This window comes from Parabacteroides sp. HGS0025 (assembly GCF_000969845.1).
GTDB classification, from domain to species: Bacteria; Bacteroidota; Bacteroidia; order Bacteroidales; family Tannerellaceae; genus Parabacteroides; species Parabacteroides gordonii.
Map to the genome: position 1 here is coordinate 1 of NZ_KQ033908.1, position 53,621 is coordinate 53,621.

Annotated in this window: 60 protein-coding genes and 2 tRNA genes; 49 read left to right on the forward strand and 13 right to left on the reverse strand. The window is 41.8% G+C overall.

Annotated features, from left to right (window positions below; translation table 11 throughout):
- The first annotated feature begins 162 nt into the window (after nucleotides 1-162).
- The 45 genes from HMPREF1212_RS25660 to HMPREF1212_RS25880 all read left to right on the forward strand — a co-directional run bounded on the left by HMPREF1212_RS25660 (nucleotide 163) and on the right by HMPREF1212_RS25880 (nucleotide 41,263).
- The gene (locus HMPREF1212_RS25660) at nucleotides 163-426 is read left to right on the forward strand and encodes a hypothetical protein (protein ID WP_046151446.1); all 264 of its coding nucleotides are present in this window, start codon (nucleotides 163-165) and stop codon (nucleotides 424-426) included.
- 21 nt (nucleotides 427-447) lie between these two features.
- On the forward strand, nucleotides 448-663 hold the full coding sequence (locus tag HMPREF1212_RS25665; RefSeq protein WP_046151447.1) for a DUF2610 domain-containing protein: 216 nt from the start codon (nucleotides 448-450) through the stop codon (nucleotides 661-663).
- 151 nt (nucleotides 664-814) lie between these two features.
- Complete coding sequence (locus HMPREF1212_RS26480) at nucleotides 815-1,777, forward strand: site-specific integrase (protein WP_052725109.1); 963 nt, start codon at nucleotides 815-817, stop codon at nucleotides 1,775-1,777.
- 14 nt (nucleotides 1,778-1,791) lie between these two features.
- A complete protein-coding gene (locus tag HMPREF1212_RS27240; RefSeq protein ID WP_198293305.1) occupies nucleotides 1,792-1,968 on the forward strand; it encodes a hypothetical protein in 177 nt (58 codons plus the stop codon).
- Between the two features lie 2 nt (nucleotides 1,969-1,970).
- Entirely contained in the window at nucleotides 1,971-2,285 is a 315-nt protein-coding gene (locus HMPREF1212_RS25675; protein WP_046151448.1) for a hypothetical protein, read from the forward strand.
- Nucleotides 2,282-2,665 carry a hypothetical protein gene (locus HMPREF1212_RS25680; protein WP_046151449.1) on the forward strand — a complete coding sequence of 128 codons (384 nt, stop codon included), beginning with the start codon at nucleotides 2,282-2,284 and terminating at the stop codon, nucleotides 2,663-2,665. Before HMPREF1212_RS25675 ends, HMPREF1212_RS25680 begins: the two co-directional genes overlap by 4 nt.
- Complete coding sequence (gene dnaG, locus HMPREF1212_RS25685; protein ID WP_046151450.1) at nucleotides 2,658-6,569, forward strand: DNA primase; 3,912 nt, start codon at nucleotides 2,658-2,660, stop codon at nucleotides 6,567-6,569. Before HMPREF1212_RS25680 ends, dnaG begins: the two co-directional genes overlap by 8 nt.
- Before the next feature lie 561 nt (nucleotides 6,570-7,130).
- The gene (locus tag HMPREF1212_RS25690) at nucleotides 7,131-7,622 is read left to right on the forward strand and encodes a hypothetical protein (protein ID WP_046151680.1); all 492 of its coding nucleotides are present in this window, start codon (nucleotides 7,131-7,133) and stop codon (nucleotides 7,620-7,622) included.
- 98 nt (nucleotides 7,623-7,720) lie between these two features.
- On the forward strand, nucleotides 7,721-8,101 hold the full coding sequence (locus tag HMPREF1212_RS25695; RefSeq protein ID WP_046151681.1) for a hypothetical protein: 381 nt from the start codon (nucleotides 7,721-7,723) through the stop codon (nucleotides 8,099-8,101).
- A gap of 54 nt (nucleotides 8,102-8,155) precedes the next feature.
- Nucleotides 8,156-9,097 carry a S49 family peptidase gene (locus HMPREF1212_RS25700; RefSeq protein ID WP_046151682.1) on the forward strand — a complete coding sequence of 314 codons (942 nt, stop codon included), beginning with the start codon at nucleotides 8,156-8,158 and terminating at the stop codon, nucleotides 9,095-9,097.
- Between the two features lie 11 nt (nucleotides 9,098-9,108).
- On the forward strand, nucleotides 9,109-11,160 hold the full coding sequence (locus tag HMPREF1212_RS25705; protein WP_046151683.1) for a hypothetical protein: 2,052 nt from the start codon (nucleotides 9,109-9,111) through the stop codon (nucleotides 11,158-11,160).
- 82 nt (nucleotides 11,161-11,242) lie between these two features.
- A complete protein-coding gene (locus tag HMPREF1212_RS25710) occupies nucleotides 11,243-12,256 on the forward strand; it encodes a beta-ketoacyl-[acyl-carrier-protein] synthase family protein (RefSeq protein WP_046151684.1) in 1,014 nt (337 codons plus the stop codon).
- 3 nt (nucleotides 12,257-12,259) lie between these two features.
- Nucleotides 12,260-12,880 carry a hypothetical protein gene (locus HMPREF1212_RS26485; RefSeq protein ID WP_157317158.1) on the forward strand — a complete coding sequence of 207 codons (621 nt, stop codon included), beginning with the start codon at nucleotides 12,260-12,262 and terminating at the stop codon, nucleotides 12,878-12,880.
- A gap of 32 nt (nucleotides 12,881-12,912) precedes the next feature.
- Nucleotides 12,913-13,278: a hypothetical protein gene (locus tag HMPREF1212_RS25720; RefSeq protein WP_046151685.1), complete on the forward strand. Its 366-nt coding sequence runs from the start codon at nucleotides 12,913-12,915 to the stop codon at nucleotides 13,276-13,278.
- Nucleotides 13,279-13,282: 4 nt separating this feature from the next.
- Nucleotides 13,283-13,933, forward strand: a complete 651-nt coding sequence (locus tag HMPREF1212_RS25725) for a hypothetical protein (RefSeq protein WP_046151717.1) — start codon at nucleotides 13,283-13,285, stop codon at nucleotides 13,931-13,933.
- A complete protein-coding gene (locus tag HMPREF1212_RS25730) occupies nucleotides 13,923-15,671 on the forward strand; it encodes a hypothetical protein (protein WP_046151686.1) in 1,749 nt (582 codons plus the stop codon). Before HMPREF1212_RS25725 ends, HMPREF1212_RS25730 begins: the two co-directional genes overlap by 11 nt.
- A 253-nt stretch (nucleotides 15,672-15,924) precedes the next feature.
- A complete protein-coding gene (locus tag HMPREF1212_RS25735) occupies nucleotides 15,925-16,233 on the forward strand; it encodes a hypothetical protein (protein WP_046151687.1) in 309 nt (102 codons plus the stop codon).
- A complete protein-coding gene (locus HMPREF1212_RS25740; RefSeq protein WP_046151688.1) occupies nucleotides 16,230-17,708 on the forward strand; it encodes a hypothetical protein in 1,479 nt (492 codons plus the stop codon). The genes HMPREF1212_RS25735 and HMPREF1212_RS25740 overlap by 4 nt, the downstream gene beginning before the upstream one ends.
- The gene (locus HMPREF1212_RS25745; protein WP_046151689.1) at nucleotides 17,705-18,577 is read left to right on the forward strand and encodes a hypothetical protein; all 873 of its coding nucleotides are present in this window, start codon (nucleotides 17,705-17,707) and stop codon (nucleotides 18,575-18,577) included. Before HMPREF1212_RS25740 ends, HMPREF1212_RS25745 begins: the two co-directional genes overlap by 4 nt.
- Entirely contained in the window at nucleotides 18,574-19,425 is an 852-nt protein-coding gene (locus HMPREF1212_RS25750) for a hypothetical protein (protein ID WP_046151690.1), read from the forward strand. Before HMPREF1212_RS25745 ends, HMPREF1212_RS25750 begins: the two co-directional genes overlap by 4 nt.
- Nucleotides 19,422-19,985: a hypothetical protein gene (locus HMPREF1212_RS25755; RefSeq protein ID WP_046151691.1), complete on the forward strand. Its 564-nt coding sequence runs from the start codon at nucleotides 19,422-19,424 to the stop codon at nucleotides 19,983-19,985. Before HMPREF1212_RS25750 ends, HMPREF1212_RS25755 begins: the two co-directional genes overlap by 4 nt.
- Before the next feature lie 69 nt (nucleotides 19,986-20,054).
- Nucleotides 20,055-20,396 (forward strand): hypothetical protein, encoded by a 342-nt coding sequence (locus HMPREF1212_RS25760; protein WP_198293314.1) that lies wholly within the window; start codon nucleotides 20,055-20,057, stop codon nucleotides 20,394-20,396.
- Complete coding sequence (locus tag HMPREF1212_RS25765) at nucleotides 20,393-20,812, forward strand: structural protein P5 (protein WP_046151693.1); 420 nt, start codon at nucleotides 20,393-20,395, stop codon at nucleotides 20,810-20,812. Before HMPREF1212_RS25760 ends, HMPREF1212_RS25765 begins: the two co-directional genes overlap by 4 nt.
- Before the next feature lie 35 nt (nucleotides 20,813-20,847).
- Entirely contained in the window at nucleotides 20,848-21,270 is a 423-nt protein-coding gene (locus HMPREF1212_RS25770) for a hypothetical protein (RefSeq protein WP_157317160.1), read from the forward strand.
- Nucleotides 21,271-21,449: 179 nt separating this feature from the next.
- Entirely contained in the window at nucleotides 21,450-21,635 is a 186-nt protein-coding gene (locus HMPREF1212_RS25775; protein ID WP_046151694.1) for a type II toxin-antitoxin system HicA family toxin, read from the forward strand.
- A 60-nt stretch (nucleotides 21,636-21,695) separates the two neighbouring features.
- Nucleotides 21,696-22,100, forward strand: coding sequence for a type II toxin-antitoxin system HicB family antitoxin (locus tag HMPREF1212_RS25780; protein ID WP_046151695.1), 405 nt, complete (start codon nucleotides 21,696-21,698; stop codon nucleotides 22,098-22,100).
- Nucleotides 22,101-22,343: 243 nt separating this feature from the next.
- On the forward strand, nucleotides 22,344-22,757 hold the full coding sequence (locus HMPREF1212_RS25785; protein ID WP_046151696.1) for a hypothetical protein: 414 nt from the start codon (nucleotides 22,344-22,346) through the stop codon (nucleotides 22,755-22,757).
- Nucleotides 22,758-22,780: 23 nt separating this feature from the next.
- Nucleotides 22,781-22,939 (forward strand): helix-turn-helix domain-containing protein, encoded by a 159-nt coding sequence (locus HMPREF1212_RS27595; RefSeq protein WP_369800866.1) that lies wholly within the window; start codon nucleotides 22,781-22,783, stop codon nucleotides 22,937-22,939.
- 10 nt (nucleotides 22,940-22,949) lie between these two features.
- On the forward strand, nucleotides 22,950-23,603 hold the full coding sequence (locus tag HMPREF1212_RS25795; protein WP_046151698.1) for a Helicase associated domain protein: 654 nt from the start codon (nucleotides 22,950-22,952) through the stop codon (nucleotides 23,601-23,603).
- Nucleotides 23,604-23,973: 370 nt separating this feature from the next.
- On the forward strand, nucleotides 23,974-25,038 hold the full coding sequence (locus HMPREF1212_RS25800; protein WP_046151699.1) for a type I restriction endonuclease: 1,065 nt from the start codon (nucleotides 23,974-23,976) through the stop codon (nucleotides 25,036-25,038).
- A 21-nt stretch (nucleotides 25,039-25,059) separates the two neighbouring features.
- On the forward strand, nucleotides 25,060-25,383 hold the full coding sequence (locus HMPREF1212_RS25805) for an SHOCT domain-containing protein (RefSeq protein WP_046151700.1): 324 nt from the start codon (nucleotides 25,060-25,062) through the stop codon (nucleotides 25,381-25,383).
- Between the two features lie 251 nt (nucleotides 25,384-25,634).
- Nucleotides 25,635-25,886 (forward strand): hypothetical protein, encoded by a 252-nt coding sequence (locus HMPREF1212_RS25810; RefSeq protein WP_046151701.1) that lies wholly within the window; start codon nucleotides 25,635-25,637, stop codon nucleotides 25,884-25,886.
- Complete coding sequence (locus tag HMPREF1212_RS25815) at nucleotides 25,883-26,074, forward strand: hypothetical protein (RefSeq protein ID WP_046151702.1); 192 nt, start codon at nucleotides 25,883-25,885, stop codon at nucleotides 26,072-26,074. Before HMPREF1212_RS25810 ends, HMPREF1212_RS25815 begins: the two co-directional genes overlap by 4 nt.
- Nucleotides 26,071-26,310: a hypothetical protein gene (locus tag HMPREF1212_RS25820; RefSeq protein WP_046151703.1), complete on the forward strand. Its 240-nt coding sequence runs from the start codon at nucleotides 26,071-26,073 to the stop codon at nucleotides 26,308-26,310. Before HMPREF1212_RS25815 ends, HMPREF1212_RS25820 begins: the two co-directional genes overlap by 4 nt.
- An 89-nt stretch (nucleotides 26,311-26,399) precedes the next feature.
- A complete protein-coding gene (locus HMPREF1212_RS25825) occupies nucleotides 26,400-26,831 on the forward strand; it encodes a hypothetical protein (RefSeq protein WP_046151704.1) in 432 nt (143 codons plus the stop codon).
- A gap of 54 nt (nucleotides 26,832-26,885) precedes the next feature.
- Nucleotides 26,886-30,275, forward strand: coding sequence for a hypothetical protein (locus tag HMPREF1212_RS25830; RefSeq protein ID WP_046151705.1), 3,390 nt, complete (start codon nucleotides 26,886-26,888; stop codon nucleotides 30,273-30,275).
- Nucleotides 30,272-32,284: a hypothetical protein gene (locus HMPREF1212_RS25835; RefSeq protein ID WP_046151706.1), complete on the forward strand. Its 2,013-nt coding sequence runs from the start codon at nucleotides 30,272-30,274 to the stop codon at nucleotides 32,282-32,284. Before HMPREF1212_RS25830 ends, HMPREF1212_RS25835 begins: the two co-directional genes overlap by 4 nt.
- A gap of 52 nt (nucleotides 32,285-32,336) precedes the next feature.
- Entirely contained in the window at nucleotides 32,337-36,674 is a 4,338-nt protein-coding gene (locus HMPREF1212_RS27450) for a hypothetical protein (protein ID WP_052725129.1), read from the forward strand.
- Nucleotides 36,675-36,684: 10 nt separating this feature from the next.
- Entirely contained in the window at nucleotides 36,685-36,969 is a 285-nt protein-coding gene (locus HMPREF1212_RS25845) for a hypothetical protein (RefSeq protein ID WP_046151707.1), read from the forward strand.
- 2 nt (nucleotides 36,970-36,971) lie between these two features.
- On the forward strand, nucleotides 36,972-37,259 hold the full coding sequence (locus tag HMPREF1212_RS25850; protein WP_046151708.1) for a hypothetical protein: 288 nt from the start codon (nucleotides 36,972-36,974) through the stop codon (nucleotides 37,257-37,259).
- Between the two features lie 3 nt (nucleotides 37,260-37,262).
- Nucleotides 37,263-39,527, forward strand: coding sequence for a hypothetical protein (locus tag HMPREF1212_RS26495; protein ID WP_052725130.1), 2,265 nt, complete (start codon nucleotides 37,263-37,265; stop codon nucleotides 39,525-39,527).
- A gap of 9 nt (nucleotides 39,528-39,536) precedes the next feature.
- Entirely contained in the window at nucleotides 39,537-40,220 is a 684-nt protein-coding gene (locus HMPREF1212_RS25865) for a hypothetical protein (RefSeq protein ID WP_046151709.1), read from the forward strand.
- Nucleotides 40,207-40,848, forward strand: a complete 642-nt coding sequence (locus tag HMPREF1212_RS25870) for a LamG domain-containing protein (protein ID WP_082099996.1) — start codon at nucleotides 40,207-40,209, stop codon at nucleotides 40,846-40,848. Before HMPREF1212_RS25865 ends, HMPREF1212_RS25870 begins: the two co-directional genes overlap by 14 nt.
- An 11-nt stretch (nucleotides 40,849-40,859) precedes the next feature.
- Complete coding sequence (locus HMPREF1212_RS25875; RefSeq protein ID WP_046151711.1) at nucleotides 40,860-41,054, forward strand: hypothetical protein; 195 nt, start codon at nucleotides 40,860-40,862, stop codon at nucleotides 41,052-41,054.
- Nucleotides 41,055-41,068: 14 nt separating this feature from the next.
- Complete coding sequence (locus HMPREF1212_RS25880) at nucleotides 41,069-41,263, forward strand: glycine-rich domain-containing protein (protein WP_157317162.1); 195 nt, start codon at nucleotides 41,069-41,071, stop codon at nucleotides 41,261-41,263.
- A 66-nt stretch (nucleotides 41,264-41,329) separates the two neighbouring features.
- On the opposite strand, the gene HMPREF1212_RS25885 is transcribed toward HMPREF1212_RS25880, so the two are convergent.
- A complete protein-coding gene (locus HMPREF1212_RS25885; RefSeq protein WP_046151713.1) occupies nucleotides 41,330-42,505 on the reverse strand; it encodes a tyrosine-type recombinase/integrase in 1,176 nt (391 codons plus the stop codon).
- A 123-nt stretch (nucleotides 42,506-42,628) separates the two neighbouring features.
- Nucleotides 42,629-42,701 (reverse strand) — tRNA-Pro (locus HMPREF1212_RS25890).
- A 186-nt stretch (nucleotides 42,702-42,887) separates the two neighbouring features.
- Between HMPREF1212_RS25890 and HMPREF1212_RS25895 the strand changes: the two genes are divergently transcribed.
- From HMPREF1212_RS25895 to HMPREF1212_RS25910, 4 genes are all read left to right on the forward strand, one after another.
- Nucleotides 42,888-42,960, forward strand: a tRNA-Phe gene (locus HMPREF1212_RS25895).
- Between the two features lie 250 nt (nucleotides 42,961-43,210).
- A complete protein-coding gene (locus HMPREF1212_RS25900) occupies nucleotides 43,211-44,290 on the forward strand; it encodes a site-specific integrase (protein ID WP_046151722.1) in 1,080 nt (359 codons plus the stop codon).
- Between the two features lie 338 nt (nucleotides 44,291-44,628).
- Nucleotides 44,629-45,204, forward strand: a complete 576-nt coding sequence (locus HMPREF1212_RS25905; protein WP_082099994.1) for a DUF134 domain-containing protein — start codon at nucleotides 44,629-44,631, stop codon at nucleotides 45,202-45,204.
- Nucleotides 45,159-46,022 (forward strand): MBL fold metallo-hydrolase, encoded by an 864-nt coding sequence (locus tag HMPREF1212_RS25910; RefSeq protein ID WP_198293311.1) that lies wholly within the window; start codon nucleotides 45,159-45,161, stop codon nucleotides 46,020-46,022. The genes HMPREF1212_RS25905 and HMPREF1212_RS25910 overlap by 46 nt, the downstream gene beginning before the upstream one ends.
- A gap of 74 nt (nucleotides 46,023-46,096) precedes the next feature.
- Here the strand turns inward: HMPREF1212_RS25910 and HMPREF1212_RS25915 are convergent, their stop codons facing one another.
- From HMPREF1212_RS25915 to HMPREF1212_RS25960, 11 genes are all read right to left on the reverse strand, one after another.
- Nucleotides 46,097-46,504 carry a DUF6520 family protein gene (locus HMPREF1212_RS25915; protein WP_046151714.1) on the reverse strand — a complete coding sequence of 136 codons (408 nt, stop codon included), beginning with the start codon at nucleotides 46,502-46,504 and terminating at the stop codon, nucleotides 46,097-46,099.
- A gap of 29 nt (nucleotides 46,505-46,533) precedes the next feature.
- On the reverse strand, nucleotides 46,534-47,067 hold the full coding sequence (locus HMPREF1212_RS25920) for a periplasmic heavy metal sensor (protein WP_046151636.1): 534 nt from the start codon (nucleotides 47,065-47,067) through the stop codon (nucleotides 46,534-46,536).
- Nucleotides 47,054-47,353 (reverse strand): hypothetical protein, encoded by a 300-nt coding sequence (locus HMPREF1212_RS25925; RefSeq protein ID WP_046151635.1) that lies wholly within the window; start codon nucleotides 47,351-47,353, stop codon nucleotides 47,054-47,056. The genes HMPREF1212_RS25920 and HMPREF1212_RS25925 overlap by 14 nt, the downstream gene beginning before the upstream one ends.
- A 22-nt stretch (nucleotides 47,354-47,375) precedes the next feature.
- Nucleotides 47,376-47,918 carry an RNA polymerase sigma factor gene (locus HMPREF1212_RS25930; protein ID WP_046151634.1) on the reverse strand — a complete coding sequence of 181 codons (543 nt, stop codon included), beginning with the start codon at nucleotides 47,916-47,918 and terminating at the stop codon, nucleotides 47,376-47,378.
- 153 nt (nucleotides 47,919-48,071) lie between these two features.
- The gene (locus tag HMPREF1212_RS25935; RefSeq protein ID WP_232430226.1) at nucleotides 48,072-50,471 is read right to left on the reverse strand and encodes a DsrE/DsrF/DrsH-like family protein; all 2,400 of its coding nucleotides are present in this window, start codon (nucleotides 50,469-50,471) and stop codon (nucleotides 48,072-48,074) included.
- Between the two features lie 259 nt (nucleotides 50,472-50,730).
- Entirely contained in the window at nucleotides 50,731-51,084 is a 354-nt protein-coding gene (locus HMPREF1212_RS25940) for a MarR family winged helix-turn-helix transcriptional regulator (RefSeq protein ID WP_046151633.1), read from the reverse strand.
- Nucleotides 51,085-51,091: 7 nt separating this feature from the next.
- Nucleotides 51,092-51,274 carry a DUF362 domain-containing protein gene (locus HMPREF1212_RS26840; RefSeq protein WP_082099993.1) on the reverse strand — a complete coding sequence of 61 codons (183 nt, stop codon included), beginning with the start codon at nucleotides 51,272-51,274 and terminating at the stop codon, nucleotides 51,092-51,094.
- Nucleotides 51,275-51,281: 7 nt separating this feature from the next.
- Nucleotides 51,282-51,716 carry a thioredoxin gene (gene trxA / locus HMPREF1212_RS25945; RefSeq protein ID WP_369800865.1) on the reverse strand — a complete coding sequence of 145 codons (435 nt, stop codon included), beginning with the start codon at nucleotides 51,714-51,716 and terminating at the stop codon, nucleotides 51,282-51,284.
- A gap of 26 nt (nucleotides 51,717-51,742) precedes the next feature.
- The gene (locus HMPREF1212_RS25950; RefSeq protein ID WP_046151631.1) at nucleotides 51,743-51,979 is read right to left on the reverse strand and encodes a hypothetical protein; all 237 of its coding nucleotides are present in this window, start codon (nucleotides 51,977-51,979) and stop codon (nucleotides 51,743-51,745) included.
- Nucleotides 51,960-52,181, reverse strand: coding sequence for a DUF6132 family protein (locus HMPREF1212_RS25955; protein WP_046151630.1), 222 nt, complete (start codon nucleotides 52,179-52,181; stop codon nucleotides 51,960-51,962). Before HMPREF1212_RS25955 ends, HMPREF1212_RS25950 begins: the two co-directional genes overlap by 20 nt.
- Nucleotides 52,182-52,341: 160 nt before the next feature.
- Entirely contained in the window at nucleotides 52,342-53,523 is a 1,182-nt protein-coding gene (locus tag HMPREF1212_RS25960; RefSeq protein WP_046151715.1) for an outer membrane beta-barrel family protein, read from the reverse strand.
- Between the last annotated feature and the right edge of the window lie 98 nt (nucleotides 53,524-53,621).

Consider the following 53,621-nt stretch of genomic DNA (forward strand, 5'->3'; position numbering starts at 1 on the left):
TGGCAATATAGATGTACCGGACTACCTGATGCCTTTACTCAATAAAGTTGGCACACAATTGCGGCTTCATACCATATCCGGAAAAAATGAAATTCAAACCGCGTGTGATATAGTTTATTTAGCAGAAAAATTTTTCACAGAACTAACAACTAAGAAGTGAATATGAAAACATATAGCACAGAAGCCGGAGTCGAATGTACTCCTGAAGAAATGAAGCTAATTAAATCATTGGAACGATTAGCTAAGAAATGGAAAAAGGATGGCAAGCGTCTTTGGCTGTATAGTGGTAGTGGTACATTGTATGTGATGATGCACGGAGATACAGAGGATAATCCTACTCCGGAAATGCTAGACACTGGTGGATTGAATCCAGACAATCAAATAACAATAATCTCTGGCATCACGAATGATGGAGGGGATTGGTGATATAAATTAAAAAAAAGAGTCATGAAACTAAGACAGGCTAAAAAGATCATGAAGAACGTTCGATTGTATGCCGGAATGATCTGGGTATACGGAAGTGGTCGAGTAGACATAGCATGTAACCGAATGTGCCGGTATCACTCCAAAATAGATGAAAAGTTCAAAAAACTTCATCAGTTGGCAAATGAAAATCCTGTAGCTTTTGCACAAGCAATAAGATTCATATCACGAAAGATATGAACCATTCCGTTGACGCTAACGAAATGGTATAAAAGCAGCAAAGCCGAACGGCGGCTACCGAACGGCTCTGTAAACTCTCTCCTGCTTACGCAGATAGGCTATTAACACTACAAATGTAGTGCTTATTTTCTGATAAATAAAACAAAATATCATGGGTGCACTTCAGTTAGAATTTTCAAGTTATAATGTATCACAATTACAAAGCGAATATTTCCGCAATCTTCCGTCCTGCAATTTCATCCAGTTCGGTGTACTTTTTATCAACTTAAAAAAGAAAGGTAAACACTTTTCTCTCTATAGGAATTTGTTGGAGCATTTCTTGAACTATCAAGATACCATAGGTCATGCTTATAAAACGAATCAAATAGGACGGGAGGAAATAGACGGCTTTGTAGACTACCTGCATGTAGATAAAGGGCTGAAAATATCTACAATCAAAAGCATGATAACGAAACTTAAATATCTCTTGGGGAAAGCCTACTTGAACGGATGGGCTGTGGATGACTCTTATTCCGATGCCAAAGTACGCGAAAATGACTCCACTTTCATTTACTTGTCCGAAAAAGAGATAGCCCGTATCTATTATTATGATAATCTGACACCCAAGCAGGAGGAGATACGAGATATGTTTATAGTTGGATGTATGACTGGGCAACGATATTCTGATTATTCACGACTTTCTGCTGATAACATTAAAGGAGAAAATATCCATATCCTTCAGCAAAAGACCAAAAATAAAGCGGTCGTTCCCATGACCGAATATGTGCGTGAAATATTTGTCAAATATGGTGGACAAATGCCTAAAACCCGCTGTATCCAATATTTCAACAAAGCTATTAAGTATATATGCAAAAAAGTAGGACTCACAGAACAGATTGTATACGAGGAAGAGCAAGCGGATCAGATTGTAATGGTCCGTAAGCCTAAATACGAAATGATCAGTTCGCACACTGCTCGTAGAACTTTTGCGACAAATATGATCAAAAACAATATACCAAGCAATAAAATAATGAAATGCACAGGTCATAAAACATCAGCTTGTTTTGATCGATACGATCGTATGACACTGGAAGACAATGCGAGGGCACTGGCTGGTAATGGATATTTATCATAAAAAACAATTATAATATGTACGTAGAAAAAGACAAAAACGGTCAAATCATCATCCAGGACATATCGCCTGAAGATGCCAGTTATCTGGATGATTGCATCTGTTCCTATCTATCCGGTAAACCTTTAAATAGTCGTACGGATGCCGAACGGAGATTAGTATTCCTAAAGGTTGAACTTGAAAAGCTGTATTGATTATGGACTTAAAACAATATCGGCTAAATAGCTGGGAATGGTACAATCAATATAAAGAAAAATATGGCTCTGAGGCTTTCCATCAATATAAGGATAAAATATTCAAAATGTTGACAGATTTAAAACCTGGACGCTTATATGATCTTGACAACGTGGAATCCAAAGGTTCAAAAATATTTGTCATAACATATAACGTTGATGGCATTGAAAAGCAAGAGTCTAATCCGGATCTGTTCGTTAAGTTTTGCTGCATGTTTATCCTGTCATTCAAAGATTATGAATTTAGTGAGAACTTTGATAAAATAATGAGAAAATGAGTTGGAGAAAAGAAGAAATTCAATATTTGAAAGATAATGCCGGGAAGCAGTCTTTCAAAAATATCGCGACCCATTTAGGGAAAAGCGAAATGGCTGTCCAGTTATATGTCCATCGATATCGTATACCGGTTGCTGAACAGAAGGGACGAAACCTGGTACAGGAAATACTGACAATCAAGTTCGTTAATCCCGAATATTTCACCCCTACGAAAGCCTTCTATAAGGCAATTGGAATGAATCAAAAGCGCTGGTGGAATTTATATTTTGGAAAGGAACGAATGACTGAAGATGAATATTTCCGATTGATAGAACATTTCCAGGTAACTCTTAGAGAAGCATTCGACGCAAGGCAATTAAAACTATTTGAAGATAATGATTGAACAAAAGATAATAGATCAAATACTCGATGCCGTCAATATAGTTGATGTGATCAGCGAGTATGTGACGTTGAGCAAAAGAGGTGTCAATTATTGGGGCATCTGTCCGTTCCACACGGATCGTAGCCCCAGCATGTGTGTTAGTCCTGCCAAACAGATTTATAAATGTTTTGCCTGTGGAGAAGCAGGGAATGTCATTACTTTTCTGCAAAAGCATGAAAACATGTCTTACCCGGAAGCTATCAGGAGTCTGGGAAAGCGTTGTCACATAGAGGTCCCTGATCGGGAGCTTACTCCGGAAGAACAACAGAAAGTATCAGTAAAAGAATCGCTACTGATCGCACTGTCGGCTGCATCGGAAAAATTCACCGGTTATCTGACCGCCAACGACGAAGCAAAATCTTATCTCCTTTCCCGCGGATGGAATGCCGGAGAAGATCAAACACTCGAACTCTTCCATGTAGGCTTTGCTCCAGACACTTGGCGTACACTGATCGACGACATGAAACGCTCCGCTTTCAGCTCCGACACCCTGGTACAAGCCGGCTTGGCCACAAAAGGAGAAAAGAGCGTCTACGACTCTTTCCGCGGACGGATTCTGTTCCCCTATTACGACCTAAAAGGTAATGTGATAGGTTTCACCGGACGCTCCATCAAGCCTTCAGACAACGTAAAGTATTATAACACCGGAGAGACTCCCGTATTTCATAAAGGCAATGCCCTGTTCGGACTATTCCAAGCGAGACAAGCCATTGGACAACAAGATCGAGTGTATTTTGTGGAAGGGCAATTCGATGTGCTATCATTCGTTCGTGCCGGTGTACGCAATACGGTCTGCGGATCCGGAACCGCCCTTACACCTGAACAGATAAAAACAATCATAAGGTTCACCCGAAATATTACACTCATTTACGATTGTGACGAAGCAGGAATAAATGCTTCCGTTAAAAACATCAAAGCACTACTGGAAGCAGGCGCCAACGTCCGAGCTGTATCACTTCCGGACGGCGATGATCCGGACAGTTTTGCCCGGAAGATGCCGGAAAAAGAGTTGGCCATCTATCTGCATAACCACGAAACAGACTGGGTAACCTACTTGGCCGGCATTTACGAAAAGGATTTTGAAGATCCTATCCTGAAAAACGAGCACCTGACTTTCATAGCTGAATGTATTGCACTTGTTAAAGACAAGTCATTAAGCATATCTTATACTACGAAATTATCGGAAAAACTTAAAATACAATCCGATACGATAAAAAACAAGATAAAGGAGTTCACGGTTTCGCTCCCGAAAGACGAAGACATAAAGAAACCGGGATTTTATGGTATCGAGGAACTGGTGAGTACTCTTCCCGATATCAGCGAAAACTGTATCCTTACGGACAGTTTTACCGAATTCAAAGAAAATTACGGCGAAGAGCCGATCATATACGTTTGTGGACTCCCTTCGGCCGACCAGATACAGGAGTTCCGCCGACATGCAGCCTACTTGCATTTTACATATAGTTCAAACATAACCTTCGACGAACGACGGGAGTCCGACCTGCTTGTTACACTCTGCAATCTGTTCAAAGCAGGCTTCACCCTATATATAGAAAAAGACGATATCGATTTTGAATTCGTAGACTTCTACACTCGGCTATATGCTGCGGCAATGGAAGAGAAGACAGGTGATGTGCGGACGATCTATTATGGCCGGTGTGCCGACATTATGGCTTCTGCTTCTGAAGCCGCCCAGTCCGTCATGGAAAAGGAATGGTGTTCTGTCCTTAAGTTGACCAGTAAGTCATTCAAGGAACTGATGAAGCCCTACCGGGATAAGAAAAAGTCGAAAAACGCCATGCTACATCAGCAAAGTTTCGATGACTCCCTAATCTGGGAAGATCCGGACATCGTACCTGACTACGTAGAAGAAAATGAGGAATACAAAACAAACTACCGTAGACACGGATTCTACCCGCTACTTAACAAAGAAAAAGAACCGGTAAGCTATATGTTTAAGAATCCTTCCGGAGGTGGTCACTTACAGGTGGCTGACTTTTACATGATCCCCCTGCTACATATTTACAGCAGTGATTCCGAAGGTAACAAAAAGATTATTAAGATAAACCGACGGTACTATAAGAAACCGCTCTACATGGAACTCCGAAGCAAGATATTCGCCTCACTCAATTCATTCGAGGAAGCTTTGGTTAATGAGGAAGGTCTGAATTTTGAAAACGGGACAGTTGCCCAATTCAAAAAAATAAGACAATCCATGAGCTACGAATATACCCTGTGTGACGAATTGAAAACGTATGGCCAACAACCGGAAAACTTCTATGCTTTCAGTAACGCCATATTTCACGAGGTAGACGGAATATACCGGATCGACATGGCCTCAGACATTGGTGTGGTAACACATAACGGTAAGAACTATTATGCTCCGGCATTCAGCAACATACATGCCGGACTCCGGAAAGATGATGACATGTACGAGAACCTGAGAGCGTTCGTATATAAAAACATTCCGTTGGAACAGCAATGTTCGTTCGAACGTTGGACATCACTGATGAACCAGGTGTACAAGATAAACGACAACGGGAAGTGGGCTATTATATATGCTGTCATGTGTGCTTTCCGATCAGACATCCATCCGATCGACCGCTTATTTACGGCGCTGTTTTTTATGGGACCTACAATGTCAGGAAAAACACAGGTTGCCGTGTCTATCAGATCGTTGTTTATTGATCCGGATTTACCATGCTTCAATCTTAATACTGGTACTCCTGCTGCATTCTTTACGCTTATGGAAGGTTTCAGGGACGTACCGCAAGTATTGGAAGAATATAATAACAAAGACATAGACGACAGGGTATTCCAAGGATTGAAATCAGTCTGTTACGATGGTGATGGAAAACAAAAACGAAAAGGGACCGGAAGCAAAGATTTGGAAACAAGTAAAGTCTACTCCCCCGTTATCCTGGCAGGTCAGGAAACTCCCCAACGGGATGACAACGCCCTGATGAACCGTGTCGTAATATGCGAAGTTCCAAAACGAACAACCCCCTACGAAGAGAATGAAAAAAACGTCTTTCAGGAACTAAAAGGCTACGAAAAAACAGGGCTATCGAACATCCTTTTTGAAATACTAAAGCTCAGACCTCTTGTTCGCAAACATTTCAAGTCGTATATGCGTACTATCAATAAAGACCTGACCAAGTCCGTACTGGCCGGTTCCGGAGGATCTGGTGATATGACTCGTATCATTAACACCATATCTTTATTCCTTTCCATGTGCCGGCTGCTTGAAGAGCATGCGCCACACCTGAAGCTCCCTTTCACGTATGAAGAGTTCTACGAGATTGCCCGAAAGAAAGTAATTGCCCAGGTCGAAATGATCTCCCGCACAGACAAGCTGGCCGGATTCTTTAAGGCGATGGAAGTAATGATTAATACCCGGTCCATTATCGAAGGAAGAGATTACGATATTGACCAGCCAGAAAAATTAACGGTTAAACTATCAGGAAATGAGCGTAAAGAAATACCGATACCGGCAGGAACAAAAGTACTATATCTTCGCCTGTCGTCTATCCATACGCTCTATGCCAAATCTTCCTACAATACGGAAGATGCGACACAATCCACCATTGAAGCAAACATTCGCTCCAACCCGGCCTATATTGGAGTTGTAAACGCTCGCAGGTTCAAGTGGAAAGAAGTTAAAGAAGTCCCGAAAGGTGATATCCGTGAAGGTGGTAAAGTCGATAACGAGATGATCCGTATCATGGATCCTAAATCAACAACAACGAGTTGCCTCGCTCTCAATTATGATGTATTCCGGCAATACTTCGACATTGACCTGGAACGTAGCGAATGGGATGAGCCGGAGGTTGAAGAAAAGAAACAACAGGATCTTCCGTTTTAGTGTCGGGAGTATTCTTGAAAAGTGCGACAAAGAGTATTCTTTTTTTGTTTGTTCAATTCGTGTGGTGGGAGTTCCGGTATCCGGTTCTCCCATCTTCATTTTCCCCCCGTACCCCCCCAGATTAAAAAGAAAAAGATGATAGTGTGTTTTTCTGAAAAAAATATTCGCAAAACAGCGACCTACAGACCTACAGACCTACAAGCCTCATAATTTTTCAAAACAAGTAATAAGTAATAGTATGTATATTAAGTATTTAAGTATATATGTATATATAGATGTAGGTTGTAGGTCGCTTGTAGGTCTGTAGGTTGTTGTAGGTCGTGTAGGTCAGAGGGTATTTTTCTTGTTTTGGGCACCGACCTACAAAAAATAGGCAAAAAAGGGCAAAAAGTACCCTTGTAGGTCGTGTAGGTCGGTCACCTACACGTTCTTTTAAGACTTTAAATTTTTCTAATTGGCTAAAAATCATTACATTTGAGTATTGCAAATCTCGTTTGTAGGTCTGTAGGTCGGTAGGTCGCAGAATATAAGGAAAAACTTTTTTAAAAATACATTTTCATCATGGTTACAACAAAAATAGAGGTGAAACAACATTTGGCAGAATATATTCAGGGCAAGTTCAACAACTGCATGCCCGGACCAGTATTTCTTCCGGACAGAGAGGATTTATATCATGTGATATACGATTTACTCGAAAAACGCCCGGTTTGTTGCCAGCCGGATAACGGCAACCTTGAATTAGGTATCCCGGACAGGCGTATAGGTAAATCCCCTGATACATATAATTATCTGGGAACGCGTTCTTCCCGGATCATCTCACTAAAGATCGAAGTTCTGTTTTGGGCAGAACTGCATAGCCTGATAGACGAAAACAAACATCTATACGGCATCCAGTATATCGAAACAGTCGCCTATTTCATGCGCAAATATGGCATCCAGGCAATTACTGAAGATGCTCTCCTAAAGAACTATTACCGGTGGCGGGATAAGGTACGCAAGAAATCGAAGCGCCGTGGATACGCTAAACAGCAAAATGATGTTAAATATAGCTGATTATTTCACCGACCAAGTGTATCGATTTGTCCGATTTTTGGGGTGAAAACGTCTGAAAATGGCGAAGTGTTTGAATAACAAATAAATACAAATAGAACATGAAAGAATTTTGTAACAAAGTCCAACTATTCCTCCTACAGGACATCCAATCTTTCCGGGAAAATGTGATCACCCTGAAACCGGGACGCTCTGCCGTAACTCTGTCGACCGATGATTTCACCATGACACCAAAAGAAGAAACAGACAACGCCGGTACATTATATAATGTAGAAGAGGACATCACAACAGAGAAAGTAACAACGTCCACTGCCTCCGCCTATAAGATACGCCGGTCTGCTATCTTAAAACTCGAAACACTCCCTGAGCACTCACCTATATTTATAGGTTCACTTGAATGGCCGGCACAAGTATCGATAACTACACATTTAAATAAAGATACGCTGCACATTCACAGTAAAATGAGACAAAGCCCGCTTTAAAAGTCCTTTCCCATACCTGTTTATAGTTCTTACTTCGTAGGAAAATAAGCAGGTATGAACAAAAAAACATATGTAATACAACTTCTAACTTCCCCACAAGCCCGACTACTCATTACACATGATGAGTATATCGCCGCCTTACTTGCCTATTTCCCTCTAGGGAATCAATCGGTATCATCCTCATTTGACGATGCAAAAACATATAAAGAATATATCACGGACGAACTTATTCCGGTACAGGCTAAAACTACCGTTCCGCTTACCATTGATTTTTCTTCCAATGATATAGAACCCGGAACACTGGCCTATCATCGCATCAAAGGATTGATAACAGCCGATAGTTGCTGGTATTTCTCCAGCAAACAATTCGAACAGGATTTATTACAAGCCGAAGATAACCCGAACATCACATGCCATTTTCTTCATATAAGTTCTGGAGGGGGCGAAGCCTGGTATCTCGACCGTTTGTCGGAGACCATGCGTGCCCTCTCCAAACCTATCTACTGCTTCGTCGAAAAATTATGCGGATCAGCAGCTTATTATATAGGTAGTCACGGAGCAATACTAAAAGCACTCACTCAAAACGATATTATAGGTTGTATCGGTTCTATGATCGGCTTTTGGGATATTGATCCTTATTTCGAATCGCTCGGTTTCAAGAAGATAGAGGAATATGCCCGTATCTCCGACCTAAAGAATAAGAAGTACAACAACCTGAAGGCCGGGAAACCACAGCAATACATAGACGAAGAGTTGGAACCTTTGGCAGAACAATTCCGCACAGAAGTTCGAGCTTCCCGTCCGACACTTGCAAGTTTGGAACTGGATCATCCTGCCTTGCGTGGAGAAACATTTGATGCAACACATGCCATAGATGCCGGACTTATCGACGGCATAGTTACATTCAATGAAGCCCTGACCGAAGCCCACGAACTTGGCCAGAAATGGAGCGAATCCCGCAAACAACAACGAAACAGAGTTCTTTCATTAATTTAATAAATACAAGTATGAATTTCAAAGACAAACTTTTAGCAGTCCTTACCGGCCTTGGATTAATCGACAAAGCGAAATCCAACACGTTGGTAGATGATGACTGGAAAAATATCGAGGCTTCTTTCAAAGAGAAGTACGGTATGTCCATCACCGATGCCATGCAGGAAGCTCAGGCTGCGGATACATTGAATGCAGAACGCAATGCCGCTCTGGCAATTATCAATACATCCGAAGTCCGCCAGTCGGAGGCAGAAAATAGTACAGCAACTACAACGGACGGAACCGCAACGGTAGATATCCAACCCGGTAATGACAACCAGCCACAGTCGCTTGTGACCAGCGTACAGTCGTTAGTGACCGCTTTGAATACCTCCAACAAAGAAAACGCCGAACTCCGCCGTTCATTAACAACGATGGCTGCCAAGGCGGTAGATGACAATCCGCAAACAGTAATCAAAAAACAACTCACCGTGTTTGGACCAGGTACAACGGCAACCCATCTGTTCGGTATCGAACATCCATTGTTCGATATGCAAAAACGTTGGAACATCATTGCCAACAATACGGCTTATGCCACACTGCATACAGCCGATGAAGATACGGACGGTATATCTTTCCGTACCGAAGTACGCAACTATGGTAAATCACTGGCTGCTCGCTACGCTTTCTTGAAAAACAACAACCTGTTGATTCCGGAAAAACTGAATTCCGGTTTCACCAACGATTTTTCAGAATTGAAAGATGCCGGATTAGGTGACCAATATGTGATTATGCGCCAGGATGCCTTGATCGCCCGGATCATCGTCTTACAGAACGTGTACGACCTCTATCCCCGCCGCTATGGTGTTCAGGACCGAGAGTTAATGACCAATGCCTTCTTTACCGAAATTTCTCAGGCTTACCAAGTTGGTGAAGTTTGGAAAGGCAGTATGGATCTGCAACCTGAAATGGGCTATGTGGATGATGCAATGGCAAAAGTCAAATTCGGTCCGCTCAAAGAGATAGAACGTAAATATATCGGTTATTTGAATACCGATGGTTCCGATCCAATCAAATGGGGCATGATTGAGTGGCAATTATTGCAAATCTACACCCAGATGGTAAGCGAACAGAACCGCCGCCGTATCCGCGGTTGTTATGTAAAACCGGAAGCCGGCAAACCAGGCAGCTACCTGAACTCATCCACTGGTCTGATCTACACCTTAGTTCGCTACATGCACGAAAACACCCTGCTGCCCCACTCCGACGAAACGTATAACGACTACTCGGAAACAACCTTCCTGGAAGCCGTTATCGAATTTGTGAAAGATGTGAAAGCTACCCTGGACGAAGATATTGACCTCGAAGGTTTTGCCATCTACTTGAATAAGAATCACCGCGACTGGTGGATCGCCAACTGCCGCACCAAATACGGTAAGGACCTCGACTTCACCGGCCCGATGAGCTACGTTAATGTGGTTCCGGATATGGGTATCCCCATCAAATGGGTTCCAAACATGGGACAAAGCAAGCTGATCCACCTCCAGGAACCGGGCAACCTCCAATGTCTGGAATTCGTTCCGGGCGAAATGCTGGCATTCAAATTGCAGGAATTTATGGAAATGGTCATGGCATGGTCTACCTGGAAGGAAGGCTTCACCGCCAGCTTCATCGGTCGCCATTTCTCTACTCCGGCAGAATTGACAGCCAACAATTACAGCCTGCAACGCCTGTTCTGTAACAAACCGTCTACAACAGTAGATGCCGACGCTACAACGATTGCTTGCGGCAATCAGTTCTGGTTTGTGACTTCTGCCAACACAGCAGCCAAGGCATTGACCGACATTACAGGAGCTAAGAAAGGAGTTGTCTACCTGATCGAGTGTGGATCTGTAACAAACTCAACCAGCATTACCAAGAGCGGAAAGTTTGCCGGCATCACAGCCGCCTATACCCCTACAAAGGTAGGCGATTACATCATGGTAACACTCAACAGCGAGGGCAACTTTATCGAACTGGAGCGCCGAGTAAACGGTGTTCGGTCTATCAATAAAGACTTACAACCGAACATTCCGGGTGCACGCTGATCTTTTTGTTCATAGTTTCTTTATAAGGAGTCCGGGAGCAATCCCGGCTCCCTATTTTCCAAATCATTAAAAAATTACAGTTATGCAAAAAAAGAAAGTTCTTTCCTATATAGCAGACCAAAAACGAGCATTCAAGGCACGTCGTGCTTTGCAACTCAAATTTTTCCTGTGTCTGATGCTATTGTTCGCATCCGTATCAACGATATCCGCTATCACCTCTCCGGACGATGCCAAAGTATCAACCGAAATCGTAGTAGGCACAACAATGGCCAGTATGATGGCAATCGGCAGTATTGACGATGTAGCCGATAAAGAAGTAGCCGGTGAATCCATCGCCTACAAAGTATGGTTGATAGAAACCAAACAGTTAGACGGTTCACGTTCATTCCCTATCCCAAACGCGTCCAGGGAGGTTTCGTCGCTCCCTATGCTCGACGGCGAGTATATGCATTACTTCGAGGCCCACGATATCCCGACATACACCAGTTCAGGGGAAAAAGGCGACCTTACTATTTCGAGCACGAACACCTTGACTATTATCATGGGCGGTGTACGAGATCAGCTTCTAAAATTCATTGAAGAAAAGGCCGGTTGTAAATTTCTCATTATTTTTCAGGAATGCGAGTCTAACAATCGGTTTATTCTGGGTAATCCCTGCAAACCGATGGTACTTAAATCCTTCAACCTAAAGAATGACAAAGAAAACCGTTCCGTTACCTTTACCTTCGAGAACAAATCTATCAAGCAATATCATAAGTATGTAGGCGATATCATTGTGAAAGATGCCGTCACCATCACCGCCGGAGCAACAGCCTTGGCTACCCAACCGGGAGTCAACACGTATAAAATACCGAACGGATCATCAGCTACCTACGCTCTCGCTACCGTATCAGGTCTGACCGCTTCCGACAAAGGCCGTACCATCACTTTGGTAGGAACCGGATCTGATAAAGCCGCCACAGTAGCCGACAATACATCTTTCGTCCTGGAAGACGGAGCCACCTGGACGGCAAAAGCCGGATCGCAAATATCCTTCCGGGTGTTGGACTCTACGACATTAGTAGAAATTCAAGGTTCACGCGTACAAACAGCATAGCCCATGTATAGCATAAAACAAAAAATGAAGCTCCTTCGGGAGCTTCTTAATTCGGAACATGCCGAGGCCGACCTTCGTCTGCTTCGTGAGGTATCACCCCAGAACGATCTGCTCCGTTCTCCCATCGTCAATGCCGCCCGCTCTGCAGAAAAGATCCTGTACACCCTCTTAGACCAGACAACAGCCGAAAAGATCCGTCTGAACCGTCGTGCCGCAGAAAATAAACAGCAACCGGAAAACGAACAGCAAAATGAAAACGATAAAGAAAAACAACCGGCCGACACCGATACCGGACAACCGGCAGTTTCGGAGCAACCCCAAGGAGATACTCCGGATCATTCCGGAGAAGATAATCCGGACGGAGATGCCGACAAAGCTGATGTAACCCAGCAATTAGAGGATACTAAGGAAGAATTGGAGAATACCCAGTCTGAACTGGAAGAGACTCAGGAAACGTTAGAAGATACCCAAGCCGAACTGGAAGCTGCAAAAGAAGCATTGGACGCTGAAAAAAAAAGCGAACCCGCCACGGCATCAGCTCCATCAAACACCAGAAAGAAGACGAGTACCCGCAAATCGACTGGAAAAACATCTTCGACAAAAACGTCCAAATCGCGACGCTGATCTATAACGACCGCGTCAATACATGGCGTGAAATGAAGGTTTTGGATATCGAACTCGACGATAAACCTACCGAAGTCAAGGTAGCAAAGATGGCCGAGACGCGTATCCGGAACCTTCAATGTTTCGAAGAACTTCAATCGTTCAACGATACCGGTAAATGGGTTAATAAACACCCATTACTCATCCATTATTCCGAACGTTTCCAATTAGAAGAACTCCGACGAAAAGATCCGGAAACCTTCCTTCAAAAATACGCAGCCTGCAACCAGAATGTCAAACGATATAAGTCGTATCTGAATAATCCTAACCGTTCGGGCAATCACGAAAACGACAAAAAAAACCTGGCAAAACACCAGGAACGCAGAGTAATTTTTGAAAGTATACTACAACAAACATAAAGTCATGACAACATTAGACATTATAGACAAACTGCATCCCGATATCATCCACACTTTCCTTTCCACCGGAAAGTGTAGCGGTATCCCTGAGGACGTACAGCTCTTCCTGCATCAAATGCAATGGGCCGCCGAAGTATACGAACAGGAACGAAATATATCCAAAGCCGCCAAAACGCTGCAAACCCGTATCTTTTCCACGCAAGGCATTCGGCTGGATGTCCGTACCTGCCAGGCACGTATCTATTCCGCTATCTCCTATTTCTCAATGGACTGCAACGTAGCCACCAAAGTATGGGAAACCGACTTCGCCAACAAATACGAAGACCTGGCCTTGGAAGCAACGAAATACGAAGACTTCCGTACCGCCAAAGCCTGTTACGATGCCGCTCGCGAATGTCGCCTGCGTGCCTCTGAAGCAGCCGACAAAGAAAGCGCCTGGGCACCGGTCTTCCTGATCTCCAACGAGGTCACGGCCGAACTGCTGGGCTTTAGCAAACGCAACCTGAAAGAAATAGCCCAAAAGAACAATAACGGTTTCTACATCAACCTGATAGACAACCTTCCTGTAGAAAAAGAAGAAAAACAACGGCTCTTGCGCGATGCTAATATCATGGATGCCGAAATCATAGAGGAGATACCAGAAGATGGAGAATAACACATTTCAAACCGACCGCTTCGAAGACTATTATATGAACCTGATGCAAATCCGGGCCAATGTAGTAGACGCCAATACACAGATAACCGAGGTAGCCCGTGCCGGTGGAAAGACGGAAGGCGTATTCGGCCCGCGTATTATTAAGGTAGCCAACGAGATGCCCGGAGAACTGGCCTTCCTGGTTCACAAAACCTATACCGCCTTGTTTACCAACATCTGGCCGAATATACAAGCCTACTTCAGCCGCCCAATCATGGGAGGCCGGCGCACCATGCTGGAATACGGTATAGATTACATTGTCGGCGAAAGTAAAATCCCTACCCATTTTTGCCGTCCACGTTACCCGATCGCTTTCCCGAAGCACAGCATCCTGTTCCGTAACGGCTTCCACCTGCAACTCGTATCGAGCGACCAGCCAGAATCCGTGGCCGGACGTTCCGGTGTGCATGCCTTCATCGAAGAGATGAAACACCAGAAAGGCGAAAAACTGAAAAGCCGCCTGTTTCCGTCCCTACGTGGATCGAGCGCCGAAATACGTGCCAGCCAATACTATCAGGGAATTACCGGCGTATCCGATACCGCCCGTGTGGACCTGGGTGAAGACAACTGGTTTGAAGAATATGAACACAATGTCAATACAGACCTGATAGAAGAGATTGTCACCGTCTCCCTGCACATCAACCAAGCACTGGCGACCATGTATCGTGCCGATGCGCTTGCACGTGAAGAAAAGAACCCAATACTGCTGGAAAAGTTACGCCTGGATATCGAAAAACAAAAGCGAATTATCGCCCTTTGGAAACCTCGTCTGGCCGACATGCGCCGGTACGCTACCTACTACATCCGCGCCAGCTCTTTTGTGAACAAAGACATATTAGGTCCGAAGTTTTTCAAAACCCAGTTGGAAAGTCTCGACATCGACGAATTCTTGACCGCCATATGCGCCATCCGCAAAAAAGAGGTAATGGACCGTTTCTTTGCCAACTACTCACCCAAACAACATCAATTTACCGATAGTTACAAATATGCCAGCATCATGCGCCTGGATCTGAAAGAGCATTTCCGCCTGACCGCCTTTTACCTGAAGTATTACGATCCGCGCGAAGAAATCCTCCTAGGCTACGACCCTGGTCATTTCTCCAGTGTGGTAGCTGCTCAGGAACGTAAGCAAGGTACAGAACTCCGCGTCTTAAAAGAGTTCACTTGCTACTACCCACAGCAACAGCCGGAACTGGCCACCGCCATTCATGAGTTCTTCGGCTCCGATGCCAAGAACAAACACATCCGCCTGTACTACGACCGTGCCGGTAACAAAAAGAAAGAAGACTTCGAGCAAATAACCACAGATGCCAAGATATTAAAAAGGGAATTAGAGAGTTACGGTTTTTCAGTTGAACTGATGAATGAAGGACAAAGCACGATCTACTACTGGATGCAGTTCAAACTGTTGCTGCTTATTTTCGGAGAACAATCCAATTCATTCCCACGCGTATTAGTAGATGAAAACGAATGCCCGAACTTATGCAGTTCCATCATGTTGTCTCCCCGAAAGAAAACCGACGGCCGTATCGAGTTAGACAAGACAAGTGAAAAGAAAGTCCCCATCAAGTATCAGGCCGGGTTGACAACACAGCTTCCGTCCGCGCTCATTTACCTGCTACATGGCCTATACTACGAACGTATGCCTAGCGAATATAGCGCAATACCGGATGATTTACCCGACAATATGATGCTATAAACCTTCTCCCGGGATATAATAATAGTTGTTTCACCCTATAATAATAGCCTGTTTTGGAAATGAAAATGCACCTATATAACTGAAAGACAGTGATGGTATTCCCCTAAAATTAAAAAAGACTTTTCGCAAAAAGCTTCTGTTTTACGCCACCGCTGAGTTTTCGACTTGTGTTGCACTCTCCCGGTCGGTCCGGAAAATATGACAGAGGGACCCGTGTCCTTTCCCTCTCCCGCTCGCCCGCGTACATTTGGGCATGGAAACGATTACAGGCCTGCACGCATTGCAATGGGCACGGGAGCTATCGAAGCTACCCGATGGATGCTTCACTATTGCCTTCTATCCTTACTCTAAGGCAAGGGGAAAGGCATCAGCCAAGCTGGTAACCAAGGCAGGATGCAAGTATAGGGCACAGCTACCACAGGAGCGCTTTCGGGTGGATAGCGACAACCTGTTCCTGTTCTCCGATGCAGATGGCAACCCAAAGTCATGCTACCGCATACTGATCCGGTACATGGGGTTTCCGCAAGATGGATTTAAACTACATAAGATAGATTGGCTATGAGTCAGATAGACATGTGGGGTAACCTTGGCTGTTACCTGGATGACAACAATGTAATAACCTTTCAGGTGGGTACGAATCCCGGTACCAGCCTGATGCGGGAAATGGATCAGGACGAAAGACCTGTATCCGGATATAATCGGAATATATCATTCCGTTGGTTGAATGTGGATGGCTATAACGTGTATTCCCGTGGAGCGGATAACCGCAAATGCGAACATATAGAGGCCGATATCAAGAACAACCGGTTATTACCCCGCTTAATCAGTAAACAGATCAATATGCTATACGGTAAAGGCCCCCGTATATACAAAGAGAAACTGCAAGACAACAAGGTGATCCGGGAGTGGACCGATGTGCCAACTATACAAGAATGGCTGGACAGCTGGCCTAAAAATGGTATGGAAATGTCCTACAAGGATTTCGGACTTGCCATCATCAAACGATATTACTTCTTCCGGGACTTTTTCGTAAAGTGGCGCATGTCGCAAGGAAAAGCCATTGGCCGCATGCCCGTGGCCGGGTTGGATTTAGTAGAAAACAAATATTGCCGCTTGGCAACGCTCAAACAAGATGTCGCCGAGGATATCGTATTATATAACGATCTGCGTTTCGTCGTTACCGGAAACTGGAACTATGGAGCGGCCAAATACAAGGTGTACCCGCTATTTCGCATCAACGAAGTTGACAACTATCGTTTTGCCGCCATATCCCATCACCGGGAAAGCTCCGTGGGCAATCATTACGGAGAGAACGAAACCCACGAAGGTGTTAAGACTCATATCAAAACATCAAACGAATTACCCGAATTTATCGATAGCTTTTTAAATAATAGCTTGGCAGCCAAAATACATGTTATCATACCGAATGCCTGGGTAGAAGCCAAGCGTAAACAAATAAAAGCCTTATGCGAAGAAAATAAGCTCCGCAAGAAGGATAACAAACAACTGATAAAATACAATGATATCGAGATCGGCACCGAATACCGGGAGTCATTGATCGTACTTTACACCCAGGAGGAACTACGCCGTCTATCGCTATATTTATCCGGTAAAAAGAACCAGGGGAAGGCCTTTTCTACCTATTCGTTCAAAACCGGCCAGGGAAACGAAGAAGAACGATGGAAGATCGAAACGATCGACCTGAAGTACAAAGAATACATTTCATCCTTGATCGAATACGACAAACGGGTAGACGAAGTGCTACTGGGTGCCGTAGGCCTGGACTCGTCCATCTCCAGCGTTAGCAAGGATGGGGTTATATCCAAGTCAGGCGCCGATGTATATTATAACTACTTGCTTTATCTGCAAACACTCACTCCAGACGATGAGAAGTGCTGCGAACCGTTCAATCTGGTCCTGCAGGTCAACTTTCCGGATCTCTATAAACAAGGCTACCGGATCGGTTTTTACCGGGAGGTACCGGCACGTCAGGAAGAAGTTTCACCTAATGATCGTTTAAACCGTCAACAATCATGAGCTACAACGTATTAATAGAACTATTTGACAATATCGCCGACTTTCGGGATTATGTACCTTATGTCGCTAGCGATATAGAGATCGAAGAACTCAATTCGTCTGCCATAGGCGCACGAAAACAGATCCTGGGCATCATAACCATTCCCCTTTGGAAATCGATCATACAAGACAAAGATTCCGACGCCTGGCATCACTTGAAACTGGCTTTCGGCAATCTGACCATGCACAAGGCTGTTATCTTTGCTACCATCGCCAAACGTATGTCCGGAGGGGCGGATGTGTACAAATACGAACTGGAGAGTATGCGCCGCCAGTATATCGACAATTATTTTAACGCAATGGATTCGCTTATCCACGAACTGGAGACCAATGAATCCTACCAGGAAGTCTGGCGTAAGACAACCGACTTCCAGTATATGGACAGCCTCCGGATCAAAACAACCGCCGAACTCAACAGCCTGTACAGTATAGATATGTCATACCTGTTCTTCTTCCGGACCATCGCTATTCAACGCGAAGTGCTGGACGATACGATCGGAGGATACTTCGTCAGTATAGAAGGCCGCGAAGCCGACTTCGAAACGAAGCTGAAACGGGCACTGGCGATGCTGATTATTTCGGTTGCCTTGACGCGTTTCGATATTATCGAGTTACCAATGACCATCCGTAACCTATTCGACGATTCTAAAGGCTTCCGTCATGGTTCTTCCGAGAAATCCGCTTTAGACGCATTGGCCGCCTCCCTGCAATCCCAGGCAATGGAAACCATCAAAGCCATAGACCTGGCTCTCAGTGAACCTGTGTCCGGGAATATTGATCCTACCACCTCCTATAACCGCGAAAGCGATAAAATCTTCCTGATGTCATGAATGCTCCTGCTATTGTTTTTGAAACTCATTTCGGAGAATATAGTATACCCAATCGATGGGAACAACTTACTCCGGAACTGTATCTGTCTGTCTGCAAGTTGCTCCAGCAATACGCTACCGGTCAAATCTCTTACCGGCAATTACATATCGCTTACATCTGCAAAGCTCTAAAATTGAATCCAAAGAAGATAAAAGGGGATGATGCGAATCAAAATCTGTATCTGCTTTCCGAACAGATAGACTTTATATGTAAAGACATGCAACATATCAATAACTGCTTTCTGGCACAATTGGTGCCGGAAATATCCGTAAACGACCAAATATATAAGGCATACAAAATACAGACCGGATTTGACACGCTAACCTGTTCGCTCTCCGCCATCCAGTTCATAGAGGCTTACGAACTGATTGGTTGCCAAGCGGACAAACTGCCTGTGATGGCAGCTATTCTATACTGTCCAGGCACCTACACGTCCGAAGCTGCCCATCGGTTAGCTGAGAGTTTTGCATCGCTGGATTCGATATTACTCCAGGCCATTTGCCTGAACTTCCAAGCATTTGCCAACTACCTGTTCACCCAGACTCCGTTCAGTATCTTATACATGCGAAAACCTAAAGAACATAAACCGGCTATCTCCATCGGCATGGCCGAAAGCCTGTATAATCTTTCGGCCGACGGATTAGGAAATGTAGACGTTATTGAACAAATGCCGGTCATCAAGTACCTGGCCATCCTCCGGAAAAAGCTCATTGAAAGCGTCACCGCCATGAACGAAGCCGGTATCGACCTGGTAGAAATCTCTGACAAGACAGGATTATCCATAAAAACAATAAAACAAATCATATGAACACATCCCTATTAATTGAACTGTTTCTTTACTTCGCCCGCTTCCCGAATCACGATGCTTTCAGCGCTCTGTTCAACAAAGGGCGAAGCAATATAGATGGGTACGAAGACTTGTCTGCAGCCCTTCTTGCTCTGCCTAACGAACCTTTAGTACCCGAAATAGGCAACTATGTCTTTGGTCCCAACTTCGATGCAGTCAGTAGCCGTGTCAACAATATAAACGGTTACTATTTGTTTGTCGATTATGGAGAAATAGAATGCGGAACCGACAATAGTAACCGGATGACTGATTCCGCCCGACTAGCTATAACCGTAGCCTACCGACTGAAAGAGTTCTCCGGGGACCTGATGGAACAACTGCTCGTATCAGATCAATCCCTTTCATATTTGGTCGCGATCCGTAACCGAATGATTGCTGAACAACGGGAACGATGTTGGCTGAAGGATGTATCCCGAAGTCATACCCTGACTCCGTTTATTGCCCGCGAACTCTCAAGTGTCGGTTGGACCATGCTCTTTAACCGGGATGGTTATGATACGTTTGGAGCAAAGCGCAAATGAATGTCCTTTATGCCTGGATTAGAATTGAACAACTTTATACCCATAAATTAATAACAAAGAATGGATTGGATGACAATAGGTTTAGCTTTTCTGACCTTTATCAGCGGAGGAGGCATTGCTGCCATTGTATTGCTTCCACAGAAACGCCGGTCGGCTGAAATAGAAAACGAGGCTAAGGTCAGTGAACAATGGAAAGAGCTTTACATACAATTCCGTGAAGAGAAATCCCGGCAGAGTGATTTGATTGATAAGCTATACGATGATTTGACGGCGGCCCGGAATCAAAATAATACACTGACTACGAACAATGCCATATTGAAACTATGGAAATGCGAAAAACTGGAATGTGGATATCGTAAGCCACCCATCAGCGCCGACCCATTCAAAAAATTAGAGGAGGAACATCAATGAGTACAGAAAAATTACCCCGCGGTCTCCGGAACAACAATCCCGGAAACATCCGTAACAGCAACAGTGTGAAATGGCAGAGTGAAGTAGATGCCGCCAACAAAAAAGACTTTACATTTGAAGAGTTCAAAGACAGGGCATCCGGCTACCGGGCATTGCTGAAATTACTGCGTAATTACCACAAGTTGCATGGTTGCCGCACCATCGCCGACTATATCCACCGATGGGCTCCGGAGCACGAAAACAACACATCCGGCTACATCATCCGTGTAAGCCGGGAAATGCAAGTCCCTACAACTTTCGTTCCGGATCCGGACGAAAAGTCCATCATGTGTGCGATGGCAGCAGCTATCAGCTTAGTTGAGAATGGAGTCCCCGCAATCATGTCAGAAGTGGAAGCCGGATGGGACGCCTTGTGACTGGAACGATATTATATCTGTGTATTACCTTTTGCATGGTAGCTTGCACAAAGACGGTATATGTACCAGTGAAAAGTATGGAGGTTACGACTGTCCGGCTCCGTGATACTATCATTAAAACCGTACTTGTTCCTTACAGAGATTCCATAAGTACCCCGGATACAACGTCATATTTGCATAACCCCTATGGCGAAAGTTGGGCTGTATGGTCTGGTGGTAAATTAAACCATAGTCTGAATATTTACCCGGACACATTGGGCATCCCTATACAGATCGAAGAGATCGAAATAATACAAACCGTTGAAATCCCTATTGAAGTTGAAAAGAAACTGACACGTTGGCAACAATTCAAAATGGATATGGGCGGTTGGGCCATCGGTGCACTATCAGGCATTATTCTATTAGGTGTTGGATATGGCATTTTTAAGTTCATAAAACGAAAAATTAATATTAAGTAAGTGTTTTTCATGGTATTAGATTTTTAGATTAGTAATTGAGTTAGCCGCTCTGCCTGTGATAGGTAGGGCGGCTTTGTTAAAAAGGAACAAATATGTTCTTTTTATTACTTTTCCTCTTGCAGGATTGGAACATATATGTTACCTTTGTAGTGTTCAATTAAACAAAGTTCTTTTACATCATGAAATTTTCCGAGTTTTACAAATTGATTGAAGCCGCAGGCTGGACAATCAAAAAGGGTAAGAAACATCATAAGTATGTTCACCCGGACTTTGACTATTTCATCCCCGTCGGCCGCCATCCGAGCAAGGAAATACCGAAAGGAACTCTGGAATCGATGATGAAAGATGCCGGGTTGAAAAAGTAAAAGCAACTACCACTCCCTCCGGGGAGTGGTTTTAATTGGACCAAACAATAAAAGAATGTTATGAAAACAGTTACAGCAATTATCGAAAAGTCAGCCGATGGTGGCTACTCCATTTACACAAAAGATGTAAAGGGTGCGGTTGGCTATGGTCTTTCTGAAGCCGAAGCGAAAAACGACTTTACGGAAGTGCTCACAGAGCAGTTTGAATACTTTCAGGAACGAACAGGTATGGTATCAGAATGGGTACAAGAGGGATATACGATTGAATATCGTTACGACTTCTCCGGCTTTTTCCTGGCATTTCCATTTATCAGTGCCACAGAATTTGCCCGTGCAGTCGGTATCAATCCTTCTCTGATGCGTAAGTATAAAAACGGATTAGCCTTTGCATCCGAAAAACAAAGAGCAATCATACAAGCTAAATTTAAAGAAATAGTCAGCAATATGGCCACAGTTCAATTCTGAAAAGAACTTTTTTAATTGAACACTAAAAAACGAACTGTAGCCAATAGATTCAGCCTCTGTCGAAAAATGACAGAGGCTTTTCTTTTCCCTCCAAATTTCAAATCTGGAAAGGTGTGAGCTATTTACTGAACCAAGTGTTTCTAAAGGTTAAATGTTTGGTAGTACAAAACTTTTTCGTCTAAAATGTTTTGTATCACCAAACATTTTCGTATCTTTGTAGTGTAATAATAAAACAAGCAAGTTATGAACATCATAGGTAGTAAAATAGTCGGATACAGATACGGTGAAGCACCAGAATGTGGACAATCATTTAATACGCAAACCAGACAATATGAATGTGGCGTTTCGATGGCTCAGGTGGGTTATATGGAAGAAGTTGGCTCATTTGCCGTTTCTGGCGCTTATGGTCGTAAAAAATACTACTATGAAGGTACTATCGTTGGTTTTGGTGGTGACGATGAAGTCTGTCTGGGTGATGTTAGAAAAATTTCTTATAACGAATACAGATCACTTAAATCAACCTACAAAGAAGTAAGTAACGCACTTGTTAATGAAAAATGTGATTCTCTTCTTTCTTTATTGAGAAGAGGATGGACAGTATATCCTAATACTGTGGAAGGTATAGAAGAAATGAGAAATCAAATGTTGAAAAAATGATACGAGAAGCGATTAAAGAAGCAATGAGTCTTCGTAAAGTCAAGGCCATAGACCTCGCGGAGCAAATAGGGATAAATAGGGGTAGTATGTCTCTCTTTCTTTCCGGGAAGACGAATCTTAGTCAAGATAAAATTGAAGCTACACTAAGGTATCTCAATATAGAACTTGTTATAAAAGAATAATCTTATTCAAATGATACGAGAAATTATCAAAGAGGCTATGGAGCTTCATAAGGTTGGAGCTTCGGCACTTGCTGATGCTATTGGAATAAGTAAGAGCGGTATGGCCTCCTTTCTGTCTGGTAAATCGAACTTGAGTCAAAGTAAAATAGAGAATGTTTTTAATACTCTTGGCATAGAGTTTGTTATAAAACAACCTCAAATTAAGCAGAGACCTTTAAATAAAAGGGATACTATTTGGCACGAAATGTTTAATTGTGTAAAATCTTACCATACTAATATAGGAACATGGCCTTCTTCATATAGTACCGATAAGAGGATAAAAAAACTTGGTTTGTGGTGTGTAAATCAAAGACAATATAAAAAAATAGGGAAAATAAGCGATATTCGAAAGCAAATGCTTGATTCCATTGGATTCGATTGGGGGGAAGTGCTTAATGATAAATGGCTTGAAACGTTTGAAGCATTAAAAAGTTATAGGGAAAAGGTAGGAAAGTGGCCATATCGGAAATCGGACAATAAAGATGAAGCAAGATTGGCGGCGTGGCTTTATAGTCAAAGATCAATAGTAAAAGGAAATAAGGGTTGCAAGATGCCCTTAGATCATCTTGAAAAATTGGAATCAATTAATTTTATGGAATGTGATTATCGAGGAAAACAAAAATAGCTCAAATTGTGAAATAAGTGAACTACATGTTTACTAACATACGATCCGACGGATGACGGATTATAATAAATCGTATGTTTACAAATGAAAAACGTAAATTTTTTCATAGTTAAGGTTGGGCGTCTGGGTGAGCGATCATCTGGACGCTCTTTTTTGAGCACTACAATGCACAGTAACCAACAAATTCAAACTATACCGCCAAAAGAAAGAACGTTTCCTTTGGTATTCAAAAAAAAATACCCATATTCACAGCGCCCAAACATTGTTGAACCTTTATATGTACTCTCTCTTATTGTGTAATCCGTGAAATCGGGTTCCGATGTCAACAATCGGTGGGCACACGATATGAGAGAGTTCGCCATTTATAGCTATGGATTTTAAAGACACTATCAAACAAGTGGCAGAACGCGTTGCCAAACTAAAAGACAATCTTCAAACTGAGGAAGCTACAAAAAACGCATTAATCATGCCTTTTATTCAAGCATTAGGCTATGACGTATTTAATCCTTTCGAAGTAATGCCAGAATATACATGTGATATAGGCACTAAAAAAGGCGAAAAAATAGATTATGCTATTCTGAAAGACAATGAACCAGTAATACTCATTGAATGTAAACACTGGGCCGAAAAATTAAATTCACATGATAACCAGTTATTACGTTATTATCACGTATCATGCGCTCGATTTGGAGTATTAACTAATGGTATTGAATATCGCTTCTATACAGACCTGGAAGAACCAAACAAAATGGATGGAAAACCATTTTTGGTATTAAATATGCTTGATTTACGAGATAATCAGATAGAAGAAGTCAAACAATTTCATAAATCATATTTCGATGTTGAAAGCATTGTCAATGCAGCTAGTGAGTTGAAGTTTATGAAAGGCCTGAAAGATATTATTCTTGCAGAGATGGAAGCTCCAAGCGAAACATTGGTTCGATTGTTTACAAAACAAGTATATTCAGGTGTTGTAACAGCTAAAATACTTGAGCAATTTACTGATTTAACCAAAAGATCCTTTAGTCAAGTTATCAGTGATATAATTACGGATCGTTTTAAAAATGCCTTAAACAAAGAAACAGAGAAACAAACAGATGAAATACCTCATGTAGAAATTCAATCTCCAACACTTGCTGAAGAAGAATGTAAAATCATAACAACGGAAGAAGAAAAAGAAGGATATTTCATTGTCCGGGCAATGTTGCGTAAGTACGTTGATATTAATCGCGTAGCACAACGTGACACCCAAAGTTATTTCGGCATCCTTCTCGATGACAATAATCGTAAACCTATTTGTCGTCTTTATTTTAATGGCGGCAAAAAGTACATTGCGACATTTGATGAGAACAAAAAAGAAACGAAAAATTTAATTGAGTCTTTGGATGATCTCTACAAATTTGAGGAGCCGTTAGCTAGTATTATTAAATTCTAAGACAATTAATATAATAAATTTATGTGGATTCTTGGATGGATTGTCTTTTCTATCGTCGCTGGTTTCGTCGGTAGTGGACGTAAAATTGGTTTTGGATGGGCCTTCTTCTGGTCTTTATTGTTAAGTCCGCTGATAGGACTAATTATAGCCTTTGCATCAGACAAAAAATCAGATGTGGAGCTTAGAGCAGTACAGGAAAAGCAAGCAGAAGCTATCCAGGTTATCAAAGAGAACAGTAAAAAATCAGTAACGGATCAGATTAAAGAAGCCAAAGATTTATTAGATTCTGGAACTATCACAGAAGAAGAATTTGATAATTTGAAAAAGAAATTACTGAATAGTTAATCTTTTGCATTGCAAATCCAAAAACTTTCACCATATTTGCAGTGCGAAACTACGATGAGAAATCATCAACCGAAGAGTAACGGATAATGCTCACAACATATTTGTAGGGCTTTTTTTATGCCCAAATTGTACGATATAGGCGGCTGCCATTTCCAGTGATTTTTCAGCTCTTCGGAGATGAACTCACGTAGTTTCGCGACGGGAAATGTGTGGCCGTCTTTCTTTTCACACAAAGCGAAACTACGTGAGTTATGAAAACGAATTCATTAACCGTACCTGTTACCGGAAGCCGGAAGCGCGTACAAGTATCCAATCATTTTTCCTGGACTGCGGTTCAGAAATTTTACAACGCCATGCCCGGCGAAGCCACTCCCTGTAAAAACATCTACGAAGCCAAGATGTACACAGCCGCTTTGCTGGCTGTTCTCTCTATTGTATTCCTGCCGCTGGTGATTGCGGCTTGTTTGGTTTATTGTTCAGCGAAGAAAGGAGGCAAGATATGAAACGAAAAGAACCTGTGTGGGGTATCATCACCGATGAATACACCACTGAAAAAGGCGGCACTCGTAAAGTCTATACCGTCACCTACGAACGTGAACGGGTATCCACTCTCCTTTCCCTTCGCCAACTCAAGTTATTGGCTAGTTTCCTATATTGGTTTATTTCTAAAGAAGAAAGGAGAAAGAAATGACACCGATTAACATTGAAGGTATTGTTGTTACTGAGAAACTTATCAGCTTTATAAAACAGTTTCAAAATGATCCCGAATTTATGGATGCTCAGATTGGTGTAATCGACAATGCCATTACCCTAATAGCTTGTGACTGTGTCTGTGAAAAAGGTAGGGAGCAAGAAGCTCTAAACGCTATTGCAGACTTATGTTTTTTAAAACGTGACATCCGCTTATTAGAAGGGAAAGAAGATTAATGACATAACAGATATACCCTATCGATTAATAGGATGCGTCCTTTCTTAAAAGAGGGCGCATCCTTTTTTTTGTAACCAAAACGAACACTATGGTTACAGACGAACTTATCAAAACAGAATTTATTCACTCCATTGTGACACGAGACATAAACCGGATCTATGAAACACAGGAGGAAGTTATACGGGCAAACTTTAAAGGCGGAACCGGCAGGTTAGCCGAGTTTCTTAGCCAACATCCAGTATCCATGTCTGGAGAAGGGCTGAAACAAACCTATCACATGAGAGTATTTTCCTATCTCCGATTCTTAGATATCCGATATCGTAAACAAGAAATGTTCTTCCGCCGCAGATTAGCCTTATATAACCGTGTCATCTGGGGTATATTATACAATGAAACCATGCAGGATTTGCGGTATGGCCTCACAGATAATATACGTGAACTGATGCGCAATGACTTGGAACAATTTGGAGGTGTTTCCTCTCTTGAACTTCGAAACAGTTGGGCAAATCACCTTCTGTAATGTCCTTTATTCCATTTGTTTCATCTTCTACTTTCGCAATAAAAATAGGTTAATATGGCAAAAAAACTTACAGAAGATGAATTAAAATGGATCCTGTCTGTCGATGCAACAAAAGCACAACAGGAAGTCCGGGCTCTATCTAATGACAATAAAAAACTCAACACTACCAATAAAGAGCTAAAAGAGCGGATGATTGATCTGATCGCTACCGGCAAAAAAGAATCCGAAGAATTCAACAGACTTTCAAAAGAAGTCGAACTAAATAACGAAAAGATCGACAAAAACAAAGCTAAGATCAAGGCTTTGGAAGGCACAATGGGTATTAGTGCCCTGACAATGGCCCAACTTCGGAAACAGGCGAAGGATTTACAACGCCAACTGGATAACACATCACAGGCAACACATCCGGAAAACTATAAAAAGCTCGAACAAAATCTAGTGGCAGTAAAAAACAGAATATCTGAATTAAAGGCAGGCGGTGAAAAAACAGGAGATGCATTATCATCCTCTTTTGGCAAAGTAACCACCGTTGTAAAAGGCTTTCTGGCTTTGAAAGTTGTTGGATATTTGAAAGACATCATATCGAATGCCATCGAAACCCGTAAAGAGTTTGCCAAATATGAAGCTGTCCTACGAAATACCTTTCAAAGCCAGGAAAAAGCAGCCAAGTCCATGTCCATGCTAAAAAAACTGGCACAAGAAACACCTTATTCTCTGCAAGAGATAACTGAAGCCTACATTAAGATGGTCAATCGTGGAATTGTACCAACAGAACAGGAAATTATAAAGCTTGGAGACCTTGCCAGTTCTCAGGGGAAATCATTAGATCAACTTATTGAAGCTCTTTTAGATGCTCAAACAGGAGAGTTCGAACGCCTTAAAGAATTTGGCATTAAAGCCAATAAAGAAAATGATAAAGTGAAATTTTCTTTTAAAGGAGTTGCAACAGAAGTCAATTTTACAGAAAAGGCCATATCTGATTACCTCTATTCGTTAGGTAACATTGAAGGTGTACAAGGAGGCATGGCTGTACAAATGGAGGAATTAGAAGGTAAATATTCCAACTTTGGGGATACATTAGACGCCTTATTCAATACGATCGGTAAACGAATAGAACCTATTGCAAAAAAAACATTAACCTGGTTAAGTAAAATGGTTGACGGTCTTAGGGTTGCACTCAGTAGTCTTGATGATTTAAAACAAGATGTTTACAACGATGCTGCCCAGAATACCTATAATGATACCCAGGAGCAAGTCGATGTAATGGTTGATAAATTGGTAAAAAATGGTATGGATAAAAAAAAGGCCATTGAACGAACTATTGATATTTTACGAAAGCAATCATCTGAAGAATTAGTCAAAGCAGAAAAAGAACAAGCTGCATTAGAAGCTAGATTAATGAATAATTTATGGCCCTCTGCAAGAAAAAATATTGAACAAGCATTAGCCCAAAAGAAAGCAGAAGTACAACGTTATAAATCAGAACTGACAGCCCTTGACGATAAAGTCAAGTCGTTAACCCCTGAAAAGAAAGTTGTTTCCGATTCTGAAATAAAGAAACAAAATGCAGCATTTAAATCAGCAATGGATTTAAAGCTACAGCAGATGGATAATGCTCATGCTGAAGAATTGGCAAAACTTAAGAAAAACAAAAACGAAACTCAACAAACGGAGCAGTTTTACAACCTGGAAGTTCTCCATGCTGACGCTAAGTATTATTCGGATCGCCTTCAAGCATTAGAGAGCTATCAGAAAAAAACAAATGATCCAAAAATATTATCAATAATTGCGAAACAGCAAATAGAAGCCCAAACAGCACTTCTTGATGTTCAGCAAAAGCGGGAACAGGAAATGATCAATGTCCTCAAAGACAACCGGGACAAACAATTGAAAATAGAGTCGCAATCATATAAAAATCAGCAGATCACCTTTGAAAAAGCATTAGCAGAAAAACAAATCTCACAACAACAATATGATGCTTTGATGTTAAGTGCGGAAACAGCGACAGCCGAAACCCGTCTTAAAATAAATCAGGATTACCAGTCCGACGTATCCTCTTTAGAACTATCATCCGGAACGATCAAAGCTCAGGCCATATCGGAAGCAAACGAAGCTGTTATAACTGCGGATCTTGATGCCGCCAAAAGTCGTGCTGCCCAACAAAAGGCTCTCCAAAATTTAGTAAAGGATTTTAAATCCGAATTTAAGCTAACAACAGTTGACGAAGATACCGAAGCTCAAATGAAAGTACTGGAAGCATCTTATCTGGCTCGAAAAGAAATGGCTGAAAAAGAAAACATGGATACCGCCGAACTAGATGCAGCTTATGAACGTGCTAAAACTCAATTGTTGCAACAGGAGGAAGATAAGCGAAATCAAATACGTTCCCAGTATGGTCTGCTTTCCATGCAGGAGCAATATGAAGTTGAGCAAGAACAATTAAAACAGCAATATGACCAGGGCCTATTGGATGAAGAAGAGTATCAGAAAGCTAAGAATCAAATAAAAGTCAACTATTTGAAAAAAAGTTATGATGCTTATTCAGAGATGTTTTCCGGAGCTATCAATGCTCTCCAAGAAGCTGAACTGGCCAATATAGATGCTAAATACGATGCTGAGATCCAGCGTGCCGGTGACAACTCGGAAGAGGTTGCCCGGTTGGAAAAAGAGAAAGAAAACAAAAAGCTTGCTGTACAAAAAAAGTACGCTAATGTCAATTTCGCCATTAAGGTATCCGAAATAATAGCAAATACAGCCGTTGCAATCATGCAGGCTTTTGGCCAGTTAGGCCCTATAGGAGGTGGAATTGCTGCAGCTATGTTAACCGCTACCGGTGCAGCCCAGATAGCAACGGCGAATGCCGAACGAAAAAAAGTCATGGCAATGACTGTTGATGGAGCGGGTAGCTCCGGATCCGGGACAGGTACTCGTGTAGCAACCGGTAAAGAATCCGGTGGATACATTGATGTCACACGCGAACAAGATGGGAAAACTTTTAATGCAGAAGTTGATCCTGAAAAACGAGGTTTTGTCGATCGCCCCACTGTAATAGTTGGTGAAGGTCCAACTGGACAAAGTATGGAATGGGTAGCCAGTAATGATGCTTTGCAAAACCCGACTGTTGCCCCTATCATAAACCTATTAAACGAATCTCAGGAAAAAGGCGAAATCCGAACTGTAGACATGAACCAGCTTATGCGTAAACGCCTGGCCGGATTTGAATCAGGAGGTTATCCTTCTATTCCTGCAACAGCAGATACTAAAGTTTCAACAAATATCACACCGGCAAGCAGTATTGCCGGGACAGAAGTTATCACTAAACTGTATGAGCTGCTTCAAAAAATAGATAAAGAAGGTGGTTTAAAAGCATTCATTATCTATTCAGAATTACAAAAACAACAGGAACTATTAAATGAATCCCGTAAAATAGGTAGTAAATCATGAAAATAATACATTCTTCAGGCAAGGAGCTGAAACTAAAACCGGGAACGGTTTTGGAAATGGAGCGTACAAATCCATTTTTTAATGATTATGGAGAACAATCCCTTCCGGTCAAATTGCCGCCAGATGAGCATAACCGAACAATACTTGGCTTTCCAGACGATATGGCAGGTGTGAATAAGATGCCTAATCGATCCGACGCCACCATTCAGGAAGGTATTTTCTCTATTCGTTGCCGGCAGGCGATTTTATCAGCCAGTCGGAAAGACGGAATTGACACTTCCTTTTATTTGAATATCGGATCGTTTTATGAAAAGATGAAGGATGTTCAACTGGCTACAGTATTCAAGGATAAAGTATTAACGTTTTCGTCTGTAACCAATGCAATCAGTTTTGTTCGTTCGTTGATGGTTAGTCCTGATACTCGTTTTTCCTGTTTCCCGGTATTGGCAGAGAGCCATGAAAGTGGAGAGATTATATGCCTGAACAAAGTTTCCGGGCCGATTAAACCAGATGGGTATTATTCTTTATTTAATGAACAGTATCGGGAGGAAATAATAGATGAGAAAACAGTATCTACTCCAGCCGGATATTTTATCACACCGTTCATAAAAGCGGTACACTTGTTGGAAGAAACATTTAAGTACTTAGGATATACGCTGGAAGACAATTTCTTTTCTAAAACGGAGCCGTTCCGGTCGATGGTTTTTCTTAATAATAATATTGATTCAATTGTTAATGCCGAAATTCGTTATGACCAACTCGTGCCGAATTGTAATATATCCACGATATTAGATATCTTTCGTAACAAATTTTGTTGTGAGTTTATACCTGATGAAGCAAAACGAACTATCAAAATAGTTTTGTTCAACGAAGTGGCTGATAGTAAAGCCGATCAGGATTTGACAAAGTTGCTCACAGAACCAATCAACGTCAATCATGGGGCCAAATATAAACAGGTCAAATTGTCTGCTGACAGAGGGGCTGTGTTGACTTATAATGAAGAATACAAATTGGTTTCTTCATCACCTGATTATTTATCTAAAACATTACCGGAAATAGCAGCTATGTATCCGGAAGCTTTTATTGATCAGACAAGGGGATGGATAATCAGGGAAGGTTTTACTCCTTTAAATTATGTCGTAGAAAAAGTAGGAACATTGAATTGTGATTATTATGCAGGGGGAACCTTAGAGACAGAAAAGAAAGAATCACCAGATACGTTGGTCAGCATAGAATTTGAAACACTATCAAGTGGTGTAGCTCCTTTTATTGGAACAACCAGGGCCATTAATTCAAAAATCATTTGGGACAACAAACCCGCTCAGGGAGGGAGTAAGGAAAATTCGACCCAGAAAAAATCGGAGTTAAACCCAATGTTGTGTTTTACCGCTCACAGAACATCCCGTTTTGATTCCGGTACAATATATGCCTATCTTGATACACGGGAAAGAATATGGGATTATTCTTTGGCATATAACGGACCGGATGGATTATACGAAAAGTTTTGGCGGAAGTATGATGATATGCTTCGCAACTCAATGCGTCCTGTTACTACAAAAATGCTTTTAAAGGATACTGACAAGCTCAATATCTCATCCTATAAAAAAGTAATGATAAATAACCAGGAACTGTTGCCAAATGTCATAAAATACGATGTTGGTAAAAACATAGACACCGAATGTACTTTCTTGACTACGAAATTGTATAATCCTATTTCCTCTGCCAAATCCGAATCAAATCATTTCCCGTCATCAAAGTACCAATGGCAGATGAACTGGGCTAAAAATGTTGGCCCCCAATATAACTGGATGCAACTGAAAGAGCAGCCTATAACCTTATTCCTTCCACCTCCTACAGAGGCTGAATATAGCCGCGGTGGCAGATATCATGAAAAATCATATCCGTGCTGGTTTGCCGTACAAATAGAGTTGATCGGCAAACCAGTATTGGTTGATAAAATTTCAGGGACATTGACAATGTGGCTGGAGCCTATACTTCGTGAGTGGTAGTTGTCCTTTATAAAAGTAGATATCGCTGGTACCTTTGATAAAAATTTGAATAATGGCAGGAGTAATAAAGAAACCTGATGCACTTAATCTGTCCGGAAATCTAAATGAGTTTGTGATGTCATCTTCCGGACTTGTCTCTTTTACTTTAAAGAAGGGAGACAATATACTTTTGCAGCAAAGCTATGAACCAGGTCCGGATAATTTGATAAGAGTAGACATTCAAGATGTAGTCGAAAGTCAGTTGACTTATACCTTGAATGCGGGACAGCCTTTTTATGTACAAAATAAATTGGCAGATACTTTTGTCGCAACAATCGATGGAACAGACTACTCTTTTCGGGTTATCCGTAGTGGGGTTGCTAACCTGGCAGACACGGCTGCAAACTGGTTGAAACTACATTTCCTTACCTGGCAACCGCGCGTTAAGCCTGTTACCTATTACTCTCCTGAATGGTTGACCTATTACGCTGTTGAAGATTGTACCGCGAAGCTTAAAGCTACATATCCGGACAAATCAATCAAGGAAATAACATTAGGAACTTGTGTTGCAGGACATGCTACAACAATGGACTTACAGTATTCAGTTGTTGTCGGCAAGCTAGGGAACACCTATCCGTCTTATTACGAAGTATGGACAGAGAACTCTGGAACGAAATTATCAGAATCACAGGTGTATGCTTTTTCTGATCCTTTGGCAGAAGACGAACAGTGGTATCTTTTTGAAAATAGTTTGGGAGGACTAGATAGCTTTCGGGCAGCCGGGACAAACAACCTGAATGCGGAACATGAACATAATATAGCCGTATTCGGTGACGTCCGGGAAGAGTATCAGGTAGACACCCAGCGAAAGTATACGAAAAACACCGGCTACCTGGATGAATACTCTCGCCGTTGGCTGCTTGACTTTTTCCCCAGCAAGGCTAAGTTTGTTTACGAAGCAACGGCTATCCGGAAAATTATTGTGACAGAAAGCAATGTAACATACATATCGAATGAATTGCCCAGTTCATATACTTTCACTTGGCAACTATCTGAAGTTTCTTCCTTTCTGAACCTTACAAAAAACGAGAGCGATATCCCGGATAATCTGGTCGCTCCGGATCTGTCATCGCCGGATTTTATTTTACCCCCTCGGTTAGCTGAATTTCCGCGGGTACAACTTACCGAGGGGGTACTTATTCCTGCATTCGATCCGTTTAATCCGAAACCGACAGTCACAACTTATGGGGCTATCCATAATACGATCAAGAATGCAGTAATCAAAGAACTGGAGGATGAGATCGGAAATATTGGCAGCGGCGGTTCCGGCGGTAATTGCAATCTTGAAATAATTGAGTCAACCCAGCTAGGTTTTATCTTACCTACCGACAAAAATCTTTACTCTGCTTTAAGTACTGATATTCGGATAAATGAAGAGCTTAATAATTTTCTTGTTGATATCGATGAAATGTATCTGCGTAAAGATATTGACGATCGTGCTCATGGGATAATTACATTCGATAAAAAGATCGGATCATCAATCTTCCTGGACGGCTATGATGGCAAAGGCTGGGAGATTACGGATCCGGGGGCTGCTTTGCTGGACTCTTTGCGGGTAAGAAGTGATGTGTATGTAGGTGGCCGGATGGGATCACCCTCTTTTGCTTCTGGATTCCCCGAAGGGTGGGGATGGGACTTGGCCCCATATAAACGCATTAACTCTGCCGGTGTAGAAGAAACTAAATACCGATTAGAAATTGATGATATCGTAGCAAGAGGTAGCGTTCGCGTTTACGAGATGATTATTTCACAACTCAGGGGCGAAAACGACAATGTTATATTTGCCGGGCAGATGAAGGTAGCCTATTACGATACAGTTACCGGACGTTTATATTTAGATACAGAAGGCGGTATCACTTACAATCCGTTCCGCCCGGGTGACTTGTTGATGGTGCAACGGTATAACGGGATGCCATCTGCCGATAATGATTACTACATAACAAAGCAATATGAACTGCAGGTTAAAGAAGTCGGAATAGGATCGCTTTCGGATGGAGAGGACCGTTTGGACTGGATTACCTTCAAAAACTTCGTAGGCGATCTATCTCAGATTGCACAGAAAGACGTGTTGACACGTGTTGACTCTGCAACAGATTCTACACGCAAAGGAATTGTCAAGATCACAACAATTGACGAACTCGGAACACCTCACATTGATGCGGTGTATGGAATGAAAACTAATCCGGGAGACAGTCTTCTGGCGCGAGTGGGGAATTGCTCATCAATCCGTACAAAAAGCGGAATACAGCTAAATGAGACAGTCGGTTTTTATGCTAGAGGGGCGCACTTAGAATATTCGACAATCGTACTAAATACAGGTGAAACTATAGAGCAAACTTTCACCATCATGGACGGCAAGTTCAACAGTACAATAGAGGGCATCAGGGATGACATGTCGAACCAGTCCGGTAACATTCTGATTAATTCCTCTTTCAGCCGGGATACCAACTACTGGACACCGGCCAACATTGTTCATTTTATTAATGTGTCAAGCGCATATCTATGGATGGACAGTAGTTTTTATGTCGATAAAGAGGCGGTAGCTGATATCTACAGTGACGGAGGCCAGAACAAACTTCGCATAAGAAATACTTACATATTACAGCTGAACTCACTACTCCGTCTCCCGGAACGGACAGATCCATCCGAAGAGGCCTATACTTATTCTTTTGCTTTTAAGTACAAGGTGTTACGTGCCGGTACGTTGTCAGCGGGCTTCCGTGGCACGGAACTATATATCGAACAGCAATTAACCCCCTCTGATAGCTACCAAAAAATAAGCAAGACTGCCAAATGGGACGAGTCTGGTGACTTTGAATTGAGATTTACAGGCGAGATCCTGATAACTGGTGTATCGTTGTTTAATGATGCACTGGCGGACGCTCAGATTAAGCTACAGACGCAGATTGATCAGACAACCGAATACATAAAATTATTGGCAACAAAGAAGTATGTTGATGCTGAAACTGGGGCTATTTATACAAAATATGATGCCTCACTAACAGTGATGGCAGAAGAAATAGCAGCTCGTGTTACCCGTCAGGATTTTAATGCAGAAACCGGAGCTTTACGACAGGAAATAACTTCGGGTTTGAGTATTCAGGCTGGTCGTATTGATGCTGTATCTACGAAAGTTAACGGCTTGCAATCGTCTGTGGCGCAGCTATCCGTCCAGTATGACCAAATATTCTCAGTTGTCGGAAATAACACACAAGGGATAACCGATGCCAAGGATTTAGCAAACAAAGCTTTTGCATGCGGGCTTTACTCGCAAGAACAATATAGCCAGACCGAAAATCCTTGGAACTCTTGGAGAAGTGGAGAAGAATTTAAGCATGTAGGTGCGTTATGGTATAACCCGTCTACAAAGCAAATGAAACGATATACAGGAATGAATGGTAGCGACAGTTGGGAAACTGCGTCTAACAACTCTACAACTGCAGCATCTTTTGTTCTGCAAAACAAGGATAAATGGCAGTTGGTTGTAGCCAACTTCGATGAGAATGGAAAACCCAAAGAAGAATCTGGAATATTAACAACTGCATACGGTAATACTTTATATGCAAAGAAAGACGGCATTATATCCACGATAAATCAATCTTCAGAGAGTATCAGTATCAATGCAAAAAAGATTAATCTTGAAGGAGCTACAAGTATAGGTAATTTTTTAATTGATAAAGGTTGGTTTACTTGTAATTCGACAACCGGAAAAGATGTAGGATACATTGACATGAGAGGCAGTGGGACCCGTATTGCTTTTGGTTCCGATCTGACACCCAGTGTTGCGGGAGGCAGTCTTACATGTACTGCACTTATCACAAATAACAGAACTGCATCGCCTGGAGGTACGGCTTATGCGTTAAGTTTAAAAGCTAGCGGAAATGCAGTAAATGATAGTCATGCAGTTGCTCTTGATTGTGAAGGAGGCGCTCGAATCAGAGGGGAATTTTCTTTGATTGAGAATTTATTTACAGATGTAAATGTCAATATAAGTAACTCTTCATGCTCTAGTGCTTCTAATTTAAGGAGTAGAAGGACGTTTGTGTTCGCTCCATCTTCGTATGAATCTGTTTATTTACCTTCTGATGCCGCAATTAGTAACGAATTTGGATATTTTACTGACGGACGTGCAGTAGTAGATCATTCTGTGATTGTTATCAAAATTCTTATTGCTTCTCATGCCTCGGAAATGATAAATGTTCAAAGCACAATCGGTATAATTGATCATAATGGCAATACGATCAAAGAGAATAATGCTGTAAACAGATCTAATTTTAACATGGCGAGGGGAGATTACGCAGAACTTATGTATATGAATAGAAAATGGTATTTAGTAAATAGAAATTCTTAAAATGTAAATTATGAAACGAGTAAATTTCAAAGAATTAAGTGTAGAAATCGAAATTGATGTTTATGAAACAATGGATTTCAGAAAAGAGATTGGAAACGCAATACATAGACAAGCGGTAACCATCCCTATGGATGAGTTGGCTCGTAAAATTTACCATAGCAATGAACCGGTGGATATTGAAGATGAAGAATATGGACTGATGATATCGGTTTTGTCAAAATCATTTTCGTTAATGCTCTACCAAGCAGTAGAGAGATGCACGATAGAAGTTAAGAAAGATAATAAGGAGGGATAATTATGGCACTAGAACAGGTATCATCAGTAGTAAAGAGCACCTACCTAAACACGGTAGCGGGTTACGATATTCAATACAACGTAGCGCAAGATGAAGGTCAAAGCGTACAGTCTGTAATGGGTACAATAAAGAAGGCCGATGTCGTTTTCGGATACATCACGATCAATGCCGATGGCAGGAAAAATATTTCGTTCGACAAGCCTATCTCAAATGCGGATTCAGAATCCATATACGGAGCGGTATTGACCGATACGGCATCTATTATATATCAAAGAAACAAAACTGAATAAGTTATGGCTGCAGGAGAAATCATCATCTCGGATGGACGGATCACTCCCGAAATCTTGGAAAAGATAACAAGCGAGGTGGTCAATAATATACAGACCACCTCTAAAGATCCGGGGCAATACGAGGAAGTAGACAGCTTGCAGGGTATCACTTCTATTCCTGTGTTCCATCAGAGCGGATCAACTTATAAGTTAGTCCGGGTACTGTTGTCAATCCTGAAAGGGGTAGACGGCAAAGAAGTGCACTTGCAATCAACCGAAACGCACCTGCAATGGCGCTGGACGAATGGTATGTGGGAAAATCTTGTTGCTTGGGCTGATCTGAAAGGTGAAGCGGGTGATACTCCTGAATTCCGTACCGGTTTATCCGGCATAGAATGGAAATATGTGTCAGAGGAAGAAGCGGCATGGAAAGTGCTAGTTACATTCGAAGTCCTGAAGTTAAAGTTTACCGATTTGACTGCCGAACAAATAGCCGCTTTTTGGCAGGCAATACCAGAAGATGTTCTGGCTCTTTTCCAAAAACCGGCTACTGACGCGGCCGCGGAAGTACGTAAAGAAATGGCTCAAATCTCCCAAGAAGTGAATCAAGCTATCACGGATACAAACGCAGCTAAGGATGCGGCCAATACAGCGGCCGTCAATGCTAAATCGGTATCGGATCACCCCGGTTACATAGGCAACGACTACCATGTTTATACCTGGGATTACGTAACAGGTGCGTATAATAAGACCGATACGGTACTCCGCCCTGAAGGGTTTAGTATTTATCGCACTTATGCGACCATCGCAGCAATGAATGCCGATCTATCTAACGTTCCGGAAGGAAAATTCGTGTTGATCAATACCGGTAGCGTTGACGATGAAGATACCGCAAAGTTGTATGTAAAAGGTGCGGCAAACTTTGAATACTTAGTTGATATGTCCGGGGCGATCGGTTTCACCGGCAAAACTCCTCAGATAACGATCGGCACCGTTACGGTAGGATCATCTGCATCAGCTTCTTTGCCTCCGGACGGAACCGACGATAACGGCAACCCTAAATTTAAATTGAACCTGGTTATTGTTGCCGGCCCACAAGGGTTGACGCCCATCATCGAAATGGGTACCACAACGACGGGGCAACCCGGAACGGATGCAGTTGCCACTTTAGCCCCGAACGGTCAGACGTCCGACGGTCGGGATAAGTATTTACTTAATCTGACTATTCCGCAGGGATTGCCGGGAACTGGATCTGGAAATGTCTTAGTGCCTGGACCCGGACTCGTGTCGGGTAAGAAGTATTTGTTTGTCCCGTCGGGTAATGATAGTACGGTCGGAACCTTTGTCGAGTATGTGGTGCCGGAAGCCTACGACGATACAGAAGTACGTCGGTTAATCGGCGAAAAGGTTGATAAGGTTGTCGGCAAGCAATTGACGACAGAGGACTTTACAACCCTGCTAAAACAGAAGCTAGAGGGGCTAACGAACTATAACGACGCAACACTTACGGCGGAGTTGAATAACCTGAAGGCACGTCTGGATGCTTTGATAGGGACATCGGCCAGTGCTGCAATTGATACGTTTAATGAGATCACGGCCTTTCTGGCAGGCATCACCGACACGCAGAGCTTAACGACTTTATTGTCAGGCTTACGGACTGACATTGTAGCTTTGATACCTACCAAGACGTCTGACCTTACCAACGACAGCGGTTTTGTTTCGGATGCTAGTTACGTGCATACTGACAACAACTACACAACAACGGATAAAAACAAGTTGTCAGGGATTGCGGCTAGTGCAAACAACTATGTACATCCCACTACGGCCGGTAATAAGCACATTCCGGCCGGTGGAACTTCTGGGCAGATACTTCGATGGTCAGCAGATGGGACGGCGGTTTGGGGAGTAGATAATGATACAACATATTCTCCGGCAACCGAAACGACAAACGGGCTAATGAGCTCGGATGACAAGACAAAACTTGATCGTATAGGGTCATACACTACCGCCACAACAGTAGCAAACCTCAATGCAAATTACGAAAATATTGAAGTTAGTCTTAATGCTAATGCATCGCTATCGGTTAATGCGGCGGGTAGAAATTATGATGGGCTTGAAATGAATGTACTTGTTTATTGCCCATCGACTCGAACAATAACAATCCCAACATCCGGGAATTATGAGAGCATGTGCGGGAGCTCGCATACTTGCCCAGCTGGTAGGCGGGTAGAATTTAACCTTAAATGCTATGTGGGTATCTGGCATATTGCAAAATTAGAACAACAATAAGGAGGATATATGATATACATAGGACATAACAACAACGCTCCCTTCTTCCTCGAGATCGAAGAAGAGCTGAATACTACAGATAACGTGGTAGTATATACCTGGGAGGATTTTATCGATAACAATGTAGCGTGGCTTAAATTAAGCGCAGAACAGGGGCAGTTTCACAACAATCATCCGGGTGCTACACCGGAGGAAGTCTATAACATGCAGATTCCGGAGCCGGTGCCTGACCCCGAACCAGAACCTACTCCTGAACCGGATGTGGAACAGGTAGTTAGACGGGCAAAGCTGGCAGAGATCGAAGAGCAAGACGCTTTTAGCAACAAGTTTTTTGTGTCAGTGATGCAAGGTGGAATGGAAGTCGCAAATCAGGAGTTGTGGATTGATAAAGGCCTGCGCAATTCCCTATACTCGATCACGCTCCCGGCTCTATTGTCAGACGGTGAAACTACGACAAAACTATGGACTACTGGCACACCGCCTGAATCTCTCGACGTACCAATCCCCTGGGCGATGGAAAAACTCCCATTACTCGAAATCTATGCGAAACGCACCTACGACCGTCGAGCTTCGAACGAGGCTGCTGTCTATGCCGCTACAACCGTCGAAGAGATAGCTCAAATCGACGTAAAAGCGAACTATCCTTTATTTCTTACATTTGAATTAAACTTGGATTTATATGAGCAGGCGTAGGATGATGGAATTGAAACAGGATAAAAATACAGTAAGTCTTTTTCATTGCGATGATACAAATGGGACAGATGCAAAAGGATTTGCTACTGTGCAAAGTAAAAGTTTGGTGGCAGTAGTAGGAAAGTTTGGTGATGCTAATGTCGGGTATGCAAAGTATCAGTTGAATCAATGGGAAAATTTGATATTAAACAGTGATTGGACGATTGACTTCTGGATATACCCTGGTATTAAAAATGACTGGCAAGTAGTGCTTTATTTAGGAGGGGATTCCAAAGGCACAGCGAATATAAGGCTACAAGTAGATTCCAACCAAAGTAAACTCGTATTTTTTTTATCAAATGGATCAGGATGGATTGTAAACGGAGATTCTGTGGGCATTAAATTGGCTGAATGGCAACATGTAGCATTGGTTTATCCAAAAAACACAAAGACCTTAATGTTGTTTGTGGATGGTATTGAAAAGTATTCACATACTTTTAATCCAACATCTGCGCCCGGATCGTATCATTATATAGGTGCAGGATGGAGTAGTAATATTAATGATAATTCGTATCGTGACGAAATTAGATTTAGTAACGTTGCTAGATGGACAACGAATTTTATACCTCCGACAAATCCGTATAATTAAAATATATAAATATGAACACAATAGCAATACAAAAGCGATCAATTAAACAGGACTTGATGATCCTGCTAGTAACAACTGTAATGGCATTTGCCGGATACTGGTATGCGACAGTTCCTCATTATCTCCCAGCATCGAAGATCGAAGAAGGGACGATTGTAGTTAAAAATGACAGTGTGACAACGATTATAATACCGGATAAGCGATGAGTAGGAGGAGGTTTATGAATCAGCAGAAAGAACCTTTACTGGTTAAATTAACTAGTAGTCCAGGGGCAAACTTATCATATACCTTTTTAAATGGGTATAAATATGTTGATATGCTGATCGTTGGTGGAGGAGGCGCTGGTGGGCATGGCTCTAAGGCTTATGGCAGCAACGGTGGTCAAGGTATTATCTGTTTTTATTACCATAATTAATAGCTCAAAACGCATAAAAGGTGAGCCGATCAGAAAAACAGATTGGCTCACTTAACTTTTTTCTTTTTAAAAATCCGTATCAAATTTCTCTATAATAGGATTTGCTTCTTGGATATCATGCGGTGTATAAATGTCAGTCATCAGTATAGAGCTGTGTCGAGCCTGATCACGAACACTGATATTATCAAGTTTGCATCGAAGCATAGTAGTTACACCTGTATCTTTCAATGAGTAAAATTTATATTCCTTTGGAAACTTCAATCCTTTACGCACATATCGATTCCAGTAATCTCTAAATTGTTTTTCCGAACGTTGCTCTTTGCTCGGCATAAAACCGGATCCAAACAAATAATAATCGTTTGGGGCAGATAAGACGCCTAAGTCAAGCATCAGCTCTATAATCTTTTTGTTAATCGTTACCACTGCGCTTTTCCTATTTTTCGAATTTTCCTCCGATATAAATATGGTCCTATTCTTAATCGATATATCTCCGATCTTTATCAATGACATTTCTTTCGGTCGTATAAAACAATAGAACAATATATATGTAGCCAACAAATAATGACGGTTATGACCGACAACGAATGATTTTAATTTTGCCAAGCTATCAGCAGGAATCACTGTCCTACTCTTTTTTCTACTCCTTTTACCTATCACTTCAATACTCTCCGTTGCTATAGTTTTATGATATCCCTGTCTCACCAGGTACTTTGCAAATACGCGAAGCCACATAAGATAATTATCCCGTGTCTGTGGAGAATTATCCCGATCTATATAAATATGCTCAAGGAATTCATTTAGGTACTCCCTGTTCAATTGATATATATATGTAATTGGATTTTTTAAACTTTTATTGTATTTCCGTAGATTTCTAAGATAGGACATGTAACTGGTGTAAGAATCTTCACGTAAAATATCATCTTGAAAATATCGTGTAGCCAACTTTATATAAGCTTCACAAGCTTCATCAAACAAGACATAGGCTTTACTGTTCTCTGATTCGATCCAAGGATTCCACCCGCGCCGTAACTTTTCATTCAAACGCGTCATTAAGTCAGCTGCATATTTCCTGCGTTCAGTAACTTTTGTGATATAATTCAGTTTGATCCGCTTTATTTTCATTTTACCCTCCACCGGATTGAAAGCATAAAAACCAATATACCACTCTTTACCTGTGTACAATTTGGGAAGCGTATAGGATATAATATCCTGTAATTCTGTATTTTTCTGAGATTTGGGCATTTTTTTTTTGGACGAATTCATATCCGCACAAAATCGTTTTCAAATGTCTCCCGGAACTCTCCCGGCTGTATCTAAAAAGGTATAGGCAAATATCTAATAATTAGATATTTGCCTATCAAGTAGTCGGGATGAGAAGACTCGAACTTCCGACCTCCACGTCCCGAACGTGGCGCGCTACCAACTGTGCTACATCCCGTTTTTGATTACGGCTGCAAAGGTACAACTATTTTTGAACCTGCAAACATTTCTGGCATTTTTTTTAGAGAAAACAGTAAAAAAACTTGCCACACATCTTTCCTCGAAAATTTATTGACATTTTCTTCACAAAACATTTGGAGTATTCAAAACTTTCCCTACCTTTGCACCCGTTAAACAAAACAATGGTGCCATAGCTCAGTTGGTAGAGCAAAGGACTGAAAATCCTTGTGTCCCCGGTTCGATTCCTGGTGGCACCACTTTTCAAGAAGGCAAACGATGTAAATCCCTGAATTTCAAAGAAGTTCAGGGATTTTTCTTTTCCAAGAATAGGCAAAATTAGTGGGATTGAAGCAAACCATACGTCCTTATTCAAGGGACTGGTTTTAAAAGCCCGGAATGTTCCACCACAAAGCATCTACTTCATTCTTTTACAGCACGTTGCACTATTTTACATAACAGGGTTCTCGGTTCGATTTCCTAACTTTGTATCATTAAAAATTGAGCCGTATGGAAAGAAAAAGATTCAGCGTGTTGTTCTTCATCAAGCGTAGCAAACTGTTAAAAAACGGGGAAGCACCCGTGCGTGTGCGTGTCACTTATGACCGCCTATACGTGGAACTTCAACTAAAGCGGAGTATCAAAGTCCCACTTTGGTCGCAGGAAAAAGAGAAATCGACAGGCAAAGACCGAAATTCAGTCGAACTTAACCATTACATTGACGCCCTGCGTGTGAAATTCTATCAGATTTACCAAGACTTGGAACTGGAGGGAAAGATTATCTCCGCACGTGCCATAGTGAACCGCTATCAGGGAAAGGACGAAACTTTCAAGACATTGTATAATGTATTCAAGGAACATAATGACAACTGCCGAAAGCTAATCGGGACGGACTATGCCGACATCACCGTAAGACGTTACGACAATTGCCTTAAATACCTCATGGAACTGGTTAAACGGAATTACAAGGTAGATGATATACTGTTGCGTGAGGTAAACGGGGAATTGGTGCGTAAATTCGATTTATACCTAAAGACAGAAAAGCATTGCGCACAGAATACCGTTATCCGGTACATGAAATGTTTCAAGAAAGTGATAAACCTTGCCATTGCCAACGAGTGGCTGACAAAGAACCCGTTTGCAGGAATCAAGTTTCACGAGGTGGAGGTGAACAAACAGTTCCTAAGCCAAGCCGAGATAAACCGGATATGGCAGAAAGAGTTCAGGATTGAACGGCTGGAACTGGTACGGGATGTTTTTATCTTCTGCGTATATACCGGGCTGGCATTCATAGACGTGTATAACTTGCGCCCCGAACACGTTTCAGAGGACAGCAACGGCAACCTGTGGATAGTGAAACCCCGTGAAAAGACAAACAACCTCTGTAACATCCCGCTTTTGAGCATTCCCAAACAGATACTTAAAAAGTATAAGGATAACCCCTACTGCATGGATAAAGGAACTTTGTTGCCCGTTCCCTGCAATCAGAAGATGAACAGCTACCTGAAAGAGATTGCCGACCTGTGCGGTATCAAAAAGAACCTGACCACGCACCTTGCAAGACATAGAATTTTGTCTTTTGCGCTATGAATAAGCAAGTTGCAAGAAGAATTTTCGCGACAGGTAACGATTTAGAAACGAGCGGACTTCGTTGGTCTGCTTAATTCTTGCATCAAATAAAGAGCGACTTAACTTGGTGTAAAGTTACTAAAATATCTCCGTATTACCTACATTTTCAAATACAATCTTTTCCTTGATTACATTTTCGATAGCAAACATAGTATTTGAAATTCCATTCCGCTTTATAAACATTTGTTCATTAATAGTTGTATATTTGCATAATATAGGATGTGCCTCAGCAATTCAAATCCCATTTGTTTGCATTCGGCTTTAACTATATTTGTGATGTAAAACTAATAAGCGTAAATATGCCCAGACCAAAAAGAAGAAGAATGATGGCGACTCCGCCTGTGGTCGAAGGGTTCAGACCTTTCGGTGTGCCGATTACGGATGTAGAGCCGATTGAACTTCTCTTTGAAGAATATGAATCAATTAAGCTGACAGATTACGAAGGCTTAACACAAGAGCAGGCAGCCGAGAGAATGAATGTTTCTCGCCCTACTTTTACGCGCATATACGAGAAAGCTCGTAAAACTATTGCTCAGGCATTCGTGGAAGGGAAAGCGATTATTATAAAGGGAGGTGATTTTCATTCGGACGATCACTGGTATCGTTGTGAAGATTGCAGTCAGGTAATTGTTTCCAAAGAAGAAACAGATACCTGCAATCATTGTCATTCAAAAAAACTTCATAGTTTAACCCGTTGTTGCAAAGATATGGATTGTGAGGGCGGTATATGTATTTGCGTTCAATGCGATACAGAAATCCCGCACGAGAAAGGGAAGCCATGTAAAGAGCATCAATGTCCGAAATGCGGTTCAAAAATGATGCGTAAAGGGTGTTATCACCATCAGCTATACCTGAAAAGTCAGGGGAAGAAATGAGGGTGGTTATTCTCATAGACAATACACCTAATCCTCATACGGATTTACAAACAGAACATGGATTAAGTATCTATTTTGAGGTCGATAATCGCAAATGGTTAATGGATGTTGGTGCCTCCGGTAAGTTTGAAGACAATGCCGCGAGATTAGGTATAAGCATTGCAGATATTGATTGTTTGGTGTTATCTCATGCCCACCGAGATCATACAGGCGGATTGGCAAATTTCATCAAACAGAACAGTAAAGCAAAAATATTTATCTCATCTCACATTGCAGGAAATTATTATTATTCCACACGCAGAGGGTCGAAACGAGATATTTCACCGGATTATTCCATTGTAGAAAATAATCCCGAACGGTTTGTCTTGGTCGATACAGATATACGACTATCTGAGAGTGTAATGTTGCACTGTAATATTCCTGTATTATTCGGCACGCCGAAAGCGAACCGGACATTGCTTGTAAACGATTTGCCGGACGATTTCCTGCATGAAATGGCATTATGTATCGATACGCCTCAAGGAGACATAGTTCTTTCGGCATGTACGCATTTGGGCATACTGAACACGCTTTCGGCTTGCCAATGTCAGGATTTGTACGCATATATCGGAGGAACACACTTGATTGACTCCGATGCAGAAAATAAATATGAAACAGACGAGCAGCTTACTGAAATAGCATATAAAATCAAGTCATTATATCCACAAATGAAACTTATTACCGGTCATTGCACAGGAATAAATGCTCAAAAAATCTTATCGGAAACACTCGGCGAGAAATTTATCTCTTTTTACAGCGGATTTATAATAGAAATATAAAAAAGGCACTTCATTCTGTAGTGCCCTTTGGGAATATTTTTCGATAGTTTAAAAATCGCAAAAATAGTTATCAATTATTTCGTGGTTGTTTCCCTGCGATCGCAGATACCATTGTTATTCGCATCGACGAAATTGGCTGCGCGTCCTCCGTTACCACGACCACTGCCATTACGTAATCCTTGCCCTGCGTTTCCACCACGTCCTCTACCTTGTCCTATGGCTTGATTCCCACCGCCTCTTCGTCCACTTCCGTTGCGTAATCCCTGTCCTCTACCGCTTCCGTCTTGCAGACCTTTCCCATTACCTACCTTGCAAGTTCCATTCTCATAACTATAGCACACCCCGTTATTGTTGGCATCAACAAAACAAGTCCGGCGTGTTTGTGTAGTTTGCGTTTGACTTTTTGTTTGAGTATTCTGTGCCGAAGCAATACCAATTGTTGCAATTAATGCAAATAATGATAAAATCAGTTTCTTTTTCATGACTAAAATTTATTAATGTTTATACTGGTTTAAAAATTTCTGTTTCTGCGACCATGACCTCGCCCGTTATTACCTCCATGCCCTCCTTGCAATGGAGTTTCTCTGAAAAGAGGCACAAATACAGTTTTTAGTTTATTCTTTTGTTCAGGATTGCATACCGAATTTAATTCCAGATAAAAATTTACTGTTGCATCCTTTAATTCTGCATGTAACACACCTATCTCTTTAGATATTTCCTTCAATCTTACCGTATCCGGTTGTTCCGCCTGAAGTTCAATAAAAAGCTCTTCTTTAGATCGGTTTATTGAACCGATGATTTGATTTGCATTTTGCCGAAATGCTCGGCTACTTTGTCTGAACACCTCCATTTGATGATTGTCAAAACCCAATGTCTGTTTGAAATACATACCATTTAGGGGTTGAGTGTCAGGCTCAAAAACAATATTTTCATCCTCCGTTTTTACTTGCCTGTTATTGTATATAATCGTAGCTATTGTAGCTATATTCAGCACGGCAAGAAAAGTAATTACGATCCAAAGTATTTTAGTTTTATTCGTTATCATCTGCCGTATATATTGATAGTTGTTCTATATAATTGTCGTTTACAATAAGTCCTGCATAATTGGGCGAAGGATTCTTGTATGTACTGCCGATTTTAATACCAGTAAAAGCGATAATTGCAATGCCCGCAACAACAGCAACACTCGGCCATAATCTTGCCCTTTTCGGCATTGGAATTTGTTCCCTTTCAAGATTTTCGATACGGGCTAAAATTCTGCTCTCCAGAAATGGCGATGGTGTTATCGCTTTTTCGTCTTCAATGTATTTGTCGATCTTTTCCATTTTCATATTTCTATTTTTTAGACAAATCTTATTTACGGTTTCTTATGGCTGATGAGAGTTTTTTGTTGAGATTCGCTTTTGCCCTCAATAATAGCTGTTCTACCGCGCGTTGAGAAATCTGCATGATTTCGGCAACTTCTTTTTGTGGAAGCTCATCATATCTTGTCAAAACAAACGCAATACGTTGCTTTTCGGGAAGTGAATCTATCACTTTTCGTATTTCTGCTTTTTCCTCCGCCTCTTCAAGTTCCTGCTGCGGATTTTTACGTTCATCGGCTTTGCCGAATAAGTTTTTCAATAATTCATCACCAAACTGTAAAAAGCTCCTGCGTTTCTTTTGAGCAATAAAATTGAGAGAAGTATTAACCGTGATGCGGTATAGCCACGTCGATATTTCCGATTCTCCGCGAAATTTATCTTGGTTTTGATAAATCTTAATAAAAACCTCCTGTGTAATATCTTCGGCATCTTCACGGATATGGACAAATCCAACAGCTATACGGAAAACCATAGGATGGTATTTCTCCACCACTTCGGTAATATTGATTCTGTTTTCCGTCTTTTTTTCCATATAGAAGTTAGATCACAATTTTGATGAAAATCTTATTGCTTGGTTGCAAAAATAATCATTATATTGAACAAATGTTCACATACAAGAGGGTTAATCAACAAAAAAAGCCCCCCGATTCGATAGGGAGGCTTGCGATATAATATTGTTATCCAATTATATAAACAGGTTTACATTGGCATCATCGGCGCGTTCCATGTAAGTTGCTACGCCGCCTATGGTTGCATGATCGAGCAGCTCTTCACGTTTTACGCCCATCACATCCATTGACATCTGGCAGGCGATAAATTCCACGCCGTTGGCAATCGCCTGATCACGAAGTGACTCCAGTGAGTCAATGCCGTGACGCTTCATAATCGAGCGCATCATGCGGCTGCCTATTCCCATCATGTGCATCTTCGAGAGCTTCAGTTTCAGCGAACTCGACGGCAGCATCATGCCGAACATTTTTCCGAAAATATCTTTTTCAACTTTGGGTTTCTTCACTTTTTTGATGACGTTCAACCCCCAGAAGGTAAAGAAGATCGTTACTTTTTGCCCAGTCGCGACGGCGCCGTTGGCAAGTACAAAAGTAGCCAATGCTTTATCAAGGTCATCGCTGAACATTATCAATGTTTTGCCTTTTCCATCGCACGAAGTGATAGTTTTGCAGGCTTTAGACGAGCCTTTTTCGATCACGACCGTGAATTTGCCCTTCTCTTCCGTATTGGATATGAGTTGATTCCCCGTAGTATTGCACCATGCCTGAGCATCACGGGCAAAACCGACATCGGTGGCAACCATTTCGATACGTTCTCCTTCGCCAATAGAGTCGATAGCTTGTTTAATCTTCATCACAGGGCCGGGACAAGCCAATCCGCAGGCATCTATTTTAACTGTTTTAATCTCCATTTTCGCAATTTGCTGGTCGATATTATCTGTTTTACAAGCCGGTGCTACGACCGTAGGCTCGGTGCGTTTAACCGGAGCCACCGCCGTAGAGTAGGTCTTGTAACCGCCCGATAGATTTTTTACATTCGTATAGCCGTTCGCCACGAGAATTTTCGTAGTAAGGTATCCGCGCAATCCGATCGCACAATAGATAAGTATCGGTTTATCGGTCGGGATTTTACTGAGTCTGCCACGCAACTCATCCACCGGAATATTCACAGCTCCAGGGATCATTCCCATAGCACATTCATCTTTTGTGCGGACATCAAGAATCACAACTTCATCACGGTTAGCGTTTTGCATCTCTCGCCATGTCATAGCAGGCATTACGCCACTGATTATGTTACTTGCAACATATCCCGCAATTGCAATCGGATCTTTTGCCGATGAGAATGGCGGTGCATAGGCGTGTTCTACTTTAATAAGATCGTAAATTGTTCCGCCATTTTTGATAAGCAGTGCGATTTGGTCAATACGTTTATCCACACCGTCATAACCGACACATTGTCCGCCCAGAAGTTTCCCAGTCTGCAGGTCGAACGTAATCTTCAAGCTTAATGGCAACGCATCGGGATAATATCCTGCGTGCGAACCCGAATGTGTCCACGAACTGCGGTAAGGAATTTCCATTTGTTTGAGGCGTTTGGCAGCAAGTCCTGTCGCAGCAACGGTCATATCGAAAACCTTAGCGATGCAAGTACCAATCGCACCTTCATATTTCGTGATGTTACCTGAAACCATATTGTCGGCAACAATACGCCCCTGACGGTTGGCAGGATTTGCCAGATAGTTAAGCCACGGTTTGCCTGTCAACGGATGCGGAAATTCAACGGCATCGCCCACAGCATATATATCCTTTGCAGAGGTTTCGAAATATTCATCCACCCATATTCCGCCTGTTTCGCCTATTTTAAGTCCGGCGGCTTTCGCAAGTGTTGTTTCAGGACGCACGCCTATTGATAGGATTACAATATCGGCAGGGATTGTTTCACCGCTTTTGAAATGAACATCTAATCGGTTCCCATTTTTTGAAAATCGCTCTACGCTCTGTTCAAGATACAGTGCAACTCCTTTTTGCAGTAAGTGTTGATGAACTTGCGCAGCCATCGAAAAATCAATGGGAGCCATCACCTGATTGCCCATCTCGACAATAGAGACAGCAGCTCCGGCATGTTGGAGATTTTCGGCCATTTCCAGTCCGATGAAACCCGCCCCGACTACGACTGCTTGCTTTACCTCGTGTGTCGTAATGTAATTCTTGATTTTATCCGTGTCATTGACATCGCGCAGCGTAAAAATACCATCCAAGTCAATTCCTCCCAATGGCGGACAAACGGGATTCGCTCCGGGCGACAATAAAAGTTTGTCGTAATTTTCAGAGTATTCCGTACCGTCAGCTTTGCGAATTTTAACAGATTTTGCAGTTGAGTCAATTCCAATAACCTCGTTTTCAATACGAACATCAACATTGAATCGACCACCAAACGATTGGGGTGTTTGCAGGAACAATTTTTCGCGTTCTGCAATAGTTCCGCCAATGTAATACGGCAATCCGCAGTTTGCATATGATATATATTTGCCTTTTTCGAGAAGAATGATCTCTGCCGATTCATCAGCTCGACGGATACGTGCTGCGGCAGTAGCTCAGCCTGCTACTCCGCCAATGATGATGTGTTTCATTAATTTAATCAGTTTTGAACATATGTTGATAATTGTGATGGCAAATATAATTATTTATTACCTTTTTATAGAGGTGTAAACAAAAAAGCTACAAATATTCGTAGCTTTTTGATATTTACCATAAGTTTATTTACTCATTCGTCCGATTGCGCAACTTACATAAGACTTTGCTCCGGATTTAGCGACAGCATTGTAGTTGTCATTTTTAAATTTCTCTAATCTTATCTATAATTCTCAAGACATCATCAGAATCACATTTGATAAATTTCAAACACTCTATACCTTTTTCGGTAAGAGTAAAGTACATTTTGCGTTTATCATCCTTACCGATCTTGCGCTTGATGAAACCCTTCTTTTCTACCGAGGCAATTACTTTTGAAGAGTTCGATGATGAAAGCCCGAGAATTTCCGCTATTTCTCCCGAAGAACATTTCTCAAATTTAGAAATAGTACACAATAACATACCTTCATTAAGCCCTATGCTGTATTTTGACTGGAAATGAATTTCAAAATCGTTGATAGAACGAAATATATCTCTAATTCTACATAATGCTTCCATAATTCGATTAGTTTTTCTTTACTGCGCCCATAGGACAATACTTAGTGCATTTACCGCATTCGATACATTTTTCCGGGTCGATTCTTGGCAATCCGTAGCCATCCTGAGTAATTGCATCTACCGGACATACTCTCAACATAGGGCATTTATGGTTCTGAGGACATCTGTTTTTATCTACTGTTAAAGCCATTTTTCGTTTATTTATTGAGTAAGACTTTGTCTATCGCCTCCTTGAATGAAGCCTTAGGCATGGCTCCTTGTGCCATTTGCGGAGCACCATCCATCGGAACGAACAGAATAGAAGGAATCGAACGAATGCCAAATGCTGCTGCCAACTCTTGTTCTGCTTCAGTATCTATTTTATAGATATATATTTGATCGCCATATTCAGCGGCAAGTTCTTCTAAAACAGGTGCAATAGTCTTGCATGGGCCGCACCATGACGCATAGAAGTCAATTATTGCCGGCTTGTCACCCAAATACTTCCACTCCTGCGGATTTGCTTCATAGTTAGCTACTTTTGTTAAAAAATCTACTTTCGTTAATTGAATCGTTTTCATATTATTTTCTTGTTTTTGATTAATGCTGTTTGTCTGTTTCGGTTGTCTGCCACAAGAGATCACTCCTGCCATAAGCAGTAAAAGTATTCCTATCTTTTTCATCCTTTATATTGCTCTATCTGATCTTTATATACCTGTGTTTTCGTTTTCTTTGGTTCGGTTGAGCACCCGCCCGCTCCGCAGCACGAGACATTGAATATACTTTGTAAAAGAAACATTCCCGCCAACATCAAAAACAAGTACTCTTTTGACACTACGGCATATATTCCAAAGCCTACGCCTGCCAGCAGGCGAATGATACGCACGGCATCCCAATTATTTAGATATTTTCTCATTTTTCTCTTTTTTAAATGAACTGAATACTAAACCGCCCATCATTGCGCCCCACAACGCACTCATTGTCGGAGAGGATGTAATCGGGCAGCTACCGCTGCTGCATCCAACAAATCTCCAATACAAAAATCCGCCTATTATTCCGACCACAACCCCAAGCAAGGTGAGCCAGTTTCGCTTGATTAAAACAATGATTTTATCCATATTAAACTCTATTTTCTCTATTTTGTGAATTTATAACGCACAAAGATATGTATTATTTTCCAATGGAAGAAATATCCAATAGAAAATAACATTCAGAAAACAGAAAACAGTGCTGAATAATAAATATTTCGGCACTGTTTCTGTATTGATAATCTGCTTATTAATCTCCTAATTTAATTATGCGATTGTCAATTTCTCCATCTCCGCTTTTCTGCGGTTTGTTTGCCTTATAAGAATTGAAATTGAATGTTAGCCCCAGCCATACCATACGAGTTTGGTTTTTACTGTAGTTATCCAACTTATAAACCGCATTGTCCGATTCTATATTCCATTTGCGAGTATTAAAAACATCGGTCATTGTCAGACTGACTGAAAGTTTATTGTCAAGAAACGAGCGTCTTACGGAAATGTCGGCGTAGTATATTTCCCCTAAACGAAATTGTGGTAGTGATAACGGAGAATTGTAATTCAGGAAAATCTGTACTTCCGTTCTCTTTTCGGGCTTTATTGTAGTTTTCAAACTACCAGTCCATGCAAAGTCGTCTGTACTTAAATCAATCTCGTTGTATTGTCCTGTCGAGCGTGTATGAAACACAGAGAATGCAGGATTTACAGATATATATTTATTGAATTTGTATGTAATGTCCAAATCTGCGCCAATTTTATTCTGACGGCTACCGTTGACGTATGTCAGCATCAACTTGTCAGCATCCGATAGCATGGAAACCTGTGTTATATAATCTTTTGATATACTTGCAAACAAATTTGTACGAAGTTGGAAGCTGTTTTTAATCAGTGAATAATTCAGCTCCACCTTGTCTTGTATTTCGGGAACAAGGTGCTTGTTTCCTGTTTCATAAGTTGTTTGATCGACTACACTGATAAATGGATTGATCTGTGGGTATGTCGGACGTGTTATGCGGCGATTTATGCTCAATGCGATATTTTGAGAATCATCTAACGTATATTTGAGTTGAGCGAACGGAAAAGGGAACCAGTATTCATGGTATATGCGTTCATTTGATGATGCCTGAGTAAGTTCCGATGTGTTATACTCCAACCTTGCACCAATTTTATACTCCAGCTTCTTTGACAGTTTGTCCGAATACATAAGATAGGAAGAGTATATATACTCCTGATATTTCAGATCGTTACTAAATGCGGGGTCTAATATCCATTCATCCGTTCCCGTATTCAGATCATAGAATTTATAATCAAAATTATTGTATTTAGAGAGCCCTTTCAGTCCAAACTCAATTTTCCCTGTTTTTGATACCGATTTCAGATAGTCGGCCTGTACTGCCATATTGGTAGGATCGCCACCTCCGGTAGATTTCTGCAATAAAATATCTTCGATATAATATTAGGCAGGGCGGCGTCCGCGATTTCTGGAGTAAGATGCATCGAAAGAGAGCTCGTGTTTGCCTTTTTCAAAGATAT

Coding starts and splice junctions, on each gene's coding strand:
- HMPREF1212_RS25900 (WP_046151722.1), top strand. CDS start 43,211: ATGGAAAGAAAAAGATTCAGCGTGTTGTTCTTCATCAAGCGTAGCAAA.
- trxA (WP_369800865.1), bottom strand. CDS start 51,716: ATGGCAGGAGTGATCTCTTGTGGCAGACAACCGAAACAGACAAACAGC.
- HMPREF1212_RS25725 (WP_046151717.1), top strand. CDS start 13,283: ATGACAACATTAGACATTATAGACAAACTGCATCCCGATATCATCCAC.
- HMPREF1212_RS25690 (WP_046151680.1), top strand. CDS start 7,131: ATGGTTACAACAAAAATAGAGGTGAAACAACATTTGGCAGAATATATT.
- HMPREF1212_RS25905 (WP_082099994.1), top strand. CDS start 44,629: ATGCCCAGACCAAAAAGAAGAAGAATGATGGCGACTCCGCCTGTGGTC.
- HMPREF1212_RS25710 (WP_046151684.1), top strand. CDS start 11,243: ATGCAAAAAAAGAAAGTTCTTTCCTATATAGCAGACCAAAAACGAGCA.
- HMPREF1212_RS25925 (WP_046151635.1), bottom strand. CDS start 47,353: ATGAAAATGGAAAAGATCGACAAATACATTGAAGACGAAAAAGCGATA.
- HMPREF1212_RS25800 (WP_046151699.1), top strand. CDS start 23,974: ATGGATTTTAAAGACACTATCAAACAAGTGGCAGAACGCGTTGCCAAA.
- HMPREF1212_RS25765 (WP_046151693.1), top strand. CDS start 20,393: ATGAGTACAGAAAAATTACCCCGCGGTCTCCGGAACAACAATCCCGGA.
- HMPREF1212_RS25750 (WP_046151690.1), top strand. CDS start 18,574: ATGAATGCTCCTGCTATTGTTTTTGAAACTCATTTCGGAGAATATAGT.
- HMPREF1212_RS26485 (WP_157317158.1), top strand. CDS start 12,260: ATGTATAGCATAAAACAAAAAATGAAGCTCCTTCGGGAGCTTCTTAAT.
- HMPREF1212_RS25795 (WP_046151698.1), top strand. CDS start 22,950: ATGATACGAGAAATTATCAAAGAGGCTATGGAGCTTCATAAGGTTGGA.
- HMPREF1212_RS25810 (WP_046151701.1), top strand. CDS start 25,635: ATGAAAACGAATTCATTAACCGTACCTGTTACCGGAAGCCGGAAGCGC.
- HMPREF1212_RS25825 (WP_046151704.1), top strand. CDS start 26,400: ATGGTTACAGACGAACTTATCAAAACAGAATTTATTCACTCCATTGTG.
- HMPREF1212_RS25740 (WP_046151688.1), top strand. CDS start 16,230: ATGAGTCAGATAGACATGTGGGGTAACCTTGGCTGTTACCTGGATGAC.
- HMPREF1212_RS26480 (WP_052725109.1), top strand. CDS start 815: ATGGGTGCACTTCAGTTAGAATTTTCAAGTTATAATGTATCACAATTA.
- HMPREF1212_RS25955 (WP_046151630.1), bottom strand. CDS start 52,181: ATGGATAAAATCATTGTTTTAATCAAGCGAAACTGGCTCACCTTGCTT.
- HMPREF1212_RS25720 (WP_046151685.1), top strand. CDS start 12,913: ATGAAGGTTTTGGATATCGAACTCGACGATAAACCTACCGAAGTCAAG.
- HMPREF1212_RS25850 (WP_046151708.1), top strand. CDS start 36,972: ATGGCACTAGAACAGGTATCATCAGTAGTAAAGAGCACCTACCTAAAC.
- HMPREF1212_RS25700 (WP_046151682.1), top strand. CDS start 8,156: ATGAACAAAAAAACATATGTAATACAACTTCTAACTTCCCCACAAGCC.
- HMPREF1212_RS25875 (WP_046151711.1), top strand. CDS start 40,860: ATGAACACAATAGCAATACAAAAGCGATCAATTAAACAGGACTTGATG.
- HMPREF1212_RS25735 (WP_046151687.1), top strand. CDS start 15,925: ATGGAAACGATTACAGGCCTGCACGCATTGCAATGGGCACGGGAGCTA.
- HMPREF1212_RS25770 (WP_157317160.1), top strand. CDS start 20,848: ATGGTAGCTTGCACAAAGACGGTATATGTACCAGTGAAAAGTATGGAG.
- HMPREF1212_RS25705 (WP_046151683.1), top strand. CDS start 9,109: ATGAATTTCAAAGACAAACTTTTAGCAGTCCTTACCGGCCTTGGATTA.
- dnaG (WP_046151450.1), top strand. CDS start 2,658: ATGATTGAACAAAAGATAATAGATCAAATACTCGATGCCGTCAATATA.
- HMPREF1212_RS25835 (WP_046151706.1), top strand. CDS start 30,272: ATGAAAATAATACATTCTTCAGGCAAGGAGCTGAAACTAAAACCGGGA.
- HMPREF1212_RS25845 (WP_046151707.1), top strand. CDS start 36,685: ATGAAACGAGTAAATTTCAAAGAATTAAGTGTAGAAATCGAAATTGAT.
- HMPREF1212_RS26840 (WP_082099993.1), bottom strand. CDS start 51,274: ATGGCTTTAACAGTAGATAAAAACAGATGTCCTCAGAACCATAAATGC.
- HMPREF1212_RS25940 (WP_046151633.1), bottom strand. CDS start 51,084: ATGGAAGCATTATGTAGAATTAGAGATATATTTCGTTCTATCAACGAT.
- HMPREF1212_RS25785 (WP_046151696.1), top strand. CDS start 22,344: ATGAACATCATAGGTAGTAAAATAGTCGGATACAGATACGGTGAAGCA.
- HMPREF1212_RS25815 (WP_046151702.1), top strand. CDS start 25,883: ATGAAACGAAAAGAACCTGTGTGGGGTATCATCACCGATGAATACACC.
- HMPREF1212_RS25830 (WP_046151705.1), top strand. CDS start 26,886: ATGGCAAAAAAACTTACAGAAGATGAATTAAAATGGATCCTGTCTGTC.
- HMPREF1212_RS25775 (WP_046151694.1), top strand. CDS start 21,450: ATGAAATTTTCCGAGTTTTACAAATTGATTGAAGCCGCAGGCTGGACA.
- HMPREF1212_RS26495 (WP_052725130.1), top strand. CDS start 37,263: ATGGCTGCAGGAGAAATCATCATCTCGGATGGACGGATCACTCCCGAA.
- HMPREF1212_RS25950 (WP_046151631.1), bottom strand. CDS start 51,979: ATGAGAAAATATCTAAATAATTGGGATGCCGTGCGTATCATTCGCCTG.
- HMPREF1212_RS25865 (WP_046151709.1), top strand. CDS start 39,537: ATGATATACATAGGACATAACAACAACGCTCCCTTCTTCCTCGAGATC.
- HMPREF1212_RS27450 (WP_052725129.1), top strand. CDS start 32,337: ATGGCAGGAGTAATAAAGAAACCTGATGCACTTAATCTGTCCGGAAAT.
- HMPREF1212_RS25870 (WP_082099996.1), top strand. CDS start 40,207: ATGAGCAGGCGTAGGATGATGGAATTGAAACAGGATAAAAATACAGTA.
- HMPREF1212_RS25665 (WP_046151447.1), top strand. CDS start 448: ATGAAACTAAGACAGGCTAAAAAGATCATGAAGAACGTTCGATTGTAT.
- HMPREF1212_RS25745 (WP_046151689.1), top strand. CDS start 17,705: ATGAGCTACAACGTATTAATAGAACTATTTGACAATATCGCCGACTTT.
- HMPREF1212_RS25885 (WP_046151713.1), bottom strand. CDS start 42,505: ATGCCCAAATCTCAGAAAAATACAGAATTACAGGATATTATATCCTAT.
- HMPREF1212_RS25660 (WP_046151446.1), top strand. CDS start 163: ATGAAAACATATAGCACAGAAGCCGGAGTCGAATGTACTCCTGAAGAA.
- HMPREF1212_RS25805 (WP_046151700.1), top strand. CDS start 25,060: ATGTGGATTCTTGGATGGATTGTCTTTTCTATCGTCGCTGGTTTCGTC.
- HMPREF1212_RS25675 (WP_046151448.1), top strand. CDS start 1,971: ATGGACTTAAAACAATATCGGCTAAATAGCTGGGAATGGTACAATCAA.
- HMPREF1212_RS25760 (WP_198293314.1), top strand. CDS start 20,055: ATGACAATAGGTTTAGCTTTTCTGACCTTTATCAGCGGAGGAGGCATT.
- HMPREF1212_RS25695 (WP_046151681.1), top strand. CDS start 7,721: ATGAAAGAATTTTGTAACAAAGTCCAACTATTCCTCCTACAGGACATC.
- HMPREF1212_RS27240 (WP_198293305.1), top strand. CDS start 1,792: ATGTACGTAGAAAAAGACAAAAACGGTCAAATCATCATCCAGGACATA.
- HMPREF1212_RS25820 (WP_046151703.1), top strand. CDS start 26,071: ATGACACCGATTAACATTGAAGGTATTGTTGTTACTGAGAAACTTATC.
- HMPREF1212_RS25780 (WP_046151695.1), top strand. CDS start 21,696: ATGAAAACAGTTACAGCAATTATCGAAAAGTCAGCCGATGGTGGCTAC.
- HMPREF1212_RS25730 (WP_046151686.1), top strand. CDS start 13,923: ATGGAGAATAACACATTTCAAACCGACCGCTTCGAAGACTATTATATG.
- HMPREF1212_RS25755 (WP_046151691.1), top strand. CDS start 19,422: ATGAACACATCCCTATTAATTGAACTGTTTCTTTACTTCGCCCGCTTC.
- HMPREF1212_RS25930 (WP_046151634.1), bottom strand. CDS start 47,918: ATGGAAAAAAAGACGGAAAACAGAATCAATATTACCGAAGTGGTGGAG.
- HMPREF1212_RS25915 (WP_046151714.1), bottom strand. CDS start 46,504: ATGAAAAAGAAACTGATTTTATCATTATTTGCATTAATTGCAACAATT.
- HMPREF1212_RS25920 (WP_046151636.1), bottom strand. CDS start 47,067: ATGATAACGAATAAAACTAAAATACTTTGGATCGTAATTACTTTTCTT.
- HMPREF1212_RS25680 (WP_046151449.1), top strand. CDS start 2,282: ATGAGTTGGAGAAAAGAAGAAATTCAATATTTGAAAGATAATGCCGGG.
- HMPREF1212_RS27595 (WP_369800866.1), top strand. CDS start 22,781: ATGAGTCTTCGTAAAGTCAAGGCCATAGACCTCGCGGAGCAAATAGGG.
- HMPREF1212_RS25880 (WP_157317162.1), top strand. CDS start 41,069: ATGAATCAGCAGAAAGAACCTTTACTGGTTAAATTAACTAGTAGTCCA.